Source organism: Streptomyces sp. NPDC001220 (assembly GCF_053597895.1).
Map to the genome: position 1 here is coordinate 341,581 of NZ_JBSFJE010000004.1, position 55,438 is coordinate 397,018.

Genomic DNA, 55,438 nt, shown 5'->3' on the forward strand with positions numbered 1-55,438 from the left:
TGCGGGGGGCGGTCGGGCGGGAAGGGGGAGCGGCGCAGCAGCCGCAGCGTGTCGCGGTCGTTCTCCAGGAGGCGCTCCACCAGGCCGCCGAACCAGTCGCCGGCGTACGCGGGGGAGAGGGCGGCGAACCACATCAGCCAGTCCAGGCGGAGATGGTAGGGCGCGAACTGGCGCGGCCAGTACCGCGGATCGCCCGGCTTGCCCTTGAACTCGTACTCCCGCCAGTCCGAGTCCTCGTGCGCCGCCTCGTCCAGCGTGCCCTCGACCACCACCTCGTACCGCACCCGGCTGACGCTGCCGAACGCGCCGTAGGTGTTGACCAGGTGGAGCGGGTCGAAGGAACGGTTCATGACCTGGCGACGCGAGACCATGTTCACCACCGGGCGGTAGCTCAGGAAGAGCAGCAGCGCGGCCACGGCGAGGACGACGATCTCGTACCAGAGCGGGGCCGGTGGCACGGCGGTGTGGCCCGTGGGGAGCCGGAGCGCCGAGAAGGCCAGCACGATGGTGATCCAGTTCAGCCAGGAGAAGTTGCCGGAGACCACCAGCCACAGCTGGGTGAGGACCATCAGCGAGGCGGCCGCCGTGGCGATCGGCTGCGGGGTGAACAGCAGGACGGGGACCACGAGCTGGGTGAAATGGTTCGCGGCCACCTCCGCCCGGTGCACCGGTTTCGGCAGGTGGTGGAAGAACCAGCTCAGCGGACCCGGCATCGGCTGGGTCTCGTGGTGGTAGTAGAGGCAGGTCAGTTTGCGCCAGCAGGCGTCCCCGCGCATCTTGATCAGGCCCGCGCCGAACTCCACCCGGAACAGGATCCAGCGCAGCAGGAACAGGACGACGACCGGCGGGGCCACCTCGTCGTTGCCGAGGAGGACGGCGAGGAAACCCACCTCCAGGAGGAGCGACTCCCAGCCGAACGCGTACCAGGTCTGGCCGACGTTGACGATCGAGAGATACAGGGCCCAGGGGATCAGCCACAGCACCATCGCGGCCCACAGCGGGAGCCGCGAGTCCAGCCCGGCCAGCAGCGCCGCCGAGACCGCGCAGCCCGCCCAGGCGCAGGCAGCGAAGAAGCGGTCCGAGTAGTGCAGGTGGAAGAGGCTCGGCGCCCGCCGGAAGGCGACCCGGTCGACGAACCTCGGGATCGGCAGCATCCCGCGCTCGCCCAGCAGGGCCCGGAACTGGAGCGCCGCCACCAGGAACGCCACGAGATACACACCGGCCAGCGCCCGCTGGAAGACCAGCCGGCTCAGCCAGTACCCGGGTGCGGTGAACCAGTCCACGGCCGTGCGCCCCTGCCTCTCAGCGGTCTGCGGTCTGCGGCCCCGGTGACGGGAAAGGGCCCGTCACCCTGTGTACCGCGTCGGCCCGGTCACGTAACCCGAGCGGGTGAAGTGGTCAATATTGGATAAATTGCCCGGCCGGGGTTCCCCTGGCAAGGTGGCCCCATGGCTGATCGGGGAGCGAGCGCTCCGTCTCTCCCGGACGACTGGCCCGCCCACCCGGACCACCCGATCCTGGCGCTCAACCGCCTGGGCACCTTCGACTGGGACCTGGACGCCGGTCTGTTCCACATGGACGCCCAGGCGTACGAGGTGTTCGACCTGACCCCCGAGGAGTACGACGGTCACCCCGAGAGCCTCGCCGTCCGGGTACCCCTGACGGAGGGCATCCGGCTGGACGCGGTGGTGTCCCAGGCCATCAAGGACGGCAGCGAGAACTACGGGGCGTACTTCCGCATCCGCCGGCGCGACGGCACCCCCCGCTGGACCCACACCCAGGGCTACATCCGGCGTGACGAGACCGGCCGCCCGCGCCGGGTCGTCGGCGTGGTCCGGGACGCCACCCAGGAGCTGGAGGACAGCGAGGTGCGCAGCCTGCGGGCCGCCAAGGACCAGGCACTGCGCCAGCAGACCGGCGTCGTCCAGGTGGTCACCGCGGCCCTCGCGCACGCCCGCAGCGTCCAGGACGTCATCGACGCCCTCAAGGACACCAAGGGCATCCCCAACCTGGGCGCGACCAGCCTGGTGATGGGACTGGTCGAGGCCGGCCGGATCCGGCTGGTCGCCGAGGGGCCGGCGGGCAGCTTCGTGCCCGGCACCCGGATCACCCGGATAGACGAGCCCTACCCGATGGGCGAGGTGGTGCGGACTCTCAGCCCGCGGTTCATCGAGTCACCGGAGGAGTTCGCCGAGGGCTACCCGATACTGTGGCCGCACATCACCGACCTGCACATCACCTCGGCCGCCTATCTCCCCCTCATCGCCCAGGCCCGTCCGATCGGTGCCATGGGCCTGCTCTACAACGACCGGCTCGGCTTCTCCGCCGAGGAACGCGCCGTCCTGGTCGCCCTCGGCAGCAGCATCGCGCAGAGCCTGCAACGGGCCATGCTCTACGAGCAGGAGAAGGACCTCGCCCAGAGCCTCCAGCAGGCGATGCTGCCGCGCACCATCCCCAGCGTGCGCGGCGCCGACATCGCCGTCCGCTACCGCTCCGCGTCCGCCGGGGGCGCCCTCGGCCCGGACATCGGCGGCGACTGGTACGACCTGATCCCGCTGCCCGGCGGCCGGGTCGGCGCGGTCATCGGGGACGTCCAGGGGCACGACACGCACGCGGCGGCCGTCATGGGCCAGCTGCGGATCGTCCTGCGCGCCTACGCCGCCGAGGGCCATGCCCCGGCCGCCGTGATGGCCCGCGCCTCGGTCTTCCTGGACGAACTCGACACCGACCGCTTCGCCACCTGCCTGTACGCCGAGGCCGACCTGTCCACCGGCGTCGTCCAGGTGGTCCGCGCCGGGCACATCGACCCGCTGATCCGCGGTGCCGACGGCAGCTGCCGCCGGGCCCCCGTGGAGGGCGGGCTGCCGCTCGGCCTGTCCGCCGAGTTCAAGAGCCTCGAATACCCGGTGTCCACCCTGGAACTCGACGCCGGCGAGACGCTGCTGCTGTGCACCGACGGGCTGGTCGAGCAGCCGGGCACCGACCTGGGCGACGGGATGCGGTCGCTCATCCGGCAGGTCACCGAGGGGCCGGAGGACGTGCGCAGGCTCGCCGACCGGCTGATCGCGGTCGCCGAGGACCGGGGCGGCGACGACGACGTGGCCCTGCTCCTGCTGCGCCGCCGCGGCCCGGACACCGCGCAGGCCGTCGGCCGCCTCCAGCAGCACGTGGCCTCCGGCGACCCCGAGGCGCTCACCCTGGCCCGGCACATGATCCGGGCCGCCGTCCGGGCCTGGGGCGCCGGGGACCGCGCCGACGAGATCGAGCTGGTCGCCGACGAACTGATCACCAACGCGCTGATGCACACCGAGGGCTCCGCCATCGTCACCCTCAGGGTCCTGGGCGGCGGCGACCGCCGGCTCCGCGTCGAGGTCGAGGACTCCTCCAGCGCCCTGCCACGCCGGCGCGAGGCGGGCGAGGACGGGGTGTCCGGGCGGGGCCTGCTGCTGGTCGACGAGATCACCGACGTGTGGGGCGTGGAGGCGCGCGGTGGCGGCAAGGCGGTCTGGTGCGAGTTCCGGATGCCGGAGCCCGCCTGACCCACCGGGCCACGGGTGGCACCCTGGACGCATGCCCGAACTGCCCGAGGTCGAAGCGCTCAAGGACTTCCTGACCGAGAACCTGGTCGGTCACGAGGTCGTGCGCGTCCTGCCGGTCGCCATCAGCGTCCTGAAGACGTACGACCCTCCCCTCGGCGCCTTCGAGGGCAGCGAGGTCGTCGCCGTGCACCGGCACGGCAAGTTCCTGGACATCGAGGGCGACGGCGGACTGCGGTTCATCACCCATCTGGCCCGCGCGGGCTGGCTGCACTGGAAGGACCGGCTGCCGGACGGACCGCCCCGCCCCGGAAAGGGCCCGCTCGCCCTGCGGGTGGCCCTGGAGACCGGAGCGGGCTTCGACCTCACCGAGGCCGGCACCCAGAAGAAGCTCGCCGTGTACATCGTCCGGGACCCGGGGGAGGTGCCCGGGATCGCGCGGCTCGGTCCGGACCCGCTCGCCGCCGGCTTCGACGAGGCCCGGCTCGCCGCCCTGCTGGGGGACGAGCGACGGCAGCTCAAGGGCGCCCTGCGCGACCAGAGCCTGATCGCCGGGGTGGGCAACGCCTACAGCGACGAGATCCTGCACGCGGCGAAGATGTCCCCGTTCAAGCTGGCCGCGTCCCTGACGCCCGAGGAGGTCCACGGGCTGTACGAGGCGCTGCGCAGAACCCTCACCGAGGCGGTGGAGCGCTCCCACGGCCTGGCGGCGGGCCGGCTCAAGTCGGAGAAGAAGAGCGGGCTGCGTGTCCACGGCCGGACCGGGGAGCCCTGCCCGGTCTGCGGCGACACCATCCGCGAGGTCTCCTTCAGCGACTCCTCGCTGCAGTACTGCCCGACCTGCCAGACGGGCGGCAAGCCGCTCGCGGACCGCCGGATGTCCCGGCTGCTCAAGTGACCGGCGGTCACTTGGGGTCCAGGGTCACCAGGCGCTGCCCGTCGGCGTTGCGCACCTCGTAGCGGTCGATCTCGTCGGGGTGCATCGAGGAGCCGCCGGTCATGGTGGACACCCGGTCGTCGTGGTCCCGCTCGGCCCAGGTGGTCACGATCTGCTCGGAGCCGTCCCGGCCGACCGCGACCAGCCGGCAGGAGCGCGGCCCGTCGGCGTCCTTCACCTGCAGCTCGATCGTGCTGCCCGAATCGGTGTCCTGCGACTTCACCTGTGCCCACACGCCCGACTGCGTGTCGGTGGCCGCGGTGACCCGGACGGCCGGCGGGGCGTCATGACCGGCGTAGGCCACGATGCCGGGGCCGACGACCGCGAACACCACCGAGGCGGCGAGGCCGTAGAGCAGCTTGCGTCGTTTGGCCCGGTGCCGGCTCGCGACCTCGGCGAGCAGCCGGTCCAGCAGCCGGGGGCCCGGCTGGGCCATGGGGTGCACGAAGCGCGGCGTGGCCCGGCGGTACAGCATCAACTGCCGTGCCGCGGGGCCGAACTCGGTCACGTGCGCGGAGCAGCTGGGGCACTCCATGAGATGGTCCTCGAAGCGGAAGGCCTCCGCCTCGTCCAGCACGCCGAGCGCGTACGCGCCGACGTCGCGATGCCTTTCCAGGGACCTCATGCCGAATCCTCGTGCCGTGAGTGCGGGTGGGGGTTACTCATTGCTCCTTGCCCCCACCCGTACGCAGTCGGCCGCCGTTTCACTCAAGGCACGTACAGAATCGTAATCAACGGATTCGGAGCGGCCGGGCCCGCGGATTGGTGCCGATTCAAAAAAGATGGATGGCGAGATGTCCGAGGGGCAGACCGAGCCGCCAGGCGGCGGTCCACACCTTCGGCCCGTCGTCCTCGCCGAACACCGAGCCGCCGCCCGGTACCGCGTCCAGGTCGGGCGCGAGCAGCTCGGTCTCCTCCAGCCAGCGCCAGGCCGCCGTGGCCAGATCCAGGTCGGGTGACGGCCCGCCCGACTCGACCGCCTCGGCGGCCAGCCCGGCCATACGTTGCCCCACCCAGTACTGCCACGGCTGGTCGTACGCCGTCAGCGAAAGCCAGTTCTCCAACTGGGACACGACCCGGATGCCCGACAGTTCGCCGTCCGTGTCGGAGAGGAAGATGGTCAGCGCCAGCGCGTCCCGGCCGGCCCGGAACTCGAAGGACGTCGGCGGCATGAGATCGCCGGTGCGCAGCAGCTCGTCGGCGATGTACTCGGCATACAACCAGGCCATCGGGACCGCCAGTTCCCCGCTCCCGGCCCCGTCCGTGCTCTCTTGACCTCTGTGCAGCATCCCGTCCTGCCTTCCTCCGGTGCGCGCGCGTGGCCCCGACCCCGGGTCCGTCCCTCTCCCGGTGCGGAACACGGATGAAGACAGCTGATTGCTCAAACATGGTCCTCAGCAAGGCGCTTTACCGAGGTTTGACCTGGCTTACGGTTTCAGCCCAGGTCGGGTGCATAACCGGGCAGAACCCGGCGCAGGGCGCGCAGCGCGTAGTACGCCCGCGACTTCACGGTACCGGGTGGAATGCCGAGGGTCTCGGCGGCCTCCGCCACACTCGCCCCTTGGAAATACACCAGCACCAGGACTTCACGGTGTTCCGGGGTGAGAGTCTTCACAGCCTCCCGCACGTCCAGCGCCGCGGCGGCGCGTTCGGCGTGGTCGCCGATGGCCCGGGTGTTCTCCAGGACGGCGTCGTGCACCTCGGGCGGCCGCGCCTGCCGGGCCCGGCGCGCGTCGATGGCGAGCCGTCGGCCGACCGTCAGGAGCCAGGGCAGGACGGAGTCGAAGTCGTCGGCGCGCAGCGCCTCGGGGTGCTGCCAGGCGCGTACGAGGGTCTCCTGCACGAGGTCCTCGGCCCGTTGCCGGTCGCCGTCGCTGAGCCGGAGCAGCAGCGCGAAGAGCGGGCGGCCGTGCTCGCGCTGGAGTGCGGCGAGCTCGTGCTCGGCGGTCGTCGTCCCGTCGGGAAGGGTGGTTCCGGCCGTCATGGCCGTATGGCATCGCAGGGCCGGGCCGGGGGACAGGGGGCGCACAGGGATCTGCGGCGGACGGTCGATCGCGTCGGCGAACGGTGCGACGAACGGTCCGTCACACCTCTTACCCGACCCGGATGGGTCAATCGGGGCGCCTGAGTTGTTTGCGACCCGGCTCGGCTTCGTACCCATTGATCTGTAAATCGGACAAGGCTTGCGACTCTGGGGTGCTCCTGATGATCAATCGCAGACGCCAGGTGGCCCTGGCCCTGACCGCCCTCCTCGCCACCGCAGCCGCCTGCCAGAACCACGTACGGCAGGAGAACGCCGCCCCGCCCGGTCAGCCGGCACCCACCGTGCCCGCACCCGGCGGCGGCTTCACCCTCGTCGCCTCGGGTGACGTCATGCCGCAGAAGTCCGCGCTGGACCACGCGAACCTCGACGCGGGCGGCAACGGCCACGACTTCCGCCCGATGCTGGCCGGCGTCGAACCCGTGGTCTCCCACGCCGATCTGGCCCTCTGTCACCTGGCTGCCGTGACCGACGCGGAGAACGGGGAGTCCGGCTCCGCCGGTGTCGCCTCCCCGCCGCAGCTTGCCGAGGGCCTCGCCGCCGTCGGGTACGACAGCTGCTCCACCGCCTCCGACCGCGCCCTCGACGGCGGGGCGGACGGGATCCAGCGCACCCTCACCGACCTGGACCGGACGGGCCTGCGGCACACCGGTACCGCCCGCACCCAGGCCGAGGCGGCCGCCGTCACGCTGCTCAACGCGGGGCGCGCCCGGGTCGCCCAGCTCTCCTACACCTTCGACGTCAACGGCAACAGCCTGCCGCCCGGGCAGCCCTGGGCGGTCAACCTCCTCGACGAGAACCGCATCCTCGCCGACGCCCGCGCCGCCCGGCAGGCCGGCGCCGACGTGGTCGTCCTCTCCGTGCACTGGGGCACCGACGGCCAGGACGCCCCCGACCAGCAGCAGCTCACCCTCGCCAAACGGCTCACCGCCGCCCGGACCGGCGGCCGCCCCGACATCGACCTGATCCTCGGCACCCACGCGCACATCCCGCAGGCGTACGAGAAGGTCAACGGCACCTGGGTCGTCTACAGCCTCGGCGACCAGATCGCCGGAGAGCTGAACAACGGCCAGGGCCGCCAGGACCCGCGCGGCAACCAGTCCACCCTCGCCCGCTTCACCTTCGCCCCGCCCGCCCGCCCCGGCGGCCGCTGGGAGGTGGCCAGGGCGGAGTTCATCCCCCAGCTGTACGACCTCGACGCCGGCCGGGTCGTGGACCTCAACGCGGCCATCGACCAGGGCGCCGACTTCACCTCCGTACGCGACGGCATCCGGGACACCGTGCTCAGCCGCGGGGCCGCCAAGGACGGGCTGGTGATGGGGGAGTGACGGCGGTCAGTCCACGTCGACGTGGTCGAACGTGCGCAGCAGCTCCTTCAGCACCTTCACGCACGCCGTGATCTCGGCGTCGGTCAGACCGCCGCCGACCTGCCGGTTCACCGCGTGCTCGCGGGCGAGGATCGCGGTGATCGTGGTCCGGCCCCCGTCCGTGAGCCGGATCAGGGAGGAGCGCTGGTGCGCCGGGTTGGGGGTGACCTCGGCCCAGCCGCGTGCCACCGCCTCGTTCACCGTGCGCTGCACGAACTGCCGGCTCAGCGCCATGATCCGGCCCATCTGGGGCACCGTCATCGGCCCGAACCGGTGCAGCAGGTCCAGCACGGAGCGCACGCCGACGGAGGCTCCCTCGATCTGCTCGCCCAGCTCGATCTTGCGGAAGGCGCGCCGGTAGAGCGGGCCGATGAGGTCGTACACCTCGGTGATGCGCTCGCCCAGCTCGTCGGGGGCGAGGGGCTTGTCGATGTCGTTCACCCGGCCATCATGCACCGGGCCGTGGTGACACCTCGGGTGTCAAAGTCATCATGACAACCCAGTTGTCAAAACTCCCCGAAGGTGACACCTTGGTTGTCATGAATGGTGCTGCGGACGTCCGCTTCCTCCCGTCCTCCGACGGCGACCTCGCCTACCTCGACACCGGCTCCGGCGACCCGGTGGTCCTGCTCCACTCCGGAGCCGTCGACCACCGCTTCTGGGCCGGCCAGATCCCGGCCCTGGCCGCCGAGTACCGGGTGATCGCCCCCGACGTGCGCGGTCACGGCGCCTCCGCCAACGCGAGCAGGCCGTTCCGCTGGGCCGACGACCTCGCCGAACTGCTGCGCCACCTCGACGCCGGGCCCGCCGTCCTCGTCGGCGTGTCGATGGGCGGGGTGATCGCCACCGACACGGTGCTGGAACACCCCGAGCTGGTCCGCGCGGTGGTCACCTGCGGCGCGGTCACCGGCGACTTCCGGTACACGGACCCCTGGCACCGGGAACTCCAGGCCGAGTACGCCCGCACCCTGGGCGCCGGTGACATCGAGGGCTGGCTCGACGCCTTCCTGCGGGTCGCCGCGGGTGCCCACCGAGAGCTCGACGCCCTCGACCCGGAGATCCCGCGCCGGCTCCGCGAGATGGCCCGCCACACCCTCTCCAAGCACACGCCCGGCGAGACCGACTGGCATGTGCGGGTGACCGACTCCTGGCCCCGGGTCCCGAAGATCGACGCCCCGGTCCTCACGGTCAACGGCGCCCTGGAACCCGCCGATCTGCTCGCCGCCGCCGAGCGCCTCGCCCGCGAGGTCCCCGACGGTCGCGCCGAGATCGTCGAAGGCGCCGACCACTACCCGAACCTGGAGCGGCCGGACGTCTTCAACGACCTCCTGCTCGGCTTCCTGCGCGCGCTCTAACGCCCGGCCAGCCGGGACCTCTTGTACGAGTATCCGAAGTAGATCACGCACCCGATCACGAACCAGACCGCGAACCGCACCCAGGTCTGCCACGCCAGGAACGTGATCAGCCAGATCGAGAAGACGACGCCCAGCGCCGGCACGAACGGCATCCACGGGGTGCGGAAGCCGCGCGGCAGATCCGGCTGCCGGTAGCGCAGCACGATCACCGCCACGCACACCACCACGAACGCCAGCAGGATGCCGATGTTGGTGAGTTCGGCCGCCTCGCCGATCGGCACGAACCCGGCGAGCAGGGCCGAGGCCACGCCCACGATCCAGGTCACCCGGGTCGGCACGTGCCGCGTCGGGTGCGTCTTCGCGAACCAGGAGGGCAGCAGCCCGTCCCGGGACATGCTGAACCACACACGGGTCACACCGAGCATGAAGGTGAACATCACGGTGAGGATGCCGATGATCGCGCCCACCGCGATCACGTCCGCGAGCCCGCTCAGCCCCACCGCCTTGAACGCGGTCGAGAAGCCGCTCTCCGGGTCGATGTCCTTGTAGTTCTGCATGCCGGTGAGGACCAGACAGGCCGCCACGTACAGCACCATGGAGATCGCCAGCGAGTAGATGATCGCCTTCGGCATGTGCCGCTGCGCGTCCTTCGACTCCTCGGCCGCCGTCGACATCGCGTCGTACCCGAAGACCGCGAAGAACACCGTGGCCGCACCCGTGAACGCCCCGCTGACACCGAACGGGAAGAAGGGGTGGTAGTTCGCCGAGTTGATGTGGAACACCCCGACGCCGATCACCAGCAGCACCACCAGCACCTTGAGCACCACCACGACCGTCTCGAACCGGGCCGCGCTGCGGATGCCGAGGTTGAGCAGGTAGGCGATCAGCAGGCAGAGCACCGCCGCGAACAGGTCGACCCGGTGGCCGGCGCCGGTGCCGGGCGCGCCCAGCATCCACCGCGGCAGGTCCGCGCCCATCTCCTCGACCAGGAAGCCGAAGTACCCGGAGATGCCGATCGCGACCACCGCCACGATCGCCGTGTACTCGAGGAGCAGGTCCCAGCCGATGAACCAGCCCGCGAACTCGCCGAGCACCGCATAGCCGTACGTGTACGCCGAACCCGCCTTCGGGATCAGCCCGGCGAACTCCGCGTACGACAGCGCGGCGCAGGCGCTCGCCAGCCCGGCGATCAGGAAGGAGAGCAGCACGGCGGGACCGGCCGTGCCGTTGGCGACCGTGCCGGCGAGGGTGAAGATGCCCGCGCCGATGATGCCGCCCACCCCGATCGCGGTCAGCTGCCACAGCCCGAGCGATCTGTCGAGCTGGGGCCCCTCGCCGACCTCCGTCTCCTCGATGTGTTCGATGGGTTTGCGACGGAGAATTCCTTCACCCATGCGGAGCTTGGCCACGTGCCTCACCTCTTCGCCGATCGCGAACGGCTGACGGCGGATCATGATGGCTCAGGGGCGTCACGGACGGAAGACGCCACGCACGCTCTCGGCCCAGCCGGGCACCCAGGTCCGGGACGCGGGGCGGGCCGGCCGGGCGTCGGTGAGACGGGCGCGCAGGGCGACCAGCGCCGGGTGCGGGTTGGCGGCCGTCCAGAGCAGGGAGTGCGGGTAGACGGGGGTCGGGTCGGCCAGCGGCACCCGCCGCAGATCATGGCCTTCCGGCCAGACCAGCCGGGTCCCCTCGCTGACCAGCGTCGCCAGGGTGTCGGAGCCGGCCAGCGCGTCCTGCACCGCCCCGCTGAAGTTGGGGCCCGAGGAGTCGATGGTGAGCCCGAACTCGGCGGCGAGGGAGGCGTAGTAGGCGGCCCACTCGGTGCCGTCCACGATGCCCGGCATCCAGATCCGGTGCCCGGCCAGCTCCCCGGGCGAGACCGAGCGACGGCCGGCCAGGGCATGCCCCGGGCCGGTGAGCAGCTGGACCGGCTCGTCGTACACCCGGGCCGCCTCGACGCCCCTGGGCAGCGGCCGGCCGGGCATGGCGACGGCCCGGAAGGACGCGTCGATCGCACCGGAGCGCAGCGCGGTGAGTGCCGAGTCCACGTCGAAGAGCGTGACGACGTCCAGGGCGATCTCCGGGTGCGCCTCGTGGAAGCCGCGCAGCAGCGCCGCCGGGGCGAGCCGCGCGCCGACCACGTCGACCCGCAGCGGGCGGCGCGCGGACCGCACGGAGGCGGTCGCGCGCTCCTCGGCCAGCAGCAGCTCGCGGGCGTGCGGCAGGAAGGTCCGGCCGTCCACGGTCAGATCGGCGCCCCGGGGGGTTCGGCTGAACAACCGCACCCCCAGCTCCTTCTCCAGCGCCGCGATCCGCTTGGACACCGCCTGCTGGGTGACCGCCAGCACGGCGGCGGCCTCCTGGAACTGTCCCGAGTCGGCGACGGCGACGAAGGTGCGTACGGCTTTGAGGTCCACCCCGACACCGTACAACCGCGGGTTGTGGCAGATGGTCCCTGAGTTGTTTGATTCGGCGGACACCTGCACGTTTTCATGTCCCGAGTCAACGGGAGGTTGTACATGGGGCGGCGGTTCGGGTGGCTGTGGGCCGCGTACTCGGTGAGTGCGGTCGGCACCTACCTTGCCTTCGACGCGTTCTCGGTGATCGCGGTCATCGCGCTGCACGCCGACTCCGCCGAGGTGGCGCTGCTCGCCGCGACCGGGCCCGCCGTGGGCGCGGTGGCGGCCGTGCCGCTCGGCCCGTGGGTGGAGTTCCGGCGCAAGCGGCCGGTGATGATGGCGATGGACCTGGTCCGGTGCGCCGCGCTGCTCACCGTGCCCGCCGCCTACGCGCTCGGCGGCCTGGGCCTCGGCCAGCTGCTGCTGGTCTCGGTGCTCGTCGCGGCGGCCGACATCACCTTCAACGCGGCTTCCGGCGCCTTCCTGAAGAGCCTCGTCCCCGCCGACCGGCTGCTCACCGCGAACGCCCGGTTCGAGTCCTCGAACTGGACCGCGCTGGTCCTCGGACCGCCGCTCGGCGGTGCCGCGATCGGCGTGTTCGGCCCGGTGACCACGGTCGTGGCCAACGCCGTCAGCTTTCTGCTGTCGGCGCTCGGCATCCGGGCCGTCGGTGGCGGCGAGCCCAGGCCCGAGCGCACCGGCACGGACCGCCTGCGCGCCACCGACCTCCTCGACGGCTGGCGGCACATCCTCGGCAGCCCGGAGCTGCGGCCGCTGTTCTTCAACAACCTCGCGGCCAACGCCATGATCATGGTCGCCGCGCCACCACTGGCCGTCCTCATGCTCGGCCCGCTCGGCTTCGCCCCCTGGCAGTACGGCCTCGCCTTCGCCGCGCCCTGCCTGGGCGGCCTCCTCGGTTCCCGGCTGGCCCGCCCGCTGGCCGCCCGGTACGGGCAGCAGCGGGTGCTGCGCGGCGCGGCCACCCTGCGTACCCTCTGGCCCCTCGGGCTGGCCTTCGTCCGACCCGGGCTGCCCGGTCTGCTGCTGGTGATGGTCCTGGAGTTCGGGGTGATCAGCTGCTCGGCCGTCTACAGCCCCGTGTACGCCACCCGCCGTCTGGAGTGCACCCCGAACGACCGGGTCGCCCGCACCCTGTCCGCCTGGTCGATCACCGGCAAGGCCACGACGGCGGCGCTCACCGCACTCTGGGGCCTGCTGGCGAGCCTCACCGGCCCCCGCACCGCGATCGCCCTGGCCGGTGTCCTGCTCCTCGCGACCCCGCTCCTGCTCTTCGGGGAGCCCCGGAAGGCGGTCACGGCACCACCGTCACCGGCCACCGTCCCGCCTTCACCAGACGGATCGCCACCGAGCCGATGAACCGGTGGCCGGCCTGCTCGGAGGCGCCCACCACGACCGCGTCCGCCTTCAGCTCGTCGGCCGCCTTCACCAGACCGGCATAGGGGTCACCGCGGAAGGTGTGGAACTCCCAGCGCACCTCGAATATCCCCTTGAGCCGCTCGGCCGCGTCCCGGATCTGGGCGACCAGGTCCTCCGCGATCTCGTCGGTCGTCTCCGCCACCGGTGCCCCGAGCGCCGCGCCGGCCGCCAGGACCGGCTGCACGTACACGACGGCGAGCAGCGCGCGCTGCCGCCGGGCCAGACCGGCTGCGTAGGACGCCGCGCGCCACGAGGAGTCCGAGCCGTCCACACCGGCCACGATGACCTTTGGCCCGTCCGTGCCCCGCTCGAACTGGTGTTGTTCCGCCACGGTCCGAGGCTATCGGAATTCACCGGTCCGGTGAGCGCCCGGGGCGGCCCGCCGCGTGGCGTACGGGCGCGGGCCGCGGGTGGTTGCTCGCGCGGGTCCCCGCGCCCCTTTCAAGGGCGTGCACATGGCGCCCCTTCAGGGGCGCGGGGAACCGCGCGACCAGCCCCCACCGGCCCGCGGCCGCCCGTCGGGCGCGGGTGGCTCGACGGGCGGGCCCGGCGGGCGCTTCCTACAGTCGGAAACATGAGTGCCGTCGTGCGGCCCGCCACGGGCAGAGAGCCAGCGGGGCCGATGCGCCCGCCCCGTGGCGGGCGGCTCACCTGGGTGCCCGAGGCCTTCGGGACCTTCTTCGCCGCCCTGGCCCTGCTGTGCGCCCTGCTCTCCTTCATCGCCCCGCTGCGCGCACTGCTCCGGCCGGTCGTGCACTTCCTCAACGCCGTCGTGGTGCCCGTCAGCCCCAACCTGGCCTACGCCGTCTTCCTGTTCCTGCTCGGCGGCGCCACCGCCGCCCGCAAGAAGGTCGCCTGGTGGCTGGTGGTGATCTACCTCGGCCTGCTGGTGCTGGCGGACATCCTGACCGTCGTCTTCGGCTTCGACTGGTACTCCTTCAGCTCACTGCTGGTCTGCGGACTCGCCCTCGCCCTCCTGATCGTGGCCAGAGGGGAGTTCTACGCCGCCTCCCGCCGGGCCGCGGTACGGCGCGCCCTCGGTGTCCTCCTCGTCGGCCTGGTCGTGGCGATCCTGGCCGGCTGGGGCCTGGTCTCGCTCTTCCCCGGCTCGCTGCCGCACGGCCAGCACCTGGCCTGGGCCGCCGACCGGGTCTGCGGCGGCCTGGTCGACGGCGGGAGCTACCGCGGCCGCCCGCCCCGGTTCGTGGCCTTCCTGCTCGGTCTCTTCGGCGCCCTCGCCCTGCTCAACGCCGCCGCCACCCTGTTCCGTTCACAGCGCCTGGAAGCGGCCCTGCACGGCGACGAGGAGACCCGTGTCCGCGCCCTCCTCAAGGCCTACGGCGACCGGGACTCCCTCGGTTACTTCGCCACCCGGCGCGACAAGGCCGTGGTCTTCTCGCCCAGCGGCAAGGCCGCCGTCACCTACCGCGTCGAAGCCGGCGTCTGCCTGGCCAGCGGCGACCCCGTCGGGGACCCGGAGGCCTGGCCGCACGCCGTCGCCGCCTGGCTGGACGTGGCCCGCCGGCACGCCTGGGTGCCCGCGGTGATGGGTGCCTCGGAGGGCGGCGCCAAGGCCTACGTCCGCGCCGGGCTCGGCGCCCTGCAACTGGGCGACGAGGCGATCCTGCACGTCGCCGACTTCGACCTCGGCGGCCGGGAGATGCGGGTCACCCGGCAGGCCGTCAACCGGGTCCGGCGTTCCGGCGCCACCACCCGGGTGCGCCGCCATGCCACCCTCACCGAGTCCGAGATGGAGGAGGTCGTCGACAAGGCCGACGCCTGGCGCGACACCGAGACCGAGCGCGGCTTCTCCATGGCCCTGGACCGGCTCGGCGACCCCGCCGACGGCGACTGCCTGCTCGTCGAGGCCCTCGCCGAGGACGGCCGGCTGCTCGCCCTGCTCTCCTTCGTGCCCTGGGGCGGCGACGGTGTCTCCCTCGACCTGATGCGCCGTGACCGCGCCGCCCCGAACGGGGTCATGGAGTTCATGGTCGCCGACCTGTGCGCGGCCGCCCCCAAACTCGGCGTCCGCCGCATCTCGTTGAACTTCGCCGTCTTCCGCTCGGTCTTCGAGGAGGGCGCCCGCATCGGCGCCGGACCGGTGCTGCGCCTGTGGCGCCGGCTGCTGCTGTTCTTCTCCCGCTGGTGGCAGCTGGAGGCCCTGTACCGCTCCAACGCCAAGTACCACCCCGAGTGGTACCCGCGCTTCCTCTGCTACGGCGAGGCCGGCTCCCTCGCCCGTATCGGCCTCGCCTCCGGAATCGCCGAAGGCTTCGTCTCCGTACCCTCCCTGCGCAAACTCTGGGGAAAGGGGCACCCGAAGACCGGACCGCGCCCCGTCGAGGAGCAGCGGTCTTCGCCGGTGCCCGGTCTCGACGGAGGGGACGAGGCCGGGTCCGGTGCCCCGGACCGGAGCCTGCCGGACCAGTTCCGGGTCCGGCGCGGCAAGCTCGACCGGCTGCGCGCCGCGGGCGTCGACCCCTACCCGGTGGCGACCGTACGGCCCACCCGGGCCCTCGCCGACATCCGCGACGGTGAGACGGTCACCGTCGCCGGGCGGATCATGCTGGTCCGCGACTTCGGCGGCATCGTCTTCGTGACGCTGCGCGACTGGTCCGGCGACCGCCAACTCGCCCTCACCCGGGCCGGGTCCGGTGCCGCCCTGGCCCGCTTCACCGCCGACACCGACATCGGCGACCAGATCACCGCCACCGGCCGGGCCGGCCTCAGCGACAAGGGCGCCCCCACCGTCTTCGTCACCGACTGGCAGCTCACCGCCAAGTGCCTGCGGCCCCTGCCCGACAAGCACCGGGGCCTGGCCGACCCCGAGGCCAAGGTCCGCCGCCGCTACCTCGACCTCGCCACCAGCCCCGCCGCCCGCGCCGTCGTCCGCGCCCGCTCCTCCGCCGTACAGGCGCTCCGCCAGGGCCTCCTCGACCGCGGCTACCTGGAGGTCGAGACCCCGATGCTCCAGCAGATCCACGGCGGCGCCAACGCCCGCCCCTTCACCACCCACATCAACGCCTACGACCTCGACCTCTGTCTGCGGATCGCCCCCGAGCTGTATCTGAAGCGGCTGTGCGTCGGCGGGATGGAGAAGGTCTTCGAACTCGGCCGTACCTTCCGCAACGAGGGCGTCTCCTACAAGCACAACCCCGAGTTCACCATGCTGGAGGCCTACCAGGCGTACGCCGACTACGACGTGATGCTCGACCTCGCCCGCGAACTGATCCAGGGCGCCGCGACCGCCGCCTTCGGCTCCCCGGTGGCCCGCAGGGACGGGCGGGAGTACGACATCTCGGGGAGCTGGCCCGTCAAGACCGTGTACGGGGCGATCTCCGAGGCGCTGGGGGAGGAGATCGGCCCCGGCACCGAACTGCTGCGGCTGCACCGGCACTGCGACCGGACCGGGGTGCCGTACACCGCCGACGACGGGCCCGCGGACGTCGTCCTGGAGATGTACGAGCGGCTGGTGGAGGAGCGGACCCGGCTGCCCACCTTCTACAAGGACTTCCCGACCGACGTCTCCCCGCTCACCCGGCAGCACCGCACCGACCCGCGGCTCGCCGAGCGCTGGGACCTGGTCGCCTTCGGCACCGAACTCGGCACCGCCTACTCCGAGCTCACCGACCCCGTCGAACAGCGCCGCCGGCTGACCGCCCAGTCGCTGCTCGCGGCCGGCGGGGACCCCGAGGCGATGGAGCTCGACGAGGACTTCCTGGACGCCCTCGAATACGCGATGCCGCCCACCGGCGGACTCGGCATCGGCGTCGACCGGCTGGTCATGTTCCTCACCGGCCTGACGATCCGTGAGACGCTGCCCTTCCCGCTGGTCCGCCGCCACTGAGGGGTCCCCGATGCCCGGACACGCGTCCGGTCCCGGGTACTTGACCATTCCTTTCCGAAACGCCCGCGCGCTGGTCCGTGCGGGTGTTTTCACGCCGCCGCACCGGTGTCTAAGTGGTGCGCCCCAGCCCGGCCGGGCGACTGATGAGTCATGCAGAAGGATCAGTTGTTCACCCGACGCCGGCTGCTGCTCGCCGGCGCCGCCGCTCTGGGCGCCGCGGGCACGGCGGGAATCGTGCTGGCGAGCGACGGCGAGGAGGCGGCGGGCGCCGTCGCCCCGGCCGCCGGACCACCGGCCCGCCAGGCGCTGAAGTCCTCGGCCTTCCGGCTCCAGCCGCTCACCGGATACGGTCCGCCGCCCACCGAGCCGCGCAAGCTGAAGGTCCGCAAGCAACCCATCATGCGGATCTCCGGGAGCGGCCGGCACATGATGCTCACCTTCGACGACGGACCCAACCCGGCCTACACCCCGCACATCCTGGACACCCTCGCCAAGTACGACGTGCGCGCGATGTTCTTCCTGTGCGGGGAGTGCATCGTCCAGAACCGGGAGCTGGTGGCGCGGATGGCCGCCGAGGGCCATGTCGTCGGCAACCACACCTGGACACATCCGTTGCTGACCACCTTGGACCGCCGTGAGATCCGCGACGAGATGGAGAGCACCAGCGACGCCATCGAGGACACCTACGGCGAGCGCCCGCAGTGGTTCCGCGCCCCCTACGGCGCCTGGAACCGCGCGGCCTTCCAACTCGGCGCCGAGATGGGCATGGAGCCCATGGCCTGGACCGTCGACAGCACCGACTGGACCACCCCGGGCACCCGCACCATCGTCGACACGATCGAGAAGGGCGCGGCCCCGGGCGTCGTGGTCCTCTCCCACGACGCCGGGGGCGACCGCTCACAGAGCGTCAAGGCCCTGCGCGAATACCTGCCCTATCTGCTGGACAACGGCTACCACTTGACGGTGCCGCGCCGCCGGACCTGAACCGGATCCGGCCCGTCGCCGCCGACGGGCTTTCGCCCGCCCGGCCGGGTCCGCCTCAGCGGGCCTCGACCAGGCGGGCGAAGACCACCACGTTCCCGTCGTAACCGTTCTGCTTCGAGAAACCGCCGCCGCAGGTGATGACCCGCAACTCCGGTGTTCCCTTGGAACCGTAGACCCGGTCGCCCGGGAAATCGGCTTTCGCGAAGACCTCGATGCCGTAGATCTCGAACACCGCGGTCTTTCCGTCGGTGCGGTCGATCTCGATCCGGTTGCTCTTCTTCAGGGAACCGAGTCCGTAGAAGACCGCCGGCCCCTTCGTGTTGTCGACGTGGCCGACGATCACGGACGTGCCCTTTTCGCCGGGCGAGACGCCCCCGGTGAACCAGCCGGCCAGATTCGGGTCGTCCGGCGGCGGTGCCGCGACCCAGCCGTCCGCGTCCAGACCCACCGGCATCACGGGCGCGTCGACCCGGATCGCGGGGATCCTGATCCGGTTCGCCGCCGAGTACGGCAGCGAGGCCGGCGCGGTGGCGAAGGTGTCCGGGACCGTGCTACGGCTGTCCGGGGCGGCGGCCGAGGCCGGCTGCGGCGGGCCGACGTCGAACTCCCCCGAACCGTTGCGGATGAGTGCCAGACCGGTCAGCAGCACAAGCGCTATCACGCCCCAGGGGGCACGCTTACGCCGCCGTTCCTCCTCTTCGGCCAGCTCGGAAAGTTCGGACGCAGACATTCGCCATCCCCTCTCGACGCGGCCGCCGCGATGTCCGTGGCGCGCATGTCCGTAGCGCGCATGGGAAAACGCTAAGTCCCGCGCGCGCGTGCGGCGACGGGTCGACGGGCGAACGGGTGGCCCGCGCGCATTCCGGTGCGCCATCCGAGTTGCCGTTCTCAGGTTTTTTCTGACGGTCCGTGACCTGCGGCAATATCCGATTGTGTGCTTTTCGCTCGGCGTGTCCCCTCACCAGGACGGACCATTCTCGAAATGCGGGCGTGTTCAAGGCATCTGAGGGTCTATTCGGGAGGTGCTTTCTCGCCGATCTACCGGGGACGGTTCCCGGGGCGCCTTCCGCGGAGGAAGAGATGCGAAACTCACGTGCGCTGGCGGCCGCGTGCACCGTGGTCGCCGTTCTCGGCGCCGCCGCCCCGGTGGCCGTCGCCGACGGTCTGGGCAACCCCGGCGGCCCGCCCAACACCCAGGCTCCGGTCGTCGGTGGGACGGGGGTTGCCCCCGGGGCCGGTGTCGCCCCCGGGGCGGGCGTCGGTGTCGCCCCCGGAGTCGGAGTGGGGGCCGTTCCCGGTATCGCGGCGGTCCCCGGAGTCGTCGTCCCCGGGTACGGCGTCGGTGGGTTCGGCGGAAACGGGTTCGACCGCGGCGGCTCCGGCCGGGGCGGCTCCGGCCGGGGCGGCTTCGGCCGGGGCGGCAATGACTTCGGCGGGCGGGGCTGTGAGGGGTTCGGCGAGCGGGGCGGCAATGACTTCGGCGGGCGGGGCGGCGACGGGTTCGACGGGCGGGGCGACGACGGCTTCGGCGGGCGGGGCGACGACGGCTTCGGCGGCCGAGGGGACGACGAGCGGTTCGACGGCGGCTCCGACTGCGGGGGAGAAGGGGTGCGCAACATCGTCGCCCAGCCCAGGGCGATCACGAGCGGCGCCCGCCTCACCGTCACCGTCAACGGCTGCCGCAGCGGCTCCATGAGCTCCCGCGCCTTCCGGACCACCTCGCTGTTCCCGTTCGGCGGCGACATGGCACGCGGCGTCGCCACCATCGACCGGGACGCCCGCCCCGGCCCCTACGACCTGACCGTCCGCTGCAACGGGGGGCGGACCCTGACCCGGCCGAACGCGTTCTATGTGCTCGGCGGGGTCAGGGGCGGCCTCGGCGGCAGTGTCTCCAGCGGGGCCACCCCGGCCGACATGGCGATCGGCGGTGGGCTGGTGGGCGCGGCCGTCCTCGCCGGCTGCGGGTTCTGGCTGCGCCGCCGGCACGAGAAGCGGCTCTGATCCGTGCGGGCCGTCTTCGCCCCGGCTCCGCGCGGGTCCGGGGCGAAGGGCCTGCGCGGTCGGGCGGCCCGGGAGGTGGTCAGGCACCGCCTTCACCGGCCCGCCTGCGCGCGATGCGGTACGCCGTGCCGACCGAGCCCACGACGAGCGCGGCGCCGAGGCCGATCTCCTTGAGATCGAACCCGTCGACGCTGCCGCCCGCACCGGCCCGCACACCCCGATCGGGCGGGAGCGGCTGCGGGTTGAGTTCCTCACGCCCGCCGACTCCGCTGTCGACTCCGCTGTCGGCACCGCCGTCCGTACGGTCGTCGGGCTGCGCGTCGGTGTGTGCGCCGGTGTGGCTGTCGGACTGGCTGTCGGTGTGTTCGTCGGACTGGGCGTCGGTGCGTGCGCCGGTGTGGCTGTCGGACTGGCTGTCGGTGCGGTCGTCCGGCTGGCTGTCCGTGCGTCCGTCGGTGCGCCCCTCGGACCGGCCGCCCGTGCCGCCGTCGCCGTGTTCCGTCGACTGGCTGCCCGCGATGCTGAGTTGGGTCGACCCCCTCGCCCCGTCGCAGTCGAACGTCACCCGGTACGACGTCTGCGATCTCGCGTCCCGGTCGACCGTGGCCGCCACCGAGTCCCGTCCCTCGGGGATCCGGACCGTGTCGAACGCGTCCGAGGTGACCGTGGCGGCGCCCCGGCAGTTCTCGTCGCGGTTGAGCTGCAGGCTGACCCGGCCGCCGGCCGACACGGTGGACGGCGTGACGTGGACGCCGAAGGAGGTCTGCCGGCCGCTGTCCCGGCCCCCGTCGCCTTGGTCGTCCGTGAGGGCGGCCGGAGCGCCCAGGACGAGGGCCCCGACGCCGAGCAGCGCGGCCGGGGCGAGGCGTATTGCGTGCATGGTGGTTCCTCCGGTCCCCGAGGAGCTGTCCGCGGATCTGTTCCGCTCGTGCCGGAAATGCACCTCGATGATCGGAACGCTAGGAACATCCGCACACGCGCGCGAACGCAGTAGCGCGAACGGGGGAAGCGGGTGGGCCGACCGGGGGAACCGTGGGGCACGACCGGGGGAAGCATGGGGGCACGACCGGGGGAAGCTTGGGGGCCGACCGGGGGGCGCGGATACGGCAGCCGGGGGACACCCGCGGCGTGGCGCCGCGCGATGACCCCCGGGTGTCCCCCGGTGTCCGGGGTCCTTCTACCCCTTGATGTGCGGGAAGAGGTTCAGGAAGGGCTGGGCCGTCGCTGTGATGCCCCGGCTGTACGGTTCGTCGAAGTCCCAGATCAGGAAGAGCATGAAGGCGATGGTCGCGGAGAACAGCCCCGCCAGGATCAGTTCGCGCCGGGTGCGCCTGATCTGCAGCGCGAAGACCATGCCGATGGTGACCACGGCCCCGGTCAGCAGCCCGAACCACACCACGTTCGGCATGGTCGCCCCGGTCGAGTCGGCCCGGGCGCTGCGCGACTGGTCGAGCGCGGCCACCTGGTCCACCAGCGGCTGGTAGGCCTGCGCCTGGAAGTCGGTCTTCGGCTGGTAGTCGGTGACGTCCTGACGGATCTTCGCGAGCAGATCCGCGCCGGTCGGGGTGAGACGGCCGTGGTCGGCCATCTCCTTCCACTCCTTGTCGACGACCTGCCGGGCGTAGGCGTCGACATCCGCCCGGATCCGGTCACGGGCGTCGGGCGGGTACACCCGCACCCGTTCGTAGATCTCGTGCAGTGCCTGCGCCTCCGCCTGCACATGGTCCTGGGCGGCACTGCGGGCCTCCCACACCCCGGCCACCGCCAGACCGAGGACGATGGCGTAGATGACGCCGATCCACATGGTCATGTACTCGATGACGTCCGGCGTCTCGGAGGGATCCTCGTCCTCCGCCGCCCTCTTGTGCCGGACGAGGGTGATGATGACCACCACGGCACAGGCCGCGAGCATCGCGAGGACGAGAACAAGCCAATCCGGCAACGGAAGCCTCCAGAAATCAGTGGGCCGGCCGTCAGCGCGCGCGGAACGCGGCGATGGCGACGATGGCGGGTACGGCGATGAGCAGGACGTAGGTGACCGGTGAGGTGCGGTTCGGGGCCGCCGTGCCGGTCGACTGGATGCGGTACGGCGGGTAGGTCACCGGCGTCGGCGAGGGCCGCGGGGTGGGCTTGGGCGTCGGGGTCGGGGTCGGGGTGGGCGTCGGCCTCGGCTCGGGCCGGGGAGCCGGTGGCGGGGTGGGCGCGGGCTTCGGGGCCGGCGCGGGTGGCGGCGGCGGTGCCGGCGGGGCGGGCTTCGGCCGCGGCTTGGGGGTGGGCTTCGGCGTGGGCTTGGGTTTGGGCGTGGGGGTCGGCTCCGGCGGCGGTGTGGGCGTCGGAGTGGGGGTGGGCGTGGGTGTCGGCGTGGGGCAGGGCGGCGGTGTGGGAGGCGGGCAGGGCGGCGGAGTGGGCCAGGAGCCGCCGGCGACGGCCACCGCGTGAATGCCGTCGGGGCCCGTCGAGGCGTAGGCGCAGGCGTCGGCCGACGCCGTGCCGACCGGGCAGCCCAGCAGGGTCCAGGTGAGTGTCAGCAGAGCCAACACCCTCGGGACGGGCGCGAGTCGGGTCGCTTCGGGTGCATGCACGACCGAGATCATGAGGCGTCGAGTGCCGTCGCACGCCGGAGTGCGGAGGGATTGGCCCGAACGGGGGACAGGTGGCGTAAACCGGTTTGAATCGCACGGTCCGTCGATTGGCTCGAAGCGTACGTCCGTGCGGGACGCGCACCGAGGGCACAGTGTCCCGAAAGAAATTTGTGCGGCCGTTGAACACTTCGACCCCCGGCGCCCGTACCTGGTGGCGTGCGGCGGCGCACAGGCGCTGCAATATCCAGGCGATTATTGGGGAGTTGAAGATGAAGACCTCCTGGAGGAGCGCCTCTTTGGTGGCCACGGCCGCAGGAGTGCTGGTTCTGACGACGGGATGCGGTCAGGACAACGTGACCACTCCGTCCTCGGCGGCGCAGAACGTGGGTGCCACGGCCCCGGCCGGTGTCGGCAGCGTGGGCAGTGTGACCAGCCCCTCCACCGGTGCGGGCAACGGTTACGGCGCGGACGGCAACCAGGCTTCCAGCTCTCCGGCCGTGGTCGCCCCCGCGGGCAAGCTGACCGTTGCCAGCAACCCCGACCTCGGGAAGGTGCTGACCGACGGCAGCGGCCTCACCCTCTACCGTTTCGACGCGGACACCGCCAATCCCCCCAAGTCGAACTGCGACGGCGACTGCGCCACCACCTGGCCGCCGGTGCCCGCCGACGACGCCACGGCCGGTGAGGGCATCGACAAGGCGCTGCTCGGTGAGGTCACCCGTACCGACGGCACCAAGCAGCTGACCGTCGGCGGCTGGCCGGTGTACCGCTATGCCAAGGACGTCAACGCCGGTGACGTGAACGGCCAGGGCGTGGGCGGCAAGTGGTTCGCGACGGCCCCCGACGGCAAGAAGGCCACCCTGGCCGACCTGCCCGGCCTGTCCGTCCGCAAGGACGCCAAGCTCGGTGACATCGTCGTCGACAAGAACGGCAGGACGGTCTACCGCTTCATCAAGGACAAGGCGTGGCCCAAGTCCGTCTCGAACTGCACCGGTGACTGCCTGGCGAAGTGGCCGGCCGTCGCGGAGGTCGCCGCCGACGACACCAAGGGCGTCGCGAAGAAGGGCCTGATGGGCTTCACCCGGTCCGACAACGGCCAGAAGCAGATGACGGTCAACTGCTGGCCCATCTACACCTTCTCCGGCGACTCGAAGGCCGGGGACACCAACGGCCAGGGCGTCGGCGGCACTTGGTACGCCGTCTCGCCCGAAGGGAAGCTGGTCGGCGCGCCGGGCAAGTAAGGGACCGCCGCCTCAGGGTTGATCGCCCCGCCCAAGTCCACATTCGCGTATCGCGGAAGGGAGGGCAGAGGCCGGCGAGAGTCCCGGACGGCGAAACGACGGCGCACGACCGCCCGCCCCCTCCGCACCGCACGGAGGGGGCGGGCTCGTGTGTTCTGCATCTCCTCCGCAGGCGCTTCGCATCGCGTACAGATGTGCTCTGCATCGCATCCGCATCCGACGGACTGCCCGAACACCCCCAAAGCGCACACCGAATTCCCAGGTGGTGACCGGGAACGGACGGTCAATTTCCGGTTCTACTCGCCCAGTTCGCAGGCGATCAGTAGCCTCTGCTCGAACACCGGATCGTCTCAGCCTTGGAGAGATACATGGAGCGTCCCGCCTGGGCCCCACGGAGCATCGACATCTCGGTGCCGAGCGTTTCGCGTATCTACGACTACTACCTGGGCGGTTCGCACAATTTCGAGGTCGACCGGGAAGCGGCCCGCAAGGCGATGACGTTCCTGCCGGGCCTGCCGAAGATCATGCAGGCCAATCGGGCCTTCATGCGCCGCGCGGTCCGTCACGCCGTAGGCGCCGGCATCGAGCAGTTCCTGGACATCGGCTCCGGCATCCCCACCTTCGGCAACGTCCACGAGGTGGCGCAGGCGGCGCACCCCGGCGCACGGGTGGTGTACGTCGACCACGACCCGGTGGCCGTGGCCCACAGCCAGGCGGTGCTCGCGGGCAACGAGGAGGCGGACGTGGTCGCCGCGGACCTCCGCAAGCCCCAGGAGATCCTGTCGAGCCCTCAGGTGGAGCGCCTCATCGACCTGAATCGGCCAGTGGCCCTGCTCCTCGTTGCCATACTGCACTTCGTGGAAGACGCGGACGACCCGTACGGGACAGTGGCACAGCTGCGCGAAACACTCGCGCCCGGCAGCCTGTTGATCCTCACGCATGCCTCGTACGAGGGAATCCCGCTGTCAACCGAGCGGGCCGAGAGCGCGGTGGACGTATACAAGGACATTCGCAACCCGCTCATCATGCGCTCGCGCGACGAGATCGCAAGGTTCTTCGAGGGGTACGACATGGTGGAACCCGGACTGGTGCCGATGCCGCACTGGCGGCCGGAGTCGGCGCCGGAGGACGAGGATCCGTATGCCTTCTCCGGATTCGCCGGCGTGGGGATCGCGGCGTGAGCGCGGAGCCGGACGGCCCGGAGGACAGACTGCGCCGGTTCGCGACGATCTGGAGCCGGGCGGTGTTCCCGGTGACCTCGACGTCCCTGACCCGGCCGGAGTTCGAGGAGCAACTCCTCCCGCTGGCCCGTCGGTTGAGCGAGGTGCTGCTGGCGCACGGCTTCGACGCGGAGGAGGCCCGGCAGGTGGGGGCCGCGCTGATCGACGCGCACTGCACCGACCCCGAGGCGCTCACCCGCACCCTCGACTGCGTCGACGCCTATCTGGCCCTGTACTGCGGTGGGGACGGCCCCCAGGACGAGCTGCGGATGCGTTCCTCGCGGATCCAGCACGCGATGGCCGCCGGGTTCGCCCAGGCGCTGCGCGAGCGCACGCTGACCGAGCAGGAGGCCATCGCGCAGGCCGCGTTGCGGGCCCAGGGCGTGGTCGCGCAGGCGCTGCACGCCAGTGAGGCGCGCTTCCGCGCCGTCTTCGAGGGAGCGGCGATAGGAATCGGCATCGCCGACCTGGAGGGCAACGTCCTCCAGGTCAACGGTGCGCTGCTGCGCATGTTCGGCGGCTCCGAACAGACCCTGCGCGGCCGCAAGGTCATGGAATGGGCGCATCCCGAGGACGCGCCCCAGACCTGGCGGCTCTACGAGGAGCTGGTCCGCGGCGACCGCGAGCACTACCACGTCGAGAAGGCGTTCAACCGCTCCGACGGAACGGTCCTGTGGACCAACCTGACCGTCTCCCTGCTCCGGGACGCGGACGGCGACCCGCAGTACCAGCTGGCCCTCATGGAGGACACCACCGAGCGCCGGCTGCTCAACCTGCGGCTGCGCTACGAGGCCACCCACGACGCGCTGACCGGCCTTCCGAACCGCACGCTGTTCTTCGAGCGCCTGGAGAAGGCCCTGGCCGCCGGTGAGGGCCAGCGCTTCGGGCTCTGCTACCTCGATCTGGACGGCTTCAAGACCATCAACGACAGCCTCGGCCACTCGGCCGGTGACCGGCTGCTCGTGGAGGTCGCCGACCGGCTGCAGTCCTGCGCGACCGCGCCCGGCGAGATGGTCGCCCGGCTCGGCGGCGACGAGTTCGTGGCGCTGACCACCGGACCGGCCACCCAACGCGAGGTCGACGACCTGGCCGACCGCATCATGAACGCCCTCATCACCCCGATCAGCATCGACGGCCGCGAACTCATGGTCCGGGGCTCCATCGGCATCGTGGAGGGCCCGGCGGGCGAGCGCACCCCGGCCGAGGTGCTGCGCAGCGCCGACATCACGATGTACCGGGCCAAGTCGGCGGGCGGCAACCGCTTCGAGCTGGCCGACCCGGAGGCCGACGCCCGCGCCATCACCCGGCACGGCCTGACCACCGCGCTCCCCGCCGCCCTGGACCGCAACGAGTTCTTCATCGAGTACCAGCCGCTGGTCCACCTCGGCGACGGCAGTGTCCGGGGCGCCGAGGCCCTGGTCCGCTGGCTGCACCCGCAGCACGGCGTCCTCGGCCCCGACCGGTTCATCCCGCTCGCCGAACACACCGGGCTCATCGTCCCGTTGGGCCGCTGGGTCCTGGAGGAGTCGATCCGCCAGGCCCGCGAATGGCGAGAACGCTACGGCGAGCAGACCAGCGCCGGCCCGCTGCGGATCAACGTCAACCTGTCCCCGTGCCAGCTCTCCCACCCCGGCCTGGTCCAGGACACGGTGGACATCCTGGAGCGGACCGGAGTGGCCCCCGACGCCCTCTGCCTGGAGGTCACCGAGTCGGCCCTGATCGGCGCCGACGACGATCTCCTCAAGCCGCTGCGCCGGCTCGCCGAGATGGGTGTCGACATCGCCCTGGACGACTTCGGCACGGGCTACTCCAACCTCGCCAACCTGCGCCGCCTCCCGGTGAGCATCCTCAAGCTGGACCGCTCGTTCACCCAGAGCATGCAGCAGTTCCCGGCGGACCCGGTCGACCTCAAGATCGTGGAGGGCATCGTCTCCCTGGCCCACAGCCTGGACCTCGCGGTCACGGTCGAGGGCGTGGAGACGGGCGCCCAGGCCGAGCAACTCCGCATACTGGGCTGCGACACGGCCCAGGGCTGGTACTACGCCCGGCCGGGCCCACCGGAGCGCCTGCACGAACTGGCGCTGGTGGACGCGACGGGCTGACGATCCGGCGTCCCTTCGTGGGCCCTCAGTCGAGGTGGAAGACCTCCTCGGCGGGGGCCCACCACTCGCCCTCGGCGGCGGTGTCGAGCGGCTGCTGACACGGGTCGGTCAGCGCCCACCACTCGCGTGTCACCGGGTCGGCGGCGATCTGCGCGGTGTCGGCGGCGTAGTCGTTGCCCGTGTACTCCAGGTAGCTGAACAGCAGCCCGTCCCGCAGGAAGATCGAGTAGTTGCCGATCCCGGCACGCTTGAGTGCCGCCAGCACGCCCGGCCACGCGGCGGCGTGCAGTGCGCGGTACTCCGACTCCTTCTCCGGACGCAACCGGATGACGGCAGCGAAGCGCTGCATCTGGCTCACCTCTCCTGTCCTTCTGACCCGTTCGGCGGGTACCGCGTGTACATCTACTTCGGCAGCAGCCTGCCCGGGGACCTATTGTCGGCGGCGTGGATCGACGGCTGCACCGAACCCCGTCCGGGGCGCGGGGCTGTAACGATGATCGGCGCCGCCGCGTGCGCGCGACCAGCCCCCACGCACCCGCAGCCAACCACGCCCGGTCACCTCTCCAACAGCATCCGCTGCAACTCCCTGGCGGCCCGAGGCGGCGCAACGTCACTCCGGTGCGCCAACGCGATCGTCCGATGCAACCCCGGCCGAGCCAGCGGAGTGACCCGCAACCCCCGTCCCGAACGAGCGGCGACCATCCGAGGCACCACCGCCACCCCCAGCCCGGCTCGCACAAACCCCAGCACCGCGTCCATCTCACCCCCCTCGACGGCGAAAGCCGGCTCGAACCCAGCGGAGCGACACGCCGCGACGGTCAGCTCCCGCAGGTCGTAGCCGTGCCGGAACATCACCAGCCGCTCCCCCTCCAGGTCGGAGACCTTCACCCCGCCCCGCCCCCGCCCGGGCGCCGTCGCCTCGGGCGAGGACACCACCACCAGGTCCTCCCGCAACAGCTCCACCGTGGTCAGCGCGGGTGACGCCGGTGGCAGCGGCAGCACGATCAGCGCCAGATCCAGCGCCCCGCGCGCCAGCTCCCGTACCAGGTCGTGGGAGCCGCTCTCCTCGATCAGCAGCTGGATGCCGGGGTAACGGTCGTGGAAGGCTCGCAGCACGTCCGGCAGCAACCCGGTGCACAGACTCGGCGTGGCCCCCAGCCGCACCCGCCCGCTCCGCAGCTGCACCAGCTCCTGGACCTCGTGCCGGGCGGTGTCCGCGTCCGCCAGGATCCGCCGGGCCAGCGGCAGCAGCGCCTCGCCCGCGTCGGTGAGCGTGATGTTGCCCCGCGCCCGCAGGAAGAGATCCGCCCCCAGCTCCCGCTCCAGCGCCCTGATCTGCTGGGACAGCGACGGCTGGGCGACGTGGACCAGCTCGGCGGCCCGGGTGAAGTGCCGGGTCTCGGCGACGGCGACAAAGTACTGAAGCTGCTGGAACTGCATGGTTACACGATAGCTTCCGGCTATGGAATCGAGCCGGACCATGTCTTGGACCGATCGGGTGTCCGGGCTCTACCGTCCTGAACATGGCTCTGGCAACGCGGACGGACCGACGGCCGTCCATGGCACGCACGATGTGGGACAGCTCCGTCGGCAAGAAGACCGTGATGGCCGTCAGCGGCCTGATCATGCTGCTCTACCTGGTCGTGCACATGATCGGCAACCTGAAGATCTACTTCGGGGCGGGCGATTTCAACCATTACGCCCACTGGCTGCGCACCGTCGGCGAACCGTTCATGCACTACGAGTGGACGCTCTGGCTCATCCGGATCGTCCTGGTCGTCGCCGTGGTGGCACACGCCACGTCCGCGTACCAGCTCAGCCGCCGTGACATCAGGGCGCGCCCGACGAAATACGTCCACAGCAGGCGCCGGGCCAGCTACGCGACCCGCACCATGCGCTGGGGCGGGATCATCCTCGCCCTCTTCATCGTCTGGCACATCCTCGACCTGACCACCGGCACCGTGCACTCCGGCGGCTTCCAGGAGGGCCACCCGTACCAGAACGTCGTGGACACCTTCTCCACCTGGTACGGCAACGTCATCTACATCGTCGCGATGCTCGCGCTCGGCCTGCACGTCCGGCACGGCTTCTGGAGCGCCGCCCAGACCCTCGGCGCCGGCAGCCGCACCCGCGACCGCGCCCTCAAGGCCACGGCCGACGTCCTCGCGCTGCTGCTCACGGCCGGCTTCATCGCCGTACCCGTGGGTGTCATGACCGGAGTGGTGAGCTGAACATGACCGACTACGTGAACTACACGACCGGCGAAGCCGTCGCCGACGCCAAGGCCCCCGCCGGACCGGTCAACGAGCGCTGGGACACCCGCCGCTTCGAGGCCAAGCTGGTCAACCCCGCCAACCGGCGCAAGCACACCGTGATCGTCGTCGGCACCGGTCTGGCCGGCGGCTCCGCCGGGGCCACCCTCGCCGAACAGGGCTACCACGTCGTCCAGTTCTGCTACCAGGACTCCCCGCGCCGCGCCCACTCCATCGCCGCACAGGGCGGGATCAACGCGGCGAAGAACTACCGCAACGACGGCGACTCCGTCCACCGGCTGTTCTACGACACCGTCAAGGGCGGCGACTTCCGGGCCCGCGAGTCCAACGTCCACCGGCTCGCGCAGATCTCCGTCGAGATCATCGACCAGTGCGTGGCACAGGGCGTGCCGTTCGCCCGTGAGTACGGCGGTCTGCTCGACACCCGGTCCTTCGGCGGGGTCCAGGTGTCCCGCACCTTCTACGCCCGCGGTCAGACAGGGCAGCAGCTGCTGCTCGGCGCCTACCAGGCGCTGAGCCGGCAGATCGCCGCCGGGAACGTGGAGATGCATCCGCGTACCGAGATGCTCGACGTGATCGTGGTCGACGGACGGGCGCGCGGGATCGTGGCCCGGGACCTGATCACCGGGAAGATCGACACCTACTTCGCGGACGCCGTCGTCCTCGCCAGCGGTGGCTACGGCAACGTCTTCTACCTGTCGACGAACGCCATGAACTCCAACGCCACCGCCGTCTGGCGGGCGCACCGGCGCGGCGCCTGGTTCGCCAACCCGTGCTTCACCCAGATCCACCCCACCTGCATCCCGCGCACCGGCGACCACCAGTCAAAGCTCACCCTGATGAGCGAGTCGCTGCGCAACGACGGCCGGATCTGGGTGCCCAAGGCCAAGGGCGACACCCGGCCCGCGAACCAGATCCCCGAGGACGAGCGCGACTACTACCTGGAGCGCATCTACCCGTCCTTCGGCAACCTGGTCCCGCGCGACATCGCCTCCCGCGCCGCGAAGAACGTCTGCGACGAGGGACGGGGCGTCGGGCCCGGCGGGCAGGGCGTCTATCTCGACTTCGCCGACGCCATCGCGCGGATGGGGCGCAAGGCCGTGGAGGCCAAGTACGGCAACCTCTTCGACATGTACCAGCGGATCACCGACGAGGATCCGTACCAGGTGCCGATGCGGATCTACCCCGCGGTGCACTACACGATGGGCGGGCTGTGGGTCGACTACGACCTCCAGACCACCGTTCCCGGGCTGTTCGCGGTCGGCGAGGCCAACTTCTCCGACCACGGCGCGAACCGGCTCGGCGCCAGCGCGCTGATGCAGGGCCTGGCCGACGGCTACTTCGTGCTGCCGGCCACCATCAACGACTACCTCGCCCGCAACCCCCACCAGGAGGCGGTGACCGACGAACACCCCGTCGTCCAGGAGGTGCTGGCCGAGACCGAGGACCGGCTGAACCTGCTGCTCTCCGTCGACGGCGACCGCACCCCCGACTCCTTCCACCGCGAACTCGGCGAACTGATGTGGGAGTTCTGCGGTATGGCCCGGACGGACGCGGGGCTGCGCAAGGCACTGGAGCGCATCCCGCAGATCCGCGAGGAGTTCTGGCGGCGGATCAAGGTGCCGGGGACCGGCGAGGAGTTCAACCAGTCCCTGGAGAAGGCCAACCGCATCGTCGACTACCTGGAGCTGGCCGAGCTGATGTGCCTCGACGCGCTGCACCGCGCCGAGTCCTGCGGCGGCCACTTCCGCGAGGAGTCCCAGACCCCGGACGGCGAAGCCGCCCGCCGGGACGACGAGTTCTCCTACGCGGCCGCCTGGGAGTTCACCGGCACCGGGGACGCCCCGGTCCTGCACAAGGAAGACCTGGTCTTCGAGTACGTCCACCCCACCCAGCGGAGCTACGCATGAAGCTCACCCTGCGCGTCTGGCGGCAGAAGAACGCCGACGCCGACGGCGCGATGTCCACCTACGAGGTGGACGGCATCTCGTCGGACATGTCCTTCCTCGAGATGCTCGACACCCTCAACGAGGAGCTGATCCTCAATGGCGAGGACCCGGTCGCCTTCGACCACGACTGCCGCGAGGGCATCTGCGGCGCGTGCTCCCTGGTGATCAACGGGGACGCGCACGGACCCGAGCGCACCACCACCTGCCAGCTGCACATGCGGTCCTTCAAGGACGGCGACACGATCGACATCGAGCCGTGGCGGGCGTCCGCCTTCCCGGTGATCAAGGATCTGGTGGTCGACCGGTCCGCGTTCGACCGGATCATCCAGGCCGGCGGCTACATCACCGCGCCGACCGGGGCCGCGCCGGAGGCGCACGCCACGGCGGTGCCGAAGGCCGACGCCGACTTCGCGTTCGAGCACGCGGAGTGCATCGGGTGCGGGGCGTGCGTGGCGGCCTGCCCCAACGGAGCGGCGATGCTGTTCACCTCCGCCAAGATCAACCATCTGAACGTGCTGCCCCAGGGGGCGCCCGAGCGGGAGACGCGGGTGCTGGACATGGTGGCCCAGATGGACGACGAGGGCTTCGGCGGGTGCACGCTGGCGGGGGAGTGCGCGACCGCCTGCCCGAAGGGCATTCCGCTGGTCTCCATCACGAGCATGAACAAGGAGTGGCTGCGGGCCACCCGGAAGGCGGGAAAGCGGTAGCGCCGTCGGAGGCGCGTAAGTGAACGTTCGCCGACAAGTGCGGACGGGCGGGGCCGGGGCTGGTGCTCCCCGGCCCCGTTTCGCCGTTCGCCAACCGTCGTGCCGGGGGCGCGCAACGGCCCGGCCGGGTCACGGTAGCGTTGCTTCAGCGCGTCCATAGGGACACGCGCGGGGGTGAGTCACCCACCGAATCCCGGCATTCAGCAGCCGCACATCCACGGGTCCCGCGCACGTCACGCCGAGTCCAGCCTGCCAAGGAAGAAAGCAGGTGCAGATTTCCTCAGCTACCGCTCGGCGCAGGAGACCTCCATGACCGCCATGCCCGCCTCACCCCCCGCTCTCGCCGCCCCGCCCGGGGACTCCGGCTATCTGGTGCAGCTCGCCCGTGACGAGGACGACGTCCGGGCCGCACAGCGACTGCGCTACCAGGTGTTCGCCGGAGAGATGGGTGCCCGGCTCGACGGGCCGGAACCGGGGCTGGACGTGGACGCCTTCGACGCGTTCTGCGACCACCTCCTGATCCGGGAAGCCCTGACCGGCGAGGTCGTCGGCACCTACCGGCTGCTGCCGCCCGAGCGCGCCGCCGTCGCCGGCCGCCTCTACTCCGAGGGCGAGTTCGACCTGAGCCCGCTCGCGGACATCCGCTCCAACCTGGTCGAGGTCGGCCGGTCCTGCGTGCACCCCGCCCACCGCGACGGCGCCGTGATCGGCCTCATCTGGGCCGGCATAGCCCGGTACATGGTGGACCGCGGCCACGAGTGGCTGGCCGGCTGCTGCTCCGTCCCGCTCGCCGACGGAGGCGCCCTCGCGGCCGGCACCTGGGAGCGGGTGCAGGCCAAGCACCTGGCCCCGGAGGAGCTGCGGGTACGACCGCTGCGCCCGTGGGTGCCCGAGGGGCCGGCCCCGGAGGGCCGGGCCGAACTGCCCGCGCTGCTCCGCGGCTACCTGCGCCTGGGCGCCTGGGTGTGCGGCGAGCCCGCGCACGACCCCGACTTCGGGGTCGCCGACATGTACGTCCTGCTGTCGATGCGCCGGGTCAACGCGCGCTATCTGCGGCACTTCCTCTCGCTCGTCCCGGCCTGATGAGCGTCTGGCTGCCCAGCGCGCCGTGCACCCCCGGCGCGTGCGTGGAGTCCGCGGCGTCCCTCACGGTCCTGCCCCGGGCCGTGCTGCGGTTCGCCGCGGTCGTGGCCCTGCTGCTGGTCGCGATCGTGCTGCTCCCGCTCGGCGGGCGGATTCCCACCGCGTGGGTGCGGCGGTTCTCCCGGCTGGTCGTCCGGGCCGCCGGGGTCCGGGTCCGGACCACCGGCAGTGCCCCGGGTACCGGTGGGGTGCTCCTGGTCGCCAACCACATCTCCTGGCTGGACATCCCGCTGCTCGCCGCCGTACGGCCCGCGCGGATGCTCGCCAAGAAGGAGATCCGCGCGTGGCCGGTGGCCGGCGCGCTGGTGGCCGGCGCCGGGGCGCTGTTCATCGACCGGGACCGGCTGCGCGCGCTGCCGGACACGGTCGGCCGGATCTCGGGCGCGCTGCGGGAGGGCGCCGCGGTGGTCGCCTTCCCGGAGGGCAGCACCTGGTGCGGCCGGGCCCAGGGCCGGTTCCGCCGGGCCGTGTTCCAGGCCGCCCTGGACGCCGGCGCGCCCGTGCAACCGGTGCGGCTGCATTACCGGCTGGAAGCAGGCGAGGCCAGCACCGTGCCCGCCTATGTCGGCGAGGACACGCTGCTGGCCTCCCTGTGGCGAGTGGTGTCGACCCGTGGCCTGGTGGCCGAGGTGGACATACGGCCGCTGATACCGGCCGGCCGCCACCCGGACCGTCGCACCCTCGCGCACGCCGCCCAGCCGGTGACCCACGGGCCGGCCTGGACGCACGCGGCTCTGGTGAGCCCCGGCAAGGGCTCTCAGTGGTCGGTCTCCAAGTGGAGCTTGAGCAAGTCGACCCCGTAGTCGCCGCCGTTGGGCGTGCGGATGATGGTGTGGATGTGCTGCTGGGTAGGCGTGCCGCCCGGACCGCCCATGCCACCGCCGCCGCCCGGCCGGCCCGAGGGGCCGGCCGCCGCCGGTCTTGCGGCCGTGGGCGAGCGGAGACCGGGCGTCGTACTCGATGAGGAGCCCGGGGCCGGACCGGCCTGGCCCTTCGCGGACAGTGCGGCGCCGGGCAGCGCACAGCCCAGCTCCCGCTTCGCGTCCGGGAGGTCGCCCGTCCGGACGCCGGACGCCGGACGCCGGATGGTGAGGCGTGAGGCGTGAGGCGTGAGGCCCATGCGTACGTCCGAACTCCCGGGAGAACCTGAAGCGTTCCTGAAGGTCATCGAGGGAGGGACCGGGAGAGATAGGGCCCTGTGACACTGCCCTCGGCCCGTGCGACCTCGGCCGGCCTGCCCGCCGCGACGATCCGGCCGCCCCGGTCCCCGCCGCCCGGCCCCAGGTCGATCACCCAGTCCGCGCCCGCCACCACCGCCATGTCGTGCTCGACCACGACGACCGTGTGCCCGGCGTCCACCAGCCCGTGCAACTGGCGCATCAGCACCTCGACGTCGGCCGGATGCAGACCCGTCGTCGGCTCGTCGAGGAGGTAGAGGGTGCGACCGCGCCGACCACGCTGCAACTCACCCGCCAGTTTGATGCGTTGGGCCTCGCCACCGGACAGCTCCGTGGCGGGCTGCCCCAGTCGCAGATAGCCGAGCCCCACGTCGAGCAGGGTGCGCAGGCTGCGCGCCACGGCCGGATTGTCCGCGAAGAACTCCGCCGCGCTCTCCACGGTCAGGTCCAGCACCTCGGCGATGTTCCGTCCCCGGTAGGGCACTTCGAGCGTCTCGGGGTTGTAGCGGGCCCCGCCGCAGTCCGGGCAGGGCGCGTAGGTACTGGGCAGGAACAGCAGCTCCACGCTGACGAAACCCTCGCCCTGGCAGGTCTCGCAGCGCCCTCCGGTCACGTTGAAGGAGAACCGCCCCGCGCGGTAACCACGCTCCCGCGCCGGGTCGGTGGCCGCGAACACCTTCCGTACGACGTCGAACAGGCCGGTGTAGGTGGCCAGGTTGGAACGCGGAGTACGGCCGATCGGCTTCTGGTCGACGGAGACCAGACGCCCGACCCCGTCCAGCTCCTCGGTGATCTCGCCGATCAGCGTCGACTTGCCCGAGCCGGAGACGCCGGTGACGGCGGTGAGGACACCGAGCGGAAACTCGGCGGCGACCGCGCGCAGGTTGTGCCGGGTGACCGGACCTACCTTCAACCACCCGGCGGCTGAGCGGAGCCGACGGGCCGGAGCGGGCTCCGCCGCGAACAGGTACCGGGCGGTGGCGGATTCCGCGACCCCGGCCAGCTGTGCCACCGGCCCGCTGTGCAGCACCCGGCCACCGTGCTCACCGGCGCCCGGGCCCACCTCCACCAGCCAGTCGGCGCCGCGCACCACGTCCAGGTGGTGCTCCACCACGAACACCGAGTTCCCGGCCGTCTTCAGTCGCTCCAGCACCGTCAGCAGCGCCTCGGTGTCCGCCGGGTGCAGCCCGGCCGACGGTTCGTCCAGGACGTAGACGACACCGAACAGCCCGGAGCGCAACTGCGTCGCCAGACGCAGGCGTTGGAGTTCGCCCGCGGAGAGCGTCGGGGTCGCCCGGTCCAGGCTCAGATAGCCGAGGCCGAGTTCGACGACCGGTGCGATGCGGGAGGTGAGGTCCTCGGTGAGCACCCGTGCGGTCTCCGTCGCGGGGGCGCCGCCGAGCAGTGCGGCGAGCTCGGTCAGGGGCAGGGCCGCCAGATCGGCGATCGTACGGCCTCCGAAGGTCACGGCGAGTGCCTCGGGCCGCAGCCTGCTGCCGCCGCACACCGGACAGGGCGCGCTGCTCAGGAACCGCTCCGCCTTCGCCCGCAGAGCCGGGCTCCTGGAGTCCGAGAAAGTCTTCATGACGTACCGGCGGGCGCTCATGTACGTGCCCTGGTACGGCCGTTGGATGCGGTCGGCGTCCCGGACCGGGTGCACGGTGACCACCGGCTGCTCGTCCGTGAACAGGATCCACTCCCGCTCCTCGGCGGGCAGTTCGCGCCAGGGCCGGTCCACGTCGTGGCCGAGCGCGTCGAGGACGTCCCGCAGGTTCTTGCCCTGCCAGGCGCCCGGCCAGGCGGCGATCGCGCCGTCCCGGATCGACAGCGACGGGTCGGGGACCAGTGACTCCTCGGTCGTCCGGTGGACCCGGCCCAGGCCGTGGCACTCCGGGCAGGCGCCCACCGCCGTGTTGGGGGAGAACGCGTCGGAATCGAGCCGCTCCGCGCCCGGCGGATAGTTCCCGGCACGAGAGAAGAGCATCCGCAGGGAGTTGGAGAGGTTGGTGAGCGTCCCGACCGAGGAACGGGAGGTGGGGGCCGAGCGGCGCTGCTGCAGCGAGACCGCCGGCGGCAGCCCGCTGATCTCACCGACCTTCGGCGCCCCCACCTGGTGGATCAGCCTGCGCGCGTACGGTGCGACCGACTCGAAGTAGCGCCGCTGGGCCTCGGCGTAGATCGTGCCGAACGCCAGGGACGACTTCCCCGAGCCGGACACACCCGTGAAGACGGCCAGCACGTCCCGGGGGATGTCCACGTCGACACCCTTGAGGTTGTGCTCGCGGGCGCCACGAACGCGGACGTACGGATCGTGGGCGCTGTGCATCGGGCGGACTCCGTACGGCCGACTCGCCGGGCAGGGACAAACCCCGCGAGTCTAGCCAGTGCGGTGGTCGGTCAGGGCTGGGGAGGGTTGTTCCGGTTCCGGCTCTGGTCGAGGTAGTCGTCGGCCTTCTGCTGACCCGTGTCGACCTGGGACCGGTACTTGTTTCCGGTCCGCTGGTCGATCATGTCGCCGCCCTTTTCGACGCCCTGTTTGGCCTGGTCCTCGTGGCCCTTGAGCATCCCCTTGAGCTTGTCCAGCATGGACATGGCAGCCCTCCTCGCTGGTTGAGGTTTCCTCACCAGCGTCACCGGCCCCGGCCCGGTCCGCATCTCGGCGGGCGTCCCCGTGCGGGCCCAGCGTGCCTGTGCGAGGTTGGAAGACGCGGAATCCCAACGACCACGAGCTGATCGCAGAAAGGCCCGGGCCTCATGAGCACTCCCGGTTTCGGATACGGACGCAGTCCCTTCGAAGACTTCGACGAGCTGATGTCCCGCTTCTTCGGCGGATCCGGACCGGCCGCACCGGCCCGCCGCCCGCAGCGCGTCGACATCGGCAGCCTGCTCTCCGAGCGGGCGCGCGAGCTGGTGGCCGAGGCCCGTGACCTCGCCGCCACTGAGGGCAGCGACGAAGTGGACGCCCGGCATCTGCTGGCCGCGGCCACCACGCACGACTCCACCCGACGGCTGCTCACCGAGGCCGGCGCGGACCCCGACCACCTCCGCGAGCGGCTCACCACCGGCCACGGCGGCGCCGGGACGACGGAGCCCACCGCCCTCACCCCGGCCGCCAAGCGCGCCCTGCTCGACGCGTACCAGATCTCCCGCGCCGAGGGCGCCTCCTACATCGGCCCCGAGCACCTGCTGCGCGCGCTCGCCGCGAACCCGGAGTCGACGGCCGGGCGGGCGCTCGGCGAGAGCGGCTGGGAGCCGGCCCGGATGCCGGTCGAGGGCGCGGCGGAGCGGAAGAAGCCCAGCACCACGCCGACCATCGACGAGTACGGCCGTGATCTCACCGAGGACGCCCAGGCCGGGCGCCTGGACCCGGTGATCGGGCGGGACGACGAGGTCGAGCAGACCATCGAGGTGCTCTCCCGGCGCAGCAAGAACAACCCCGTCCTGATCGGCGACCCCGGTGTCGGCAAGACCGCCATCGTCGAGGGCATCGCGCAGCGGATCATCGCCGGCGACGTGCCCAAGACCCTCGAGGGCAAGCGGCTGGTCTCCCTGGACCTGGCCGGGATGGTGGCCGGCACCAAGTACCGGGGCGAGTTCGAGGAACGGCTGAAGAAGCTTCTCGACGAGGTCAGCGAGCACAGCGACGGCCTGGTGCTGTTCCTGGACGAGTTGCACACCGTCGTCGGTGCCGGCGGGGGCGGCGACGGGTCGCTGGACGCGGGCAACATCCTCAAACCCGCCCTCGCCCGTGGCGAGTTGCACCTGATCGGCGCGACCACGATCGACGAGTACCGCAAGCACATCGAGAAGGACGCGGCCCTGGAACGCCGGTTCGCGCCCATCCTGGTCGGTGAGCCCTCCGTGGACGACACCATCGAGATCCTGCGCGGGCTGCGCGACCGTTACGAGGCCCATCACCAGGTCCGGATCACCGACGAGGCGGTCGTCGCGGCGGCCGAGCTCTCCGACCGGTACATCACCTCCCGCTTCCTGCCGGACAAGGCGATCGACCTGATGGACCAGGCCGCCGCCCGGGTCCGGCTGCGCTCGAAGACGCCGCCCACCGACACCCGGGACATCGAGGACCGGGTCGCCGCCCTGAACCGGGAGAAGGACCAGGCCGTCGCCGACGAGGAGTACGAGCGCGCCAAGGAGCTCCGCGACCGGATCAAGGAGGCCGAGACCGAGCTGGAGCAGGCGAGCACGGCCGAGGAGCACGCGCCCAAGGTCACCGCCGAGGACATCGCCGAGGTCGTCTCCCGCACCACCGGCATCCCGGTCGCCCAGCTCACCGAGGAGGAGCGGGAGCGGCTGATGAGGCTGGAGGAGCACCTGCACGAGCGGGTCGTCGGCCAGGACGAGGCGATCACCGCCGTCGCCCGGGCGGTCCGCCGCGCCCGGGCCGGCATGAGCGACCCCAACCGTCCGGTGGGCAGCTTCCTCTTCCTGGGCCCGACCGGCGTCGGCAAGACCGAGCTGGCCCGCGCCCTGGCCGCCGCCCTCTTCGGCGACGAGACCCGCATGATCCGCCTGGACATGAGCGAGTTCCAGGAGCGCCACACGGTCTCCCGGCTGGTCGGCGCCCCGCCCGGATACGTCGGCCACGAGGAGGCCGGTCAGCTCACCGAGGCGGTGCGCAGGCAGCCGTACGCCGTGCTGCTGCTCGACGAGGTGGAGAAGGCGCACCCGGACGTCTTCAACACGCTGCTCCAGCTGCTGGACGACGGCCGGCTCACCGACGCCCAGGGCCGTACCGTCGACTTCAAGAACACCGTCGTCATCATGACGTCGAACATCGGCGCCGACCGCATCCTGGCCGCCGGCACCGAGGACTACACCAAGGTCCGCGAGGCCGTGATGCCGGCCCTCCAGCAGCACTTCCGGCCGGAGTTCCTCAACCGCATCGACGAGATCATCGTCTTCCGCGGCCTGGACCGCACCCAACTGCGCGAGATCGTCGACCTGTTGCTGGAACACACCCGGCGGCGCCTGCACGCCCAGGAGGTCGGCCTCGAAGTCACCGACGCGGCAGCGGGGCTGCTCGCCAACCTCGGTCACGAACCCGACTTCGGCGCCCGCCCGCTGCGCCGCACCATCCAGCGCGAGGTCGACGACCGCCTCGCCGACCTGCTGCTGTCCGGCCAGCTCACGGCGGGCGACCGGGCGGTGGTGGACGCGGTCGACGGGGAGATCGTCATCCGCTCCGACAAACCGGCCTCGGTCTGATCAGGGGTTCACGATCCCGGCCAGCCGCCGGTAGGAGTCCAGCAGGGCCGGGCGGTCGTAGGTGCTGGTGGTGACCAGCACCTCGTCGGCGGCCGTCTCCTTCAGGACCGTCTCCAGCTCGTCCGCGACCTGTTCCTCGGTACCGGCGAGGTGCCCGCCGAGCCCGGACTCGTAGAAGCCGCGCTCCTTCACGGTCATCGCCCTGCTCTCGACCGCCTCGGCCGGGGGCAGCGGCGGGAAGGTGCCGTGGGTGCGGGAGTACGCCATCGACCAGGCCTCGGGGACGAGCAGCCGGCGGGCCGCCTCGGGGGTAGCGGCGACGGCGACGGTCCCGGAGATCACGACATAGGGCTCGACCGCCCAGCGGGAGGGGCGGAAGCGGTCGCGGTAGTGGTCGATGCCGCGGCGCATCTTCTCCCGGTCGCGCAGATCGCCGATGACCATCGGCAGCCCGGCGCGGGCCGCGATGTCCGCGCCCTCGCCCATCGCCAGCACGAACGGCGGCACCCGCAGCCCCTCGGCCGGGCGGGCCCGTACCCCGGTCGGCGAGGTGCCCTCGAACCAGCCGAGCAGCTCGCCGAGTTGCGCCGCGAAGTCGTCGGCGTCGCCCTTGTCACGCCCCAGCGCCCTGCGGACCCCGTCGGTGAAACCCACCGACCGGCCGAGGCCCATGTCGATCCGGCCGGGGAACAGCGATTCCAGCACGCCGAACTGCTCGGCCACGACCAGGGGCCGGTGATTCGGCAGCATGACTCCGCCAGTGCCGACCCGGATGGTCCGGGTCGCGGCGGCGACGGCGGCGGCCAGCACGGTCGGCGCCGAACCGGCGACGCCGGGCACACCATGGTGCTCCGACACCCAGAACCGGTGGTACCCGAGCGCCTCCACCTCCCGCGCCAGCGCCACGGTGTCCCGCAGCGCCGCACCGGGGGCGTGCCCCTCCCGGGTGCGGGAACGGTCGAGGACGGAGAACCGGGTCCGGGCGGTCAGTGCGTTCACAGAGGGTTCAACACCGGGGCGGTCCCAGGATTCCCGCCGCCGGTCACCCCCCGGGACGCGGCGGACCGTGCTCGCAGGCCCTGACCAGGTCCCGCGGAACCAGGAGGCGGGCGCCGTGGGCGGTGACCGGATCCCATCGGGGGTCGGGGGTCGGGGGTCGGGGGTCGGGGGTCGGCGGTCGGCGGTGGGGGGTCGGCGGTCGGCGGTCAGCCGGTCAGCGGTCCGGGGCCCCGGGGAGCGGTGCCGGTGCCCGGCTAGGGTTGCCGCGTGACCGAGAGCAGCAAGCGTCCGATCGCCGTGTTCGACATCGACAACACCCTCGCCGACACCGCGCACCGGCAGCGGTTCCTGGAGCGCAGGCCCCGGGACTGGGACGCGTTCTTCGCGGCCGCGCCGCACGATCCGCCGCTCGCCGAGGGGATCGCGCTGGCCGCGGCGACCGCGCGGGAGTGCGAGATCGTCTATCTCACCGGGCGGCCCGACCGCTGCCGGCGTGACACCCTGGACTGGCTCGCCGCGCACGGACTGCCCGAGGGGCGGGTGCACATGCGGCGCAACGCCGACCGCAGGCCCGCCCGGCACACCAAGCTGGAGATCCTGCGCCGCCTCGCCGAACGACGTGAGGTCCGCGTCCTGGTCGACGACGACGAGTTGGTGTGCGACGACGCCGAACGGGCCGGATTCACCGTGGTGCGGGCCCGCTGGGCCGACCGCTCGGCCGAGCTGGAGCAGGCCCAGGAGGGAGAGGGTCGGACCTGAGGCCGCCCGGCGGGTCTGACGCCACCTGACGGGTCTGATGGCACCCGGCGGACCTGACACCACTCGGGGGGTCTGACGCCACCCGGCGGGCTGAGCCCCGTGCGGCCGCGGCCGCTTGGGTGTCAGTCCTCGTCGTCGATGCGGAAGCCCACCTTCAGGCCCACCTGGTAGTGCTCGATCTGCCCGTTCTCGATCTGGCCCCTGACCTGTGTCACCTCGAACCAGTCCAGGTTGCGCAGGGTCTGGTTGGCGCGTGCGACACCGTTGCGGATGGCCTGGTCGATGCCCTCGTGCGAGGTGCCGACGATCTCGGTGACCCGGTAGGTGTGGTTCGGCATCGGGATGCTCCTCTCGTCGTCATTCCAAGGTGCCCCATCCCGAAGCGGAGCGCGAGGCGTCGCCGCCCGCGACCCCGGTCAGCCGGTCCTGACGGCGAAGGGGCCCCCGGTGCCGAACGCGAGCCGTCCGAAGTTCTCGGCGATGCGCCGGTGCCCCGCCGGATCGGGGTGCACCTCGTCCGGCAGCGGGAATTCCGCGTGGTCCCGCTCGCCGTACAGGTCACGGCCGTCGAGGTAGTGCAGGTGCGGGTCGTCGGCCGCCCGCTGAGCGACGATCCGGGCGAGTTCGGCGCGGATGACGTTGAGCGTCAGGCGCCCGGCGGCGCGTTCGGCCGGATCTCCCGTCGCCCTGAACCGCAGGGTCTTGCCGTCGAAGTCGGGCGCGAGCGGCCCGGGGGTGTCCTCCTGGACCGGGCACAGGAGGGCGGACACGACCAGCAGCGGCGTGGTCGGATGCCCCTCGCGGAGGGTGTCGAGGAAGCCGTGCACCGCGGGGGTGAAGGCGCGCAGCCGCATCGCGTCGGCATTGACGACGTTGATCCCGATCTTCAGGCTGATCAGGTCCGCGGGGGTGTCCCGCATGGCACGCGCGGTGAACGGGTCCAGCAGCGCACTGCCGGAGAACCCCAGGTTGACCAGCGCCACTTGGCCCCGGGCGGCTGCCAGGGCCGGCCAGACGCCGGTCGGATGCGTGGCGTTGGAGCCGTGGCTGATGGAACTGCCGTGGTGCAGCCACACCCTGCGCCCGCTCTCCGGTGCCCGCTCGACGGGGGCGTCGGTGCGCAGCGCGATCAGCTCGGTGACCTCCGTGTGCGGAAGCCAGATCTCGACCTGCTTGTCACCGGTGGGGAGACCGGTGAACCGGGCGGTGCCGGCCGGCCCCTCCGTCAGCTCGGCGGACTGGGTGAACATGTCGGTGATGGTGTACACGTTGCCGCCGGTCACCGTGGCCTGGGCCGTGAGGCGGCCGTCGACCAGCAGGTCGTACACGCCGTCCGCGGGGGCCGGGAACCCTCGGTACACCCGCTTGGTGGGCCGGGTGTCCAGTTCGACGGTGGTGGCCCGGGTGCGGAAGACCAGCCGCACGCCGGAGGGCTGGGCCTCGGCCAGGGCCAGCTGGCTGTCGGGGATCTGCCGGCGCGCCCGGGCGGGCAGCCGATGCGGCAGCAGCCCGTGCGGGGTCGCCTCCACGTCGAGGAAGCCGCGCAGGATGTCCACGGTGACGGGTGTGGTGATCCACTCGTGTTCGGTGCTCATTGCCTCAGTCCGTTGACGAACAGGTATGGATGGTCCAGGGGCGGCGACGACGCGGGGCATCGGACAACCGCCGGTCAGGATGGAGCCCGGCCGCGCAGCAGGGCGTCGAGGGAGTCCACGATCCAGGCCCACGACTCCCGCGCGTCGGGGGCGCTGTGCTCGAAGCCCCCGGCGAGCTCCAGGCTGACGTAGCCGTGGAAGACGCTGCCCAGCATCCGGACCGCGTGCGTCTGGTCCGGCTCCGTCAGGTCGTAGCCGCGCAGGATCGCCCGTGTCATCTGGGCGTGCCGTACCCCGGCACTTGCGGCCGCCGTCTCGGGATCGAGCCGGAGCCGGGCGGCGGCGTACCGGCCGGGGTGCTCCCGGGCGTAGTCGCGGTAGGCGTCCGCGAAGGCGGCCAGGGCGTCCTTGCCGGCTCGCCCCGCAAGGGCGTCGGCGACCCGGTCGGCGAGCTCCTCCAGGGCGAACAGGGCGATCCTGGTCCGGAGTTCCTGGGAGTTCTTGAGGTGCGAGTACAGACTCGCGACCTTGACGTCGAACCGTCGGGCGAGCGCCGAGACGGTCACCTGGTCGAAGCCGACCTCGTCGGCCAGCTCCGCCCCCGCCACGGTGAGCCGCTCCGGGGTCAGCCCTGCTCGGGCCATAACTTTCCTCCTGTCTGCCGACAGCCATAATGCATTTGCCTAAAGCTTATAGGCAAATTAGTCTGCCGCTCATGAGACCCCTGAACGAGCGGGAGATCCGCACCGCCTTCGTGAACTGCACCAAGGGTGAGGCCAAGCGCCTGTCCGTCCCCCGCGACCTGGCCGACCGGCCGTGGGACGACCTCGACTTCCTCGGCTGGCGGGACCCCCAGGCCCCCGACCGGGGGTACCTCGCCGTCGAGCTGGACGGCCGTCCGGTGGCACTCGCCCTGCGCGCCTCCAGCACCACCTCCTGGCAGACGCGGCGCAGCATGTGCTCGATCTGCCTGACCACCCACACCGGAGGCGTCTCGCTGATGGTCGCCCCGAAAGCCGGCAAGGCCGGGCAGCAGGGCAACTCCGTGGGCGTCTACATATGCAGCGACCTCGCCTGCCCGCTGTACGTACGGGGCAGGAAGGACGCGGGCGTCGGCTCGCGCCTGCCCGAGTCGCTCACCCTGGAGGAGAAGATCCAGCGGACCGTCGGGAACCTCGCGGCGTTCATCGCCAGGGTCGCCGCCTGAGCCGGTCGTTGGGCCTGCACCCTTGACCCTGCGCATTGGTCCATACCAAAATCCCGTACACCCGTACGGGCACCCGTGCTCGTTCCCCCACGTCGGGTCTTCTCCGCTGTCCGCCAGACAGAACAGGAACCCCCTCGTGAGACGTCGTCGCCCGCTCGCCCTCGTCTGTGTGTCCGCCGCGCTGCTCAGCGCCTGTGGCGTCCTGCCCGGCGGATCGGGCGGGCGGCACACCGTCACGGTGTGGCTGATGCAGAACAGCGCGTCGGCGGAGTTCCTGCGCCGGTTCACCGCGGACTTCGAGCGCACCCACAAGGACATCCGCCTCGACATCCGTATCCAGCAGTGGACCGGGATCGTGGACAAGGTGCAGGCGGCGCTCAAGTCCGACTCCGCGGGCGCCCCCGACGTCATCGAGGTCGGCAACACCCAGGTCCCCCAGTACGTCGAGGACGGCCGGCTCACCGACCTCACCCTGGAGTCGATGCGGGACTGGGGCAAGGAGCACTGGCTGCCCGGCCTCGCCGAACCCGGCCGGGACGACTCCCGTCAGTACGGCATCCCCTGGTACGCCGCCAACCGCGTGGTCATCTACCGCAAGGATCTTTTCAAGAAGGCCGGCATCACCTCCCCGCCCAAGACGCGCGACGAGTGGCTGGCCGACACCGAGAAGCTCAACTCGGGCGGGAACCAGGGAATTTACCTGGCCGGACAGGACTGGTACACGCTCTCCGGGTTCGTCTGGGACGAGGGCGGTGATCTCGCCGAGGAGACGGACGCCGGCTGGAAGGGCGCCCTGGACAGCCCGGCGGCGCTGCGCGGGATGGACTTCTACCGGCGGCTCCAGGCCCTCGGCAAGGGGCCCGTCGACGCCGACGAGGAACACCCGCCTCAGGCCCAGGTGTTCGCGGGCGGTCAGGTCGCACAGCTCGTCGCGGTGCCCGGCCTCGCCCAGTCCATCGTGCAGGAGAACCCCGAACTCAAGGACGAGATCGGCTACTTCCCGGTGCCGGGCCGCACCGCGGACCACCCCGGCGCCGTCTTCACCGGAGGCTCCGACCTCGTCGTACCGCAGAACACCGAGCGGCCCTACGACGCGACCGCCGTGGTCGGGGCCCTGGCCGGCGCCAAGTGGGACACCGAACTGGCCCGCACCATGAACTACGTGCCCAACAAGACCACGCTGGCGGGTGCGGTCGCCGGGTCGGAGGGGGTCGCCGCCATGGCGGCGGGAGCCGCGCAGGGTCGGGCGACCCCCCACTCCCCGGACTGGCCGGCGGTCGAGGCCGACAACCCGATCAAGGGCTACATGACCAAGGTGCTCGGCGGGGCGGACCCCGCGACCGAGGCCCGCCGTGCCTCCCGGCGGATCACCGAACTGCTCGCGCCGGACTTCGGGTGAGCCGGCGGGTCAGCGGGCGACGCTGAGGGAGAGCGCGAAGCGGCCCTGGGAGTCGGTCCACCAGTTGGTCAGACCGAGTCCGGCGGCGGCCAGTTCGGCGGTCACCCCGTCCCGTCGGAACTTCGCCGAGACCTCGGTGCGCAGCTCCTCGCCCGCCGCGAAGTCCACGGCCAGGTCGAGCGCCGGCACCTTCACGGTCTGCGCGACCCGGGAGCGCAGCCGCATCTCGATCCACTCCTCCTCCGCGTCCCACAGGGCGACATGGTCGAAGGCGTCCGGGGCGAAGTCGGCGCCCAGCTCCCGGTCGACGACGGCCAGGACGTTCTTGTTGAACTCGGCCGTCACCCCGGCCGCGTCGTCGTACGCCCGGACCAGCACGTCCTCGTCCTTGACCAGGTCGGTGCCGAGGAGCAGCGCGTCACCGGGCGCGAGCAGCGCCCGTACCGAGGCCAGGAACCGGGCCCGCTCGGCGGGCAGCAGATTCCCGATCGTGCCGCCGAGGAACGCCACTAGCCGTGGCCCCGGCGTCTCGGGCAGGCTCATCCGGCCGGTGAAGTCGGCGATCAGGGCGTGCACGGAGAGCGCCGGCCGCTCCTCGATGAGCGCCTGCCCGGCCTGGGTCAGCGCGCTCTCGCTGACGTCGACCGGGACGTACACCTCGAGGGAGGTGAGGGCGTCGATCAGCAGGCGGGTCTTCTCGGAGGAGCCGGAACCCAGTTCCACCAGGGTCCGGGCACCGCTCGCGGCGGCGATCTCGCCGGACCGGTCGCGCAGGATCTCCCGCTCGGCCCGGGTCGGGTAGTACTCGGGCAGCTCGGTGATCTGCTCGAACAGCTCGCTGCCCCGGGCGTCGTAGAACCACTTCGGCGGCAGCGTCTTGGGGGTGGCGGTGAGGCCGTCGAGGACATCGGCGCGCAGTGCGGCGTCCGTCGCGTCCTCGGGAAGGGTGCGGGTGACACGGAGGGGACTCACGTACAGGGCTCCTTCGGGGATGAGGGTGCCCCCGCTCGAACGGAGTCGAGAGTGGGGGAAGACGCCGGGGCCTCGACCGGGTTCTCGACCGGGTCGTCCTGGGTCCGGGCATCCTGGGCGGTGCCGTCCTCGACCGGCTTCCCGACCGGGGTGAGGGTGACGCCCCGGCGGCTCGCGACGAGCAGCGTGCGGTCGGGGACCTCCCGCCAGCGCGGGTCGTCGTCGTACGGCTCGGAGGCGACGACGGTGCGGTGGCCGGGTTCCGAGAGGTAGCAGAGGCTGTCCCCCCAGGCGGTGGCGGCGATGGTCTCACCGTCGGTGAGCAGGAGGTTCAGCCGGGCGGTCGGGGCCGCCTCGGCGACCTGGAGAACCGTTTCGGCAAGGGCTGGGCCCGGCGGTGTGCCGGACCGCAGCCGGTGCAGGGCCAGCGCCCAGACGAACGCCGAGTCGGTGCGCGCCTCCATCGACAGCAGGTCGACCGGGGGCAGCAGCGGGACGAGGGACGCCACGGACTGCGGCCAGCCGGGGATCGCCCCGTTGTGGCTGAACAGCCAGCGGCCCGCGGCGAACGGCGCCGCCGCGGCCTCCGCGTCCGCGCCCGCCAGGGTCGCGTCCCGGACGGCCGCCAGCAGCGCGCCGGTGCGCACCACCCGCGCCAGGTCGGCGAGGGACTGGTCGGCCCAGATCGGGCCGGCCCGCCGGTAGCGGGCCGGCTGCGGATCCTCGGAGGCGTACCAGCCCACGCCGAAACCGTCGGCGTTGACCGTCCCGTACCGCTGCCGCCGGGGTGCCCACGACTGGCGGTACAGGGAGTGTCCGGGCTCCACGAGGAGCCGGCCGAGCGGCTCCTCGGGTCCCAGATAGGCCAGATGACGGCACATCAGGCGGTCTCCGCGGTACGGGCGGTGCGGAAGCCGGAGAAGATCTGCCGCCGGATCGGGTAGTCCCAGTTGCGGAACGTCCCCCGGCAGGCCACCGGGTCCACGGCGAACGAACCGCCGCGCAGCACCTTGTACTCGGGGCCGAAGAACACCTCCGAGTACTCCTTGTACGGGAAGGCGGAGAAGCCGGGGTAGGGGAGGAAGTCGCTGGACGTCCACTCCCAGACGTCACCGATCAACTGCCGTACGCCGAGCGGTGACTCGCCCTCCGGGTAGCTGCCCGCCGGGGCGGGACGAAGATGGCGCTGCCCGAGGTTGGCGTGTGCCGGGGCCGGTTCCGCGTCGCCCCACGGGTAGCGCCGGGACCGGTTCTCGCCGGGGTGGTGCCGGGCGGCCTTCTCCCACTCGGCCTCGGTGGGCAGCCGACGGCCGGCCCATCGCGCGTAGGCGTCCGCCTCGTACCAGCTCACGTGCAGCACCGGTTCCTCGGGCGGCACGACCTCGGTGACCCCGAACCGGCGGCGCAGCCACTGACCGCCCTCACGGTGCCAGAAGTGCGGGGCGACGATCGAGTGCTCGCGGATGTGCGCCCAGCCCTCGGGCGTCCACCACCGCTCGGTCTCGTAGCCGCCGTCCTCGATGAACGCCAGGTACCGGCCGTTGGTCACCGGGGTGGTGTCGATCCAGTAGGGCGCCACCTCCCGCCGGTGCGCGGGGCGTTCGTTGTCCAGTGCCCACGGTTCGGTGGAGGTGCCCATGGTGAACGGGCCGCCGGGGACCAGGACTTCGGCCGGGCCGGTGAACGGCGGCGCCGGGTCCGGGTCCGGGGCGGTCAGGGCCTGTGGGCCCGTGCGGAGCTGATGGGTGATCAGCATCGTCTCGTCGTGCTGCTGTTCGTGCTGGGCGATCATCCCGAAGGCGAACCCCGCCTCGGTCAGCCTGGTCCCGCCGCTGAACGCCGAGCCCTCCAGCAGGTCCAGGGCCCGCCCGCGCACCTCGGCCGCATAACGCCGGGCCTCGTCCGGCGGCAGCAGCGGGAGCGTGGGCCGTTCCGAACGCGGGTGCTCGAAGGCGTCGTAGAGGCTGTCGATCTCGGGGCGCATCGCCTCCCGGCCGCCGACGTTGCGCAGCAGCCAGAGTTCCTCCTGGTTGCCGATGTGCGCCAGGTCCCAGACCAGCGGGGACATCAGCGGGGAGTGCTGGGCGGTGAGGTCGGGCTCCTCCACGCAGCTGGTGAGGAGCGTGGTGCGGTCCCGGGCCGTGATCAGGGACTTCAGGGCCCGGTCCCGCAGGGTCTCGATGTCGATGTCGGTCTCGGGGGCGGTCATGCGGGGATGTCCTTCCCGTGGGCGCGGCCCGATGTGCCGCGCAGGGGGTCCAGCAGGTCGTCGGCCGGGCAGCGGCCCTGGCGGACGTACCGGTCGAAGTACGCCGCCACGGCCGCCGTGACCTCGGGGGTCGCGCCCAGCCGGGGCAGGGCCTCCAGCGCCGCCGCGAAACAGGCGACGGCGGCCTCGTGCAGCTCCGGGTCGCCGAGCCCGGTCCGGGCCGCGTCGATCCACAGCGGATTGTGCGGGGCCGACCGTGGCCGCGCACGCTCGGTCAGCGGTTTCACCGTCCGGTACGCGGTCTCGGCGGCCTCCGGGTCGTCGAACAGCGCCGTCGTCACCGCCAGCGGCACGATCCAGCCGTCGTCGCCGGGCTGTGCGTCGATCATCCGCAGCTCCAGATGACCGCGCGGCCGGACCGGCGGGAACAGCGTGGTGAGGTGGTAGGCGAGATCGGCCCCGGTGGGCGACCCCGACCGGGTCCACTCCCGGAAGGTGAGTCCTTCCGGCACCTCCCAGGGGCCGCTGTCCCGCCGTACGCACATCACCGGGGCGTCCAGCACGTGCCGGGCCCAGGACGTGCGCGGGTCGCCGGCCAGCGGGGGCGCTCCCGCGCGGCCCGCGCCGATCTCCATCCACAGCAGCTGCCGGGTGGAGACCCAGCCGGTGGGCCGTCCTCCCACCAGGGGGGAGTTCGCGAAGGCGGCCACCAGGACCGGGCCCAGCTGGTGGGCCAGCCACCAGCGGCGGACGTGTCCCAGCGGGCCGGGCTCCTCGTGGCCGGCGTCCAGGCAGACCTGTACGGAGGCCGAGGCGCACATCATGTGCCGGCCGGCCGGTCCGGTCCGGTCCAGGCAGGCCTCCATCGCGTCGTAGCGCGGCTCGCGCAGGAAGCGGCGGGGCGTGTGCCAGGGATCGTGGCCGGCGCCGACGAGACCGAGACCGAGATCGGCCAGGACCGCCCGTACGGCGTCCAGGTCGGCGGACACGGTCCCGATGCACTCCATCAGGGAGGCGGCGGGCGGCGAGCTCAGCTCCAGCTGACCGCCGGGTTCGACGGTGAGCGCCGACCCCAGGGGTACCGTGCGCAGTGCGGCGTAGGCCGCTTCGAGTCGTTCTGGTGTGACGGGGAGCTGCGGTCGCCGCAGCTCGTGGACCAGCCATTCCACTTCGACCCCGACCGTGCGGGGCGGGCCGGTCTTGAAGCAGATGCCCTTCACCAGGGCCTCCACCTCGGCTTCGGTGACGGCGGTGCGGTCGTCCGAGAAGTCGGTCTTCACCGAGCCGTCGGTACAGTCGCCGCCGTCGGATATCGAGTCGGACATGTAGGGATCCTCCTGAGATTCCACCATGCCGCCGGCCCGGCCGTGGATGGGTCCGGGACGGCTACGTCCGTTACACCCAAGACCTTCGCGCCGATTCGCACAAGGGCACCTATCGGGACGTTCTAGATCGGTAACCTCTGCTTCCTCGCACGTTCCGGAACCGTTTCGGGCGCGGGAAACTCCGTTGCGCCGCATCACCAGCATCACCCAGGATGCCTGCATGAGCACGACGGGGGAGACCGCGCGGGTCGCGGTCATGGCGTCCACGGGGGTGGCGCCATGAGCGCGCGCCTGCGCGGAATCGCCCAGGAGACCGAACGGATCGTGGCGGCGGGGGCCTACCGGACCGCCGACGGCCGGGAGGTGCTCCTGGCCGCGGACATCGCGGCCGCACAGGCCGGGACCCGGATCCACGGCCCGGAACCGGTGCCGGTTCCGGCGACCACCTCGGTGCGGACGGTCGTCGAGGTCACCGGCGAGAGCAGCCTGGAGGCCGCCGGCCGGCTGGCCGACGCCCCGGTCGCGGTCCTGAACTTCGCCTCGGCCCGCAATCCCGGCGGCGGCTATCTGAACGGCGCCCAGGCGCAGGAGGAGGCCCTGTGCCGCGCCTCCGCGCTCTACGCCTGCCAGCTGCACGCCCGTGCCTTCTACGACCACCACCGCGCCCACCGCGACCCGTTCTACTCGGACCGGGTGATCCACTCCCCGGCCGTCCCGGTCTTCCGGGACGACCGGGGCCGCCTCCTCGCGGAGCCCTACCGCGCCGGATTCCTCACGGCCGCCGCGCCCAACGCGGGCGTGATCAGCCGCACGGCGCCGGAACGCACCGTTGAACTGTCGGGCGCCCTCGGCGCCCGGGCCGAGCGGGTCCTGGAGGTGGCCGCCGCGCACGGCTACCGGCGGCTGGTCCTCGGCGCCTGGGGCTGCGGGGTCTTCCAGAACGACCCCCGGCAGGTCGCCGGGGCCTTCCGGGGGCTGCTGGGCCCCGGCGGACGGTTCGCGCGGACCTTCGAGCACGTGGTGTTCGGGGTCCTGGACCGTACGCCGGGATCCATGGTCCGGGGTGCCTTCGCCGAGGCTTTCCGGACCGCTGAGGTCTGAGCGGATCTGGTGGAGCCGGCTGCGCGACCGTGCCCCGTGAGGGGCGCGGGGAACCGCGCGACCAGCCCCCACCGGCCCGCGGTGAACGCCCCGCGCAACTGGCGGAGCGCCCGGCTCACTTCCAGCCGTAGCGCTCGTGCAGCCGGTTGCGCACGAGGTTGAAACGGCCCCGGTCCAGCGCGCACGCCTCCCGGCGCATGCCGTCCTCGTGCAGTCGCAGCACGCGGTCCACGTCCACCCAGGAGTCGCGTCCCGACCGGTCCCAGGGGCCGCTGCCGATCGCCACCCACTCGCGGTCGTTGTCGTGCCGCTTGCTCGACAGCTGTACGGCGAGCAGCGTGCCGGCCGCCTCCCGGGCGACGACCAGCACCGGCCGGTCCTTGCCCCGCCCGTCGTTCTCCTCGAAGGGCACCCAGGTCCAGACGATCTCGCCGGGATCGGGGTCGCCGTCGTGGGCGGGGGAGTATTCGGTGCGCACCCTGCCGACCTCGTGCGGGTCGGCCTCGGTGGTCGCGGTGGGGCCGTAACGGCCGGGGATGTTCTCGTCGTCGGTAAGCGCAGTCACGAGGGCACCCTAAGGGGCCTCAGCCTGCGAGGACAGGCGGGGTACCGGTGCGGCGCAGCTCGGCCTCGATCAACTCGGCGGTGACGTCGGCGCTTTCGATGTGCGGAAGGTGGCCGGCTCCGGGGATCGGCTCGAACCGGCCCTGGGGGAAGGCCTTCGCGTAGGCGGCTCCGTAGGCGGGGGTGACGACACGGTCGCTCTCGCCCCAGATCACCAGCACCGGCTGCGGCACCCGCCCGAGCCGGGGCAGCAGCTTCGGACTGGTCATCCGGCCGCCGTCGGTGAGCAGCCGCATGGTCGCCATGTTGGCCTGGCGGCGGGCGAGTTCGGCGGCGGGGAGGGTGGCCGGATCGACGTAGAAGCGGTCCGGGTCGTGCCAGGAGTGCTCGGCCTGGGCGCGCGGGTCCAGCGCGAAGAAGTCGGTGACGGGCTCGCCCTCGATGTCCGCGCCGACCGCGTTGACCAGGACCAGACCGGTGATCAGCCCCGCCGTGTCGCGTATCGCCATCTCGGCGGCGAGTTGGCCGCCCAGTGAGGAGCCGACCACCAGGACGTCGTTCAACTCGCTGTCCTGGAGCAGGTGCAGATAGGCGACGGCGAGGTCGTCGACGCTCGTGAACCAGTCGGGGCGGGGGGTTCCGTCCCAGCCGGGGTGGACCGGGGTGAGAACACGGCCGGACTCGGCGAGGCGGCCGGCGAGACCGGCGACGGTGGCGGGGCCGCCACCTCCGTGCAGGACGAGGACGGGGCGGCCGGAACCGGCCTCGGTCAGGGAGAGGGACAGGTCGGGATACACCTGGACGGTGCGGTTCGTCGTCATGCCTAGGACTCTAACTAAACATCTTTATATAAACAAGCTTAGTTGTGAGCTAGACTTGGCCCATGCGCGATGACCTGCAAGTTCTCGGAAGAGCGGTGAAACAGGCCCAGTACCGGCAGCACCGGGCGCTGGACAGCGCGCTCTCGGCCGTCGGCACCACCCTCGCGCAGTGGGACGCGCTGCGCGCCATCGACCGGTCGCCGGGCGCCTCGGCGCGCGAGCTGGCCGCGGCCACGTTCCAGAGCGAGCAGGCCTTCGGCACGCTGGTGGGCCGGCTGGCCGCGCAGGGCCTGGTGGAACGGCGGCCGGGCCACGGGCGGCGCATCCAGCACCATCTGACCCCGGACGGCGAGCGGACGCTGGCCGCCGGTCACGGGGTGGCCGGCGAGGTGCTCGCCGGATGCTTCGCCGGGCTGACGGCGGCGGAGCGAACCACCCTGCTGGAGTTGTTGCGGCGGCTCAACGAGCAGGAGTGAGCGCGGAGATGCCCCCGGACCGGCCGGGGGCATCCCTGTCGTTCGTTCGCGGCTACGCGTCGGTCTCCAGCTCTCGGCTGTCTGCCCGACCTGAGCTCTCGGCTACTCGCCGTCCTGCTCCACCGGCACCCTCTGCGGCTTCGGGGCCGTGACCCCGTTGAGGATCGGCGAAGCCTCGCTCGAGGCGTGCCCGTTCTGGTTCATCGACGCCAGCAGTTGGCGGGCCAGCCCCAGGCCGGTACCGCCCATGGTGAGTGCCTTGGCGAACATCTCACCCATGCCGTCGGCACCGTTGAGCAGCACCATGTTGTCGACGTTGCCGAACGCCGAAGCGCCGGCCCTGACGATCTCCGGCCAGTTCTCGGCGAGTTGCTGGGCGACGACCGCCTCCTGGTTCTCGGCCAGGGCGGCGGCGCGGGCCTTGATGGCCTCCGCCTCCGCGAGACCCTTGGCCTTGGCCGCTTCGGCCTCCGCCAGACCCTTGGCCTGCGCGGCGGCCGCCTCGGCCTCACCGGTGGCGCGGGTCGCGGCGGCGCTCGCCGTACCCCGGGCCTTGGTGGCCTCGGCCTCGGCGCCCGCGGCCGCCTTGACCCGGGTCGCCTCGGCCGCCGCCGCCAGCTCCGTCTCCTTCGCCTTGGCCTGGGCCGCCGAGATACGCGCGTCACGCTCGGCCTCGGCCAGCGTGCGCTTCTCGTAGGCCTTGGCGTCGGCCGGCTTGCGGACGTCCGCCTGGAGCTGCTGCTCCCGCCGGTGCGCCTCCAGCTCGGCGACCCGCGTCTCCTGGACGACGACCTCCTGCCGGGCGGCCGCGTCGGCGAGCGGACCGGCCTGGCGGGACTGGGCCGCCGCCTTGTCCCGCTCGGCCTGGTAGCCGGCCTGGAGGATCTCGCTGTCCCGGGTGGCCTCCGCCATCCGGGCGAACGAGGCCTGCTCCGCCTCGGTGGCGAGCCGGTTCGCCTCCGCCTGTGCGATCCTCGCGTCCCGCTGGACGGCGGCCGCGTGCGGCATCGCCAGGTTCTTGATGTACCCGGTCGGGTCCTCGATCTCATGGATCTGCAGGGAGTCGACGATGAGTCCCAGCTTCTCCATCTCCGTGCCACAGGCGGCCCGGGTCTGTCCGGTGAGCTTCTCGCGGTCGCGGATCATGTCCTCGACCGTCAACCCGCCCACGATGGACCGCAGATGACCGGCGAACACGTTGTGCACCCGCTCGGACATCAGCTTCTGCTGGTCCAGGAACCGGCGGCCCGCGTTGGCGATCGACACGAAGTCGTCGCCCACCTTGAAGATGACCACGCCCCGTACCTTCAGCGGAATGCCCTGCTGGGTCACGCAGTCCACCGACAACTCGGTCTCGTTCAGGTCCAGCGAGAGCTTGCGCACCGCCTGCACGCCCGGCAGCACCAGCGTGCCGCGCCCCGTGACGATGCGGAATCCCATGCCTTCCTCAAGGCCCTCGGTCCGATGGTTCGAACCGGAGATGATGAGCGCCTCGTTCGGCTCGGCGACCCGCCACATCATCTTGAACACACCGATCAACACGAGAACGGCGAGAACCGCCGCCCCCGCAACGACGCCGACAACCATCGGCATGCGCCCCCTTTGGATGGTGCCCTTTCGGCACCGAACGAAGGGAGTGTGCGCCCGCGCAGGCGTGGGGTGAAGACGCTGACGGATCCTTGTTGCAGTCTTGACGCATACGCCCCTCACCTGGGGCTACGCGCGCTCAACTGTCGTATGCGGGCGTGACGTAGACCGTCCGCGGCGGCAGGTACTCGACCACCATCACCACGGTGCCCCGCTCGATCCGGGTGCCGCCGTCGGCGGAGTAGGCGAGGAAGTGCTCGGCGCCCCCGCGCACCCGGACGATCACCTCGCCGACGAGCCCGGGCCCGACCGTTCCGGTGACCCGTCCCATGAGTCCCACCATCGACGCATCGTCCATGGTCAGAGGGTACGGGCCGGTCAAGCCATCGGAAAGCGGCCGGCGGTGAGCGGAGGGCCGTTGGTGCGGGTGGTGGGCGCAGGACGGCAGGCGTGGCTCGTCATGGGGTCGGCGGGGCCGTGACCATGGCCCGGGTCGGCCGGTGTTCGTGCCAGCGCAGCTCGGCCTCCAGCTGGGCGGCGACGGACACGAGCAGCGGCTCGCTGTCGGCCGGACCGAGCAACTGCGCGCCCACCGGGAGCCCGTCGCCCACGAATCCGGCGGGCACATTGACGCCCGGCCACCCCAGCACGTTCCACGGCCAGGCGTAGGGGCAGGCGGCGATCATCGCCCGGTCGGTGGCGAACTGGCCCAGCCCCAGCATCGCGCCGACGCGGGGCGGGGGAGCGGCGGTGGTCGGCGCGAGGATCGCGTCGTACGACGCGAAGAAGCCGCCGATCCTGTGCCGCAGGGCGGTCTCCGCGCGCCGGGCGGCCCGCAGCGGGGCCCCGTCGAGCAGCCGGCCCAGGCGGGCCGCCTCCAGGGTGCGCCGGTCGAG

At 71.9% G+C, this 55,438-nt stretch carries 52 protein-coding genes and 1 pseudogene (2 of these 53 running past the window's edge); 23 read left to right on the top strand and 30 right to left on the bottom strand.

The features are described from left to right. On the bottom strand, window positions 1-1,283 hold the 5' portion of the coding sequence (locus ACWDGI_RS12175; protein WP_450758008.1) for a lipase maturation factor family protein. The gene continues 139 nt to the left of window position 1, outside the view; the window shows 1,283 of its 1,422 coding nt (coding positions 1-1,283); it begins with the start codon at window positions 1,281-1,283; the stop codon falls past the left edge of the window. 165 nt (window positions 1,284-1,448) lie between these two features. Between ACWDGI_RS12175 and ACWDGI_RS12180 the strand changes: the two genes are divergently transcribed. Together ACWDGI_RS12180 and ACWDGI_RS12185 are read left to right on the top strand one after the other, a co-directional pair. Continuing rightward, on the top strand, window positions 1,449-3,539 hold the full coding sequence (locus ACWDGI_RS12180; RefSeq protein ID WP_450758010.1) for a SpoIIE family protein phosphatase: 2,091 nt from the start codon (window positions 1,449-1,451) through the stop codon (window positions 3,537-3,539). Window positions 3,540-3,570: 31 nt separating this feature from the next. Then, window positions 3,571-4,434, top strand: a complete 864-nt coding sequence (locus ACWDGI_RS12185) for an Fpg/Nei family DNA glycosylase (RefSeq protein ID WP_450758012.1) — start codon at window positions 3,571-3,573, stop codon at window positions 4,432-4,434. A 7-nt stretch (window positions 4,435-4,441) separates the two neighbouring features. Here ACWDGI_RS12185 and ACWDGI_RS12190 read toward each other — a convergent pair whose 3' ends face one another. From ACWDGI_RS12190 to ACWDGI_RS12200, 3 genes are all read right to left on the bottom strand, one after another. Continuing rightward, on the bottom strand, window positions 4,442-5,098 hold the full coding sequence (locus tag ACWDGI_RS12190; protein ID WP_450758014.1) for a zf-HC2 domain-containing protein: 657 nt from the start codon (window positions 5,096-5,098) through the stop codon (window positions 4,442-4,444). A gap of 148 nt (window positions 5,099-5,246) precedes the next feature. Beyond that, entirely contained in the window at window positions 5,247-5,762 is a 516-nt protein-coding gene (locus ACWDGI_RS12195; protein ID WP_450758016.1) for a hypothetical protein, read from the bottom strand. Between the two features lie 146 nt (window positions 5,763-5,908). Further along, the gene (locus ACWDGI_RS12200; RefSeq protein ID WP_450758018.1) at window positions 5,909-6,457 is read right to left on the bottom strand and encodes a sigma-70 family RNA polymerase sigma factor; all 549 of its coding nucleotides are present in this window, start codon (window positions 6,455-6,457) and stop codon (window positions 5,909-5,911) included. A 221-nt stretch (window positions 6,458-6,678) separates the two neighbouring features. Between ACWDGI_RS12200 and ACWDGI_RS12205 the strand changes: the two genes are divergently transcribed. Further along, window positions 6,679-7,842: a CapA family protein gene (locus tag ACWDGI_RS12205; RefSeq protein ID WP_450758020.1), complete on the top strand. Its 1,164-nt coding sequence runs from the start codon at window positions 6,679-6,681 to the stop codon at window positions 7,840-7,842. A gap of 6 nt (window positions 7,843-7,848) precedes the next feature. Here ACWDGI_RS12205 and ACWDGI_RS12210 read toward each other — a convergent pair whose 3' ends face one another. After that, window positions 7,849-8,322 (bottom strand): MarR family winged helix-turn-helix transcriptional regulator, encoded by a 474-nt coding sequence (locus ACWDGI_RS12210; protein ID WP_450758022.1) that lies wholly within the window; start codon window positions 8,320-8,322, stop codon window positions 7,849-7,851. A gap of 98 nt (window positions 8,323-8,420) precedes the next feature. Here ACWDGI_RS12210 and ACWDGI_RS12215 point away from each other — a divergent pair, with 98 nt between their 5' ends. Next, window positions 8,421-9,236, top strand: coding sequence for an alpha/beta fold hydrolase (locus tag ACWDGI_RS12215; RefSeq protein WP_450758024.1), 816 nt, complete (start codon window positions 8,421-8,423; stop codon window positions 9,234-9,236). Here ACWDGI_RS12215 and ACWDGI_RS12220 read toward each other — a convergent pair. Further along, window positions 9,233-10,645 carry an amino acid permease gene (locus tag ACWDGI_RS12220; RefSeq protein WP_450758026.1) on the bottom strand — a complete coding sequence of 471 codons (1,413 nt, stop codon included), beginning with the start codon at window positions 10,643-10,645 and terminating at the stop codon, window positions 9,233-9,235. The genes ACWDGI_RS12215 and ACWDGI_RS12220 overlap by 4 nt on opposite strands. 60 nt (window positions 10,646-10,705) lie before the next feature. Beyond that, window positions 10,706-11,656: a LysR family transcriptional regulator gene (locus tag ACWDGI_RS12225; protein ID WP_450758028.1), complete on the bottom strand. Its 951-nt coding sequence runs from the start codon at window positions 11,654-11,656 to the stop codon at window positions 10,706-10,708. Window positions 11,657-11,758: 102 nt separating this feature from the next. Here ACWDGI_RS12225 and ACWDGI_RS12230 point away from each other — a divergent pair, with 102 nt between their 5' ends. Continuing rightward, a complete protein-coding gene (locus ACWDGI_RS12230; protein WP_450758030.1) occupies window positions 11,759-13,015 on the top strand; it encodes an MFS transporter in 1,257 nt (418 codons plus the stop codon). Here ACWDGI_RS12230 and ACWDGI_RS12235 read toward each other — a convergent pair. Further along, entirely contained in the window at window positions 12,951-13,406 is a 456-nt protein-coding gene (locus tag ACWDGI_RS12235; RefSeq protein WP_450758032.1) for a universal stress protein, read from the bottom strand. The two genes, ACWDGI_RS12230 and ACWDGI_RS12235, sit on opposite strands and share 65 nt — an antisense overlap. A 243-nt stretch (window positions 13,407-13,649) precedes the next feature. On the opposite strand from ACWDGI_RS12235, the gene lysX reads away from it, so the two are divergent. Together lysX and ACWDGI_RS12245 are read left to right on the top strand one after the other, a co-directional pair. After that, the gene (lysX, locus tag ACWDGI_RS12240) at window positions 13,650-16,922 is read left to right on the top strand and encodes a bifunctional lysylphosphatidylglycerol synthetase/lysine--tRNA ligase LysX (RefSeq protein ID WP_450758034.1); all 3,273 of its coding nucleotides are present in this window, start codon (window positions 13,650-13,652) and stop codon (window positions 16,920-16,922) included. Between the two features lie 150 nt (window positions 16,923-17,072). After that, a complete protein-coding gene (locus tag ACWDGI_RS12245) occupies window positions 17,073-17,906 on the top strand; it encodes a polysaccharide deacetylase family protein (protein ID WP_450758036.1) in 834 nt (277 codons plus the stop codon). A gap of 55 nt (window positions 17,907-17,961) precedes the next feature. Here the strand turns inward: ACWDGI_RS12245 and ACWDGI_RS12250 are convergent, their stop codons facing one another. Then, complete coding sequence (locus tag ACWDGI_RS12250; RefSeq protein ID WP_450758038.1) at window positions 17,962-18,636, bottom strand: class F sortase; 675 nt, start codon at window positions 18,634-18,636, stop codon at window positions 17,962-17,964. Between the two features lie 350 nt (window positions 18,637-18,986). On the opposite strand from ACWDGI_RS12250, the gene ACWDGI_RS12255 reads away from it, so the two are divergent. Further along, on the top strand, window positions 18,987-19,907 hold the full coding sequence (locus ACWDGI_RS12255) for a hypothetical protein (protein ID WP_450758040.1): 921 nt from the start codon (window positions 18,987-18,989) through the stop codon (window positions 19,905-19,907). A gap of 79 nt (window positions 19,908-19,986) precedes the next feature. Here ACWDGI_RS12255 and ACWDGI_RS12260 read toward each other — a convergent pair whose 3' ends face one another. The 3 genes from ACWDGI_RS12260 to ACWDGI_RS12270 form a co-directional block, all read right to left on the bottom strand. Next, complete coding sequence (locus ACWDGI_RS12260; RefSeq protein WP_450758042.1) at window positions 19,987-20,787, bottom strand: hypothetical protein; 801 nt, start codon at window positions 20,785-20,787, stop codon at window positions 19,987-19,989. Between the two features lie 297 nt (window positions 20,788-21,084). Further along, window positions 21,085-21,849: a bestrophin-like domain gene (locus tag ACWDGI_RS12265; protein WP_450758044.1), complete on the bottom strand. Its 765-nt coding sequence runs from the start codon at window positions 21,847-21,849 to the stop codon at window positions 21,085-21,087. A 31-nt stretch (window positions 21,850-21,880) separates the two neighbouring features. Then, the gene (locus tag ACWDGI_RS12270) at window positions 21,881-22,489 is read right to left on the bottom strand and encodes a hypothetical protein (protein ID WP_450758045.1); all 609 of its coding nucleotides are present in this window, start codon (window positions 22,487-22,489) and stop codon (window positions 21,881-21,883) included. A gap of 269 nt (window positions 22,490-22,758) precedes the next feature. Here ACWDGI_RS12270 and ACWDGI_RS12275 point away from each other — a divergent pair, with 269 nt between their 5' ends. The 3 genes from ACWDGI_RS12275 (at window position 22,759) to ACWDGI_RS12285 (ending at window position 27,052) form a co-directional block, all read left to right on the top strand. Further along, window positions 22,759-23,730, top strand: coding sequence for an SCO0930 family lipoprotein (locus tag ACWDGI_RS12275; RefSeq protein WP_450758047.1), 972 nt, complete (start codon window positions 22,759-22,761; stop codon window positions 23,728-23,730). 368 nt (window positions 23,731-24,098) lie between these two features. Further along, window positions 24,099-24,911, top strand: a complete 813-nt coding sequence (locus ACWDGI_RS12280; protein ID WP_450758049.1) for an SAM-dependent methyltransferase — start codon at window positions 24,099-24,101, stop codon at window positions 24,909-24,911. Then, window positions 24,908-27,052, top strand: a complete 2,145-nt coding sequence (locus ACWDGI_RS12285) for a putative bifunctional diguanylate cyclase/phosphodiesterase (protein ID WP_450758051.1) — start codon at window positions 24,908-24,910, stop codon at window positions 27,050-27,052. Before ACWDGI_RS12280 ends, ACWDGI_RS12285 begins: the two co-directional genes overlap by 4 nt. A gap of 25 nt (window positions 27,053-27,077) precedes the next feature. Here the strand turns inward: ACWDGI_RS12285 and ACWDGI_RS12290 are convergent, their stop codons facing one another. Further along, complete coding sequence (locus tag ACWDGI_RS12290; RefSeq protein WP_450758487.1) at window positions 27,078-27,401, bottom strand: L-rhamnose mutarotase; 324 nt, start codon at window positions 27,399-27,401, stop codon at window positions 27,078-27,080. A gap of 27 nt (window positions 27,402-27,428) precedes the next feature. On the opposite strand from ACWDGI_RS12290, the pseudogene ACWDGI_RS12295 reads away from it, so the two are divergent. Continuing rightward, window positions 27,429-27,518, top strand: a pseudogene (locus ACWDGI_RS12295) (carbohydrate ABC transporter permease); the annotation flags it as partial. An 89-nt stretch (window positions 27,519-27,607) separates the two neighbouring features. Here ACWDGI_RS12295 and ACWDGI_RS12300 read toward each other — a convergent pair. Next, the gene (locus ACWDGI_RS12300; RefSeq protein ID WP_450758053.1) at window positions 27,608-28,492 is read right to left on the bottom strand and encodes a LysR family transcriptional regulator; all 885 of its coding nucleotides are present in this window, start codon (window positions 28,490-28,492) and stop codon (window positions 27,608-27,610) included. Window positions 28,493-28,611: 119 nt separating this feature from the next. On the opposite strand from ACWDGI_RS12300, the gene ACWDGI_RS12305 reads away from it, so the two are divergent. The 5 genes from ACWDGI_RS12305 to ACWDGI_RS12325 all read left to right on the top strand — a co-directional run bounded on the left by ACWDGI_RS12305 (window position 28,612) and on the right by ACWDGI_RS12325 (window position 33,927). Continuing rightward, window positions 28,612-29,283 (top strand): succinate dehydrogenase, encoded by a 672-nt coding sequence (locus ACWDGI_RS12305; RefSeq protein ID WP_450758489.1) that lies wholly within the window; start codon window positions 28,612-28,614, stop codon window positions 29,281-29,283. A gap of 2 nt (window positions 29,284-29,285) precedes the next feature. Then, window positions 29,286-31,235 carry a fumarate reductase/succinate dehydrogenase flavoprotein subunit gene (locus ACWDGI_RS12310; RefSeq protein ID WP_450758055.1) on the top strand — a complete coding sequence of 650 codons (1,950 nt, stop codon included), beginning with the start codon at window positions 29,286-29,288 and terminating at the stop codon, window positions 31,233-31,235. After that, window positions 31,232-31,981: a succinate dehydrogenase/fumarate reductase iron-sulfur subunit gene (locus ACWDGI_RS12315; RefSeq protein WP_450758057.1), complete on the top strand. Its 750-nt coding sequence runs from the start codon at window positions 31,232-31,234 to the stop codon at window positions 31,979-31,981. The genes ACWDGI_RS12310 and ACWDGI_RS12315 overlap by 4 nt, the downstream gene beginning before the upstream one ends. 309 nt (window positions 31,982-32,290) lie before the next feature. Further along, window positions 32,291-33,064 (top strand): GNAT family N-acetyltransferase, encoded by a 774-nt coding sequence (locus tag ACWDGI_RS12320; protein WP_450758059.1) that lies wholly within the window; start codon window positions 32,291-32,293, stop codon window positions 33,062-33,064. Then, window positions 33,064-33,927: a lysophospholipid acyltransferase family protein gene (locus tag ACWDGI_RS12325; protein ID WP_450758061.1), complete on the top strand. Its 864-nt coding sequence runs from the start codon at window positions 33,064-33,066 to the stop codon at window positions 33,925-33,927. Before ACWDGI_RS12320 ends, ACWDGI_RS12325 begins: the two co-directional genes overlap by 1 nt. On the opposite strand, the gene ACWDGI_RS12330 is transcribed toward ACWDGI_RS12325, so the two are convergent. From ACWDGI_RS12330 to ACWDGI_RS12340, 3 genes are all read right to left on the bottom strand, one after another. Next, a complete protein-coding gene (locus ACWDGI_RS12330) occupies window positions 33,882-34,244 on the bottom strand; it encodes a hypothetical protein (protein WP_450758063.1) in 363 nt (120 codons plus the stop codon). The genes ACWDGI_RS12325 and ACWDGI_RS12330 overlap by 46 nt on opposite strands. A gap of 44 nt (window positions 34,245-34,288) precedes the next feature. Continuing rightward, on the bottom strand, window positions 34,289-36,628 hold the full coding sequence (locus ACWDGI_RS12335) for an ATP-binding cassette domain-containing protein (RefSeq protein ID WP_450758065.1): 2,340 nt from the start codon (window positions 36,626-36,628) through the stop codon (window positions 34,289-34,291). A gap of 71 nt (window positions 36,629-36,699) precedes the next feature. Further along, a complete protein-coding gene (locus tag ACWDGI_RS12340; RefSeq protein ID WP_450758067.1) occupies window positions 36,700-36,894 on the bottom strand; it encodes an antitoxin in 195 nt (64 codons plus the stop codon). 162 nt (window positions 36,895-37,056) lie between these two features. On the opposite strand from ACWDGI_RS12340, the gene ACWDGI_RS12345 reads away from it, so the two are divergent. Beyond that, the gene (locus tag ACWDGI_RS12345; RefSeq protein WP_450758069.1) at window positions 37,057-39,528 is read left to right on the top strand and encodes an ATP-dependent Clp protease ATP-binding subunit; all 2,472 of its coding nucleotides are present in this window, start codon (window positions 37,057-37,059) and stop codon (window positions 39,526-39,528) included. Here the strand turns inward: ACWDGI_RS12345 and ACWDGI_RS12350 are convergent, their stop codons facing one another. Next, window positions 39,529-40,527: an LLM class flavin-dependent oxidoreductase gene (locus ACWDGI_RS12350; RefSeq protein WP_450758071.1), complete on the bottom strand. Its 999-nt coding sequence runs from the start codon at window positions 40,525-40,527 to the stop codon at window positions 39,529-39,531. A 267-nt stretch (window positions 40,528-40,794) separates the two neighbouring features. Between ACWDGI_RS12350 and ACWDGI_RS12355 the strand changes: the two genes are divergently transcribed. Further along, a complete protein-coding gene (locus ACWDGI_RS12355) occupies window positions 40,795-41,286 on the top strand; it encodes a phosphatase domain-containing protein (protein WP_450758073.1) in 492 nt (163 codons plus the stop codon). A gap of 122 nt (window positions 41,287-41,408) precedes the next feature. Here ACWDGI_RS12355 and ACWDGI_RS12360 read toward each other — a convergent pair whose 3' ends face one another. The 3 genes from ACWDGI_RS12360 to ACWDGI_RS12370 all read right to left on the bottom strand — a co-directional run bounded on the left by ACWDGI_RS12360 (window position 41,409) and on the right by ACWDGI_RS12370 (window position 43,525). Further along, entirely contained in the window at window positions 41,409-41,624 is a 216-nt protein-coding gene (locus ACWDGI_RS12360; RefSeq protein WP_360479596.1) for a dodecin, read from the bottom strand. A gap of 78 nt (window positions 41,625-41,702) precedes the next feature. Beyond that, entirely contained in the window at window positions 41,703-42,881 is a 1,179-nt protein-coding gene (locus ACWDGI_RS12365; protein ID WP_450758075.1) for a GDSL-type esterase/lipase family protein, read from the bottom strand. A gap of 74 nt (window positions 42,882-42,955) precedes the next feature. Then, a complete protein-coding gene (locus ACWDGI_RS12370; RefSeq protein WP_450758077.1) occupies window positions 42,956-43,525 on the bottom strand; it encodes a TetR/AcrR family transcriptional regulator in 570 nt (189 codons plus the stop codon). Between the two features lie 71 nt (window positions 43,526-43,596). On the opposite strand from ACWDGI_RS12370, the gene ACWDGI_RS12375 reads away from it, so the two are divergent. Together ACWDGI_RS12375 and ACWDGI_RS12380 are read left to right on the top strand one after the other, a co-directional pair. Next, on the top strand, window positions 43,597-44,088 hold the full coding sequence (locus ACWDGI_RS12375; protein ID WP_450758079.1) for an FBP domain-containing protein: 492 nt from the start codon (window positions 43,597-43,599) through the stop codon (window positions 44,086-44,088). Between the two features lie 136 nt (window positions 44,089-44,224). Then, window positions 44,225-45,487 carry an extracellular solute-binding protein gene (locus ACWDGI_RS12380; RefSeq protein WP_450758080.1) on the top strand — a complete coding sequence of 421 codons (1,263 nt, stop codon included), beginning with the start codon at window positions 44,225-44,227 and terminating at the stop codon, window positions 45,485-45,487. 9 nt (window positions 45,488-45,496) lie between these two features. Here the strand turns inward: ACWDGI_RS12380 and egtD are convergent, their stop codons facing one another. Genes egtD through egtA form a run of 4 tightly spaced genes read right to left on the bottom strand, consistent with a single transcriptional unit; the run spans window position 45,497 to window position 49,993 of the window. Beyond that, entirely contained in the window at window positions 45,497-46,459 is a 963-nt protein-coding gene (egtD, locus tag ACWDGI_RS12385; protein ID WP_450758082.1) for an L-histidine N(alpha)-methyltransferase, read from the bottom strand. Beyond that, on the bottom strand, window positions 46,456-47,340 hold the full coding sequence (gene egtC / locus ACWDGI_RS12390; protein WP_450758084.1) for an ergothioneine biosynthesis protein EgtC: 885 nt from the start codon (window positions 47,338-47,340) through the stop codon (window positions 46,456-46,458). The genes egtD and egtC overlap by 4 nt, the downstream gene beginning before the upstream one ends. Continuing rightward, on the bottom strand, window positions 47,340-48,668 hold the full coding sequence (gene egtB / locus ACWDGI_RS12395) for an ergothioneine biosynthesis protein EgtB (protein WP_450758086.1): 1,329 nt from the start codon (window positions 48,666-48,668) through the stop codon (window positions 47,340-47,342). Before egtB ends, egtC begins: the two co-directional genes overlap by 1 nt. After that, entirely contained in the window at window positions 48,665-49,993 is a 1,329-nt protein-coding gene (gene egtA, locus ACWDGI_RS12400) for an ergothioneine biosynthesis glutamate--cysteine ligase EgtA (RefSeq protein ID WP_450758088.1), read from the bottom strand. Before egtA ends, egtB begins: the two co-directional genes overlap by 4 nt. A gap of 279 nt (window positions 49,994-50,272) precedes the next feature. Between egtA and ACWDGI_RS12405 the strand changes: the two genes are divergently transcribed. Continuing rightward, window positions 50,273-51,094, top strand: a complete 822-nt coding sequence (locus tag ACWDGI_RS12405) for a TIGR02452 family protein (protein ID WP_450758090.1) — start codon at window positions 50,273-50,275, stop codon at window positions 51,092-51,094. A 115-nt stretch (window positions 51,095-51,209) separates the two neighbouring features. Here ACWDGI_RS12405 and ACWDGI_RS12410 read toward each other — a convergent pair whose 3' ends face one another. Both ACWDGI_RS12410 and ACWDGI_RS12415 read right to left on the bottom strand, forming a co-directional pair. Then, window positions 51,210-51,659, bottom strand: a complete 450-nt coding sequence (locus ACWDGI_RS12410; protein WP_351744070.1) for a type II toxin-antitoxin system PemK/MazF family toxin — start codon at window positions 51,657-51,659, stop codon at window positions 51,210-51,212. Between the two features lie 19 nt (window positions 51,660-51,678). Further along, window positions 51,679-52,479 (bottom strand): alpha/beta fold hydrolase, encoded by an 801-nt coding sequence (locus ACWDGI_RS12415; RefSeq protein ID WP_450758092.1) that lies wholly within the window; start codon window positions 52,477-52,479, stop codon window positions 51,679-51,681. Between the two features lie 62 nt (window positions 52,480-52,541). Here ACWDGI_RS12415 and ACWDGI_RS12420 point away from each other — a divergent pair, with 62 nt between their 5' ends. Further along, on the top strand, window positions 52,542-52,955 hold the full coding sequence (locus ACWDGI_RS12420; protein WP_450758094.1) for a MarR family winged helix-turn-helix transcriptional regulator: 414 nt from the start codon (window positions 52,542-52,544) through the stop codon (window positions 52,953-52,955). Between the two features lie 102 nt (window positions 52,956-53,057). Here ACWDGI_RS12420 and ACWDGI_RS12425 read toward each other — a convergent pair whose 3' ends face one another. From ACWDGI_RS12425 to ACWDGI_RS12435, 3 genes are all read right to left on the bottom strand, one after another. Next, window positions 53,058-54,548 carry a flotillin family protein gene (locus ACWDGI_RS12425; RefSeq protein WP_450758096.1) on the bottom strand — a complete coding sequence of 497 codons (1,491 nt, stop codon included), beginning with the start codon at window positions 54,546-54,548 and terminating at the stop codon, window positions 53,058-53,060. A 133-nt stretch (window positions 54,549-54,681) separates the two neighbouring features. Beyond that, complete coding sequence (locus tag ACWDGI_RS12430) at window positions 54,682-54,900, bottom strand: hypothetical protein (RefSeq protein WP_450758098.1); 219 nt, start codon at window positions 54,898-54,900, stop codon at window positions 54,682-54,684. 100 nt (window positions 54,901-55,000) lie between these two features. After that, window positions 55,001-55,438, bottom strand: the 3' end of a protein-coding gene (locus ACWDGI_RS12435; RefSeq protein WP_450758100.1) for an amidase. Its footprint extends 987 nt past the window's final position; 438 of the gene's 1,425 nt are visible here — the last part of the coding sequence; its start codon lies beyond the right edge, outside the window; the stop codon is at window positions 55,001-55,003.

Excerpts from the sequence above, each read along its gene's own strand:
- ACWDGI_RS12280 (WP_450758049.1), top strand. The coding sequence starts at position 24,099 with ATGGAGCGTCCCGCCTGGGCCCCACGGAGCATCGACATCTCGGTGCCG.
- ACWDGI_RS12245 (WP_450758036.1), top strand. The coding sequence starts at position 17,073 with ATGCAGAAGGATCAGTTGTTCACCCGACGCCGGCTGCTGCTCGCCGGC.
- ACWDGI_RS12300 (WP_450758053.1), bottom strand. The coding sequence starts at position 28,492 with ATGCAGTTCCAGCAGCTTCAGTACTTTGTCGCCGTCGCCGAGACCCGG.
- ACWDGI_RS12340 (WP_450758067.1), bottom strand. The coding sequence starts at position 36,894 with ATGTCCATGCTGGACAAGCTCAAGGGGATGCTCAAGGGCCACGAGGAC.
- ACWDGI_RS12250 (WP_450758038.1), bottom strand. The coding sequence starts at position 18,636 with ATGTCTGCGTCCGAACTTTCCGAGCTGGCCGAAGAGGAGGAACGGCGG.
- ACWDGI_RS12255 (WP_450758040.1), top strand. The coding sequence starts at position 18,987 with ATGCGAAACTCACGTGCGCTGGCGGCCGCGTGCACCGTGGTCGCCGTT.
- ACWDGI_RS12330 (WP_450758063.1), bottom strand. The coding sequence starts at position 34,244 with ATGGGCCTCACGCCTCACGCCTCACGCCTCACCATCCGGCGTCCGGCG.
- ACWDGI_RS12425 (WP_450758096.1), bottom strand. The coding sequence starts at position 54,548 with ATGCCGATGGTTGTCGGCGTCGTTGCGGGGGCGGCGGTTCTCGCCGTT.
- egtC (WP_450758084.1), bottom strand. The coding sequence starts at position 47,340 with ATGTGCCGTCATCTGGCCTATCTGGGACCCGAGGAGCCGCTCGGCCGG.
- egtB (WP_450758086.1), bottom strand. The coding sequence starts at position 48,668 with ATGACCGCCCCCGAGACCGACATCGACATCGAGACCCTGCGGGACCGG.
- ACWDGI_RS12375 (WP_450758079.1), top strand. The coding sequence starts at position 43,597 with ATGAGACCCCTGAACGAGCGGGAGATCCGCACCGCCTTCGTGAACTGC.
- ACWDGI_RS12290 (WP_450758487.1), bottom strand. The coding sequence starts at position 27,401 with ATGCAGCGCTTCGCTGCCGTCATCCGGTTGCGTCCGGAGAAGGAGTCG.
- ACWDGI_RS12370 (WP_450758077.1), bottom strand. The coding sequence starts at position 43,525 with ATGGCCCGAGCAGGGCTGACCCCGGAGCGGCTCACCGTGGCGGGGGCG.
- ACWDGI_RS12305 (WP_450758489.1), top strand. The coding sequence starts at position 28,612 with ATGGCACGCACGATGTGGGACAGCTCCGTCGGCAAGAAGACCGTGATG.
- ACWDGI_RS12190 (WP_450758014.1), bottom strand. The coding sequence starts at position 5,098 with ATGAGGTCCCTGGAAAGGCATCGCGACGTCGGCGCGTACGCGCTCGGC.
- ACWDGI_RS12365 (WP_450758075.1), bottom strand. The coding sequence starts at position 42,881 with ATGAGCACCGAACACGAGTGGATCACCACACCCGTCACCGTGGACATC.
- ACWDGI_RS12315 (WP_450758057.1), top strand. The coding sequence starts at position 31,232 with ATGAAGCTCACCCTGCGCGTCTGGCGGCAGAAGAACGCCGACGCCGAC.
- ACWDGI_RS12185 (WP_450758012.1), top strand. The coding sequence starts at position 3,571 with ATGCCCGAACTGCCCGAGGTCGAAGCGCTCAAGGACTTCCTGACCGAG.
- ACWDGI_RS12180 (WP_450758010.1), top strand. The coding sequence starts at position 1,449 with ATGGCTGATCGGGGAGCGAGCGCTCCGTCTCTCCCGGACGACTGGCCC.
- ACWDGI_RS12335 (WP_450758065.1), bottom strand. The coding sequence starts at position 36,628 with ATGCACAGCGCCCACGATCCGTACGTCCGCGTTCGTGGCGCCCGCGAG.
- ACWDGI_RS12405 (WP_450758090.1), top strand. The coding sequence starts at position 50,273 with ATGAGCGCGCGCCTGCGCGGAATCGCCCAGGAGACCGAACGGATCGTG.
- ACWDGI_RS12325 (WP_450758061.1), top strand. The coding sequence starts at position 33,064 with ATGAGCGTCTGGCTGCCCAGCGCGCCGTGCACCCCCGGCGCGTGCGTG.
- ACWDGI_RS12260 (WP_450758042.1), bottom strand. The coding sequence starts at position 20,787 with ATGCACGCAATACGCCTCGCCCCGGCCGCGCTGCTCGGCGTCGGGGCC.
- ACWDGI_RS12420 (WP_450758094.1), top strand. The coding sequence starts at position 52,542 with ATGCGCGATGACCTGCAAGTTCTCGGAAGAGCGGTGAAACAGGCCCAG.
- ACWDGI_RS12275 (WP_450758047.1), top strand. The coding sequence starts at position 22,759 with ATGAAGACCTCCTGGAGGAGCGCCTCTTTGGTGGCCACGGCCGCAGGA.
- ACWDGI_RS12215 (WP_450758024.1), top strand. The coding sequence starts at position 8,421 with ATGAATGGTGCTGCGGACGTCCGCTTCCTCCCGTCCTCCGACGGCGAC.
- ACWDGI_RS12195 (WP_450758016.1), bottom strand. The coding sequence starts at position 5,762 with ATGCTGCACAGAGGTCAAGAGAGCACGGACGGGGCCGGGAGCGGGGAA.
- egtA (WP_450758088.1), bottom strand. The coding sequence starts at position 49,993 with ATGTCCGACTCGATATCCGACGGCGGCGACTGTACCGACGGCTCGGTG.
- ACWDGI_RS12230 (WP_450758030.1), top strand. The coding sequence starts at position 11,759 with ATGGGGCGGCGGTTCGGGTGGCTGTGGGCCGCGTACTCGGTGAGTGCG.
- ACWDGI_RS12205 (WP_450758020.1), top strand. The coding sequence starts at position 6,679 with ATGATCAATCGCAGACGCCAGGTGGCCCTGGCCCTGACCGCCCTCCTC.
- ACWDGI_RS12430 (WP_450758098.1), bottom strand. The coding sequence starts at position 54,900 with ATGGACGATGCGTCGATGGTGGGACTCATGGGACGGGTCACCGGAACG.
- ACWDGI_RS12320 (WP_450758059.1), top strand. The coding sequence starts at position 32,291 with ATGACCGCCATGCCCGCCTCACCCCCCGCTCTCGCCGCCCCGCCCGGG.
- ACWDGI_RS12310 (WP_450758055.1), top strand. The coding sequence starts at position 29,286 with ATGACCGACTACGTGAACTACACGACCGGCGAAGCCGTCGCCGACGCC.
- lysX (WP_450758034.1), top strand. The coding sequence starts at position 13,650 with ATGAGTGCCGTCGTGCGGCCCGCCACGGGCAGAGAGCCAGCGGGGCCG.
- ACWDGI_RS12345 (WP_450758069.1), top strand. The coding sequence starts at position 37,057 with ATGAGCACTCCCGGTTTCGGATACGGACGCAGTCCCTTCGAAGACTTC.
- ACWDGI_RS12415 (WP_450758092.1), bottom strand. The coding sequence starts at position 52,479 with ATGACGACGAACCGCACCGTCCAGGTGTATCCCGACCTGTCCCTCTCC.
- ACWDGI_RS12200 (WP_450758018.1), bottom strand. The coding sequence starts at position 6,457 with ATGACGGCCGGAACCACCCTTCCCGACGGGACGACGACCGCCGAGCAC.
- ACWDGI_RS12360 (WP_360479596.1), bottom strand. The coding sequence starts at position 41,624 with ATGCCGAACCACACCTACCGGGTCACCGAGATCGTCGGCACCTCGCAC.